38 protein-coding genes and 1 pseudogene are annotated in these 48,953 nt (G+C 74.5%); 15 read left to right on the forward strand and 24 right to left on the reverse strand.

Features of this window, described 5'->3' with window-relative positions; all coding sequences use genetic code 11:
* Together BUE45_RS31510 and BUE45_RS28590 are read left to right on the forward strand one after the other, a co-directional pair.
* Window positions 1–275: IS30 family transposase (locus BUE45_RS31510; protein ID WP_143173512.1), on the forward strand; the 275-nt coding region annotated here is incomplete at its 5' end.
* A 128-nt stretch (window positions 276–403) separates the two neighbouring features.
* The gene (locus BUE45_RS28590; protein ID WP_073384034.1) at window positions 404–1,204 is read left to right on the forward strand and encodes a nucleotidyltransferase domain-containing protein; all 801 of its coding nucleotides are present in this window, start codon (window positions 404–406) and stop codon (window positions 1,202–1,204) included.
* A 58-nt stretch (window positions 1,205–1,262) separates the two neighbouring features.
* Here BUE45_RS28590 and gatA read toward each other — a convergent pair whose 3' ends face one another.
* The 7 genes from gatA to mnmA all read right to left on the reverse strand — a co-directional run bounded on the left by gatA (window position 1,263) and on the right by mnmA (window position 10,840).
* Window positions 1,263–2,762 carry an Asp-tRNA(Asn)/Glu-tRNA(Gln) amidotransferase subunit GatA gene (gene gatA, locus BUE45_RS28595; RefSeq protein ID WP_073384035.1) on the reverse strand — a complete coding sequence of 500 codons (1,500 nt, stop codon included), beginning with the start codon at window positions 2,760–2,762 and terminating at the stop codon, window positions 1,263–1,265.
* A 2-nt stretch (window positions 2,763–2,764) separates the two neighbouring features.
* The gene (gene gatC, locus BUE45_RS28600; RefSeq protein WP_073384036.1) at window positions 2,765–3,064 is read right to left on the reverse strand and encodes an Asp-tRNA(Asn)/Glu-tRNA(Gln) amidotransferase subunit GatC; all 300 of its coding nucleotides are present in this window, start codon (window positions 3,062–3,064) and stop codon (window positions 2,765–2,767) included.
* Window positions 3,065–3,108: 44 nt separating this feature from the next.
* Window positions 3,109–5,208, reverse strand: a complete 2,100-nt coding sequence (locus tag BUE45_RS28605; protein ID WP_084738051.1) for a putative bifunctional diguanylate cyclase/phosphodiesterase — start codon at window positions 5,206–5,208, stop codon at window positions 3,109–3,111.
* Window positions 5,209–5,538: 330 nt separating this feature from the next.
* Window positions 5,539–7,833 (reverse strand): NAD-dependent DNA ligase LigA, encoded by a 2,295-nt coding sequence (ligA, locus tag BUE45_RS28610; protein ID WP_084738054.1) that lies wholly within the window; start codon window positions 7,831–7,833, stop codon window positions 5,539–5,541.
* Between the two features lie 27 nt (window positions 7,834–7,860).
* On the reverse strand, window positions 7,861–8,913 hold the full coding sequence (locus tag BUE45_RS28615; protein ID WP_245833524.1) for a methionine synthase: 1,053 nt from the start codon (window positions 8,911–8,913) through the stop codon (window positions 7,861–7,863).
* A gap of 64 nt (window positions 8,914–8,977) precedes the next feature.
* Window positions 8,978–9,592: a DedA family protein gene (locus BUE45_RS28620; protein ID WP_073384038.1), complete on the reverse strand. Its 615-nt coding sequence runs from the start codon at window positions 9,590–9,592 to the stop codon at window positions 8,978–8,980.
* Between the two features lie 150 nt (window positions 9,593–9,742).
* Window positions 9,743–10,840 (reverse strand): tRNA 2-thiouridine(34) synthase MnmA, encoded by a 1,098-nt coding sequence (mnmA, locus tag BUE45_RS28625; RefSeq protein WP_245833526.1) that lies wholly within the window; start codon window positions 10,838–10,840, stop codon window positions 9,743–9,745.
* Between the two features lie 72 nt (window positions 10,841–10,912).
* Here mnmA and BUE45_RS28630 point away from each other — a divergent pair, with 72 nt between their 5' ends.
* Window positions 10,913–12,094 (forward strand): DUF695 domain-containing protein, encoded by a 1,182-nt coding sequence (locus tag BUE45_RS28630; RefSeq protein WP_073384040.1) that lies wholly within the window; start codon window positions 10,913–10,915, stop codon window positions 12,092–12,094.
* A 105-nt stretch (window positions 12,095–12,199) separates the two neighbouring features.
* Here BUE45_RS28630 and BUE45_RS28635 read toward each other — a convergent pair whose 3' ends face one another.
* Together BUE45_RS28635 and BUE45_RS28640 are read right to left on the reverse strand one after the other, a co-directional pair.
* Window positions 12,200–12,535, reverse strand: coding sequence for an ArsR/SmtB family transcription factor (locus BUE45_RS28635; RefSeq protein WP_073384041.1), 336 nt, complete (start codon window positions 12,533–12,535; stop codon window positions 12,200–12,202).
* Window positions 12,532–13,389 carry an SRPBCC domain-containing protein gene (locus BUE45_RS28640; protein ID WP_073384042.1) on the reverse strand — a complete coding sequence of 286 codons (858 nt, stop codon included), beginning with the start codon at window positions 13,387–13,389 and terminating at the stop codon, window positions 12,532–12,534. The genes BUE45_RS28635 and BUE45_RS28640 overlap by 4 nt, the downstream gene beginning before the upstream one ends.
* Window positions 13,390–13,605: 216 nt before the next feature.
* On the opposite strand from BUE45_RS28640, the gene BUE45_RS28645 reads away from it, so the two are divergent.
* The gene (locus tag BUE45_RS28645) at window positions 13,606–13,893 is read left to right on the forward strand and encodes a DUF4287 domain-containing protein (protein ID WP_073384043.1); all 288 of its coding nucleotides are present in this window, start codon (window positions 13,606–13,608) and stop codon (window positions 13,891–13,893) included.
* 84 nt (window positions 13,894–13,977) lie between these two features.
* Here the strand turns inward: BUE45_RS28645 and BUE45_RS28650 are convergent, their stop codons facing one another.
* A complete protein-coding gene (locus BUE45_RS28650) occupies window positions 13,978–14,607 on the reverse strand; it encodes a TetR/AcrR family transcriptional regulator (RefSeq protein ID WP_073384044.1) in 630 nt (209 codons plus the stop codon).
* Window positions 14,608–14,705: 98 nt separating this feature from the next.
* Here BUE45_RS28650 and BUE45_RS28655 point away from each other — a divergent pair, with 98 nt between their 5' ends.
* Together BUE45_RS28655 and mug are read left to right on the forward strand one after the other, a co-directional pair.
* The gene (locus BUE45_RS28655) at window positions 14,706–15,923 is read left to right on the forward strand and encodes an FAD-dependent monooxygenase (RefSeq protein WP_073384045.1); all 1,218 of its coding nucleotides are present in this window, start codon (window positions 14,706–14,708) and stop codon (window positions 15,921–15,923) included.
* A gap of 79 nt (window positions 15,924–16,002) precedes the next feature.
* A complete protein-coding gene (gene mug, locus BUE45_RS28660; RefSeq protein WP_084738057.1) occupies window positions 16,003–16,623 on the forward strand; it encodes a G/U mismatch-specific DNA glycosylase in 621 nt (206 codons plus the stop codon).
* A 6-nt stretch (window positions 16,624–16,629) separates the two neighbouring features.
* On the opposite strand, the gene BUE45_RS28665 is transcribed toward mug, so the two are convergent.
* Together BUE45_RS28665 and BUE45_RS28670 are read right to left on the reverse strand one after the other, a co-directional pair.
* A complete protein-coding gene (locus BUE45_RS28665; protein WP_073384046.1) occupies window positions 16,630–17,076 on the reverse strand; it encodes a hypothetical protein in 447 nt (148 codons plus the stop codon).
* 591 nt (window positions 17,077–17,667) lie between these two features.
* Window positions 17,668–18,549 (reverse strand): annotated as a pseudogene (locus tag BUE45_RS28670) (ion transporter); the annotation flags it as partial.
* Between the two features lie 649 nt (window positions 18,550–19,198).
* Between BUE45_RS28670 and BUE45_RS28675 the strand changes: the two are divergent.
* Window positions 19,199–19,750: a thymidine kinase gene (locus BUE45_RS28675; RefSeq protein ID WP_073384047.1), complete on the forward strand. Its 552-nt coding sequence runs from the start codon at window positions 19,199–19,201 to the stop codon at window positions 19,748–19,750.
* Between the two features lie 685 nt (window positions 19,751–20,435).
* Here the strand turns inward: BUE45_RS28675 and BUE45_RS28680 are convergent.
* From BUE45_RS28680 to BUE45_RS32125, 4 genes are all read right to left on the reverse strand, one after another.
* A complete protein-coding gene (locus BUE45_RS28680) occupies window positions 20,436–21,191 on the reverse strand; it encodes a hypothetical protein (RefSeq protein WP_073384048.1) in 756 nt (251 codons plus the stop codon).
* Window positions 21,184–22,260, reverse strand: coding sequence for a C40 family peptidase (locus tag BUE45_RS28685; protein WP_378660238.1), 1,077 nt, complete (start codon window positions 22,258–22,260; stop codon window positions 21,184–21,186). The genes BUE45_RS28680 and BUE45_RS28685 overlap by 8 nt, the downstream gene beginning before the upstream one ends.
* A 103-nt stretch (window positions 22,261–22,363) precedes the next feature.
* Window positions 22,364–23,032, reverse strand: a complete 669-nt coding sequence (locus tag BUE45_RS28690; RefSeq protein ID WP_073384050.1) for a hypothetical protein — start codon at window positions 23,030–23,032, stop codon at window positions 22,364–22,366.
* A gap of 37 nt (window positions 23,033–23,069) precedes the next feature.
* Window positions 23,070–25,337: a type IV secretion system protein gene (locus tag BUE45_RS32125; RefSeq protein WP_073384051.1), complete on the reverse strand. Its 2,268-nt coding sequence runs from the start codon at window positions 25,335–25,337 to the stop codon at window positions 23,070–23,072.
* A 1,435-nt stretch (window positions 25,338–26,772) separates the two neighbouring features.
* Between BUE45_RS32125 and BUE45_RS33950 the strand changes: the two genes are divergently transcribed.
* Window positions 26,773–28,746 carry a serine/threonine-protein kinase gene (locus BUE45_RS33950; protein ID WP_073384052.1) on the forward strand — a complete coding sequence of 658 codons (1,974 nt, stop codon included), beginning with the start codon at window positions 26,773–26,775 and terminating at the stop codon, window positions 28,744–28,746.
* A 350-nt stretch (window positions 28,747–29,096) separates the two neighbouring features.
* On the opposite strand, the gene BUE45_RS28705 is transcribed toward BUE45_RS33950, so the two are convergent.
* From BUE45_RS28705 to BUE45_RS28715, 3 genes are all read right to left on the reverse strand, one after another.
* Window positions 29,097–30,134 (reverse strand): hypothetical protein, encoded by a 1,038-nt coding sequence (locus BUE45_RS28705; RefSeq protein ID WP_073384053.1) that lies wholly within the window; start codon window positions 30,132–30,134, stop codon window positions 29,097–29,099.
* A 281-nt stretch (window positions 30,135–30,415) separates the two neighbouring features.
* Window positions 30,416–32,881 carry an ATP-binding protein gene (locus BUE45_RS28710; protein WP_073384054.1) on the reverse strand — a complete coding sequence of 822 codons (2,466 nt, stop codon included), beginning with the start codon at window positions 32,879–32,881 and terminating at the stop codon, window positions 30,416–30,418.
* Window positions 32,882–33,133: 252 nt separating this feature from the next.
* The gene (locus BUE45_RS28715) at window positions 33,134–33,793 is read right to left on the reverse strand and encodes an HNH endonuclease family protein (RefSeq protein WP_073384055.1); all 660 of its coding nucleotides are present in this window, start codon (window positions 33,791–33,793) and stop codon (window positions 33,134–33,136) included.
* A gap of 551 nt (window positions 33,794–34,344) precedes the next feature.
* Here BUE45_RS28715 and BUE45_RS28720 point away from each other — a divergent pair.
* Window positions 34,345–35,211, forward strand: a complete 867-nt coding sequence (locus tag BUE45_RS28720) for a phytanoyl-CoA dioxygenase family protein (RefSeq protein ID WP_073384056.1) — start codon at window positions 34,345–34,347, stop codon at window positions 35,209–35,211.
* 66 nt (window positions 35,212–35,277) lie between these two features.
* Here the strand turns inward: BUE45_RS28720 and BUE45_RS28725 are convergent, their stop codons facing one another.
* The 3 genes from BUE45_RS28725 to BUE45_RS28735 all read right to left on the reverse strand — a co-directional run bounded on the left by BUE45_RS28725 (window position 35,278) and on the right by BUE45_RS28735 (window position 40,398).
* On the reverse strand, window positions 35,278–39,048 hold the full coding sequence (locus BUE45_RS28725; protein ID WP_073384057.1) for a conjugal transfer protein: 3,771 nt from the start codon (window positions 39,046–39,048) through the stop codon (window positions 35,278–35,280).
* An 18-nt stretch (window positions 39,049–39,066) separates the two neighbouring features.
* Window positions 39,067–39,375 carry a hypothetical protein gene (locus tag BUE45_RS28730; protein ID WP_073384058.1) on the reverse strand — a complete coding sequence of 103 codons (309 nt, stop codon included), beginning with the start codon at window positions 39,373–39,375 and terminating at the stop codon, window positions 39,067–39,069.
* A gap of 72 nt (window positions 39,376–39,447) precedes the next feature.
* Window positions 39,448–40,398: a conjugal transfer protein gene (locus BUE45_RS28735; protein ID WP_073384059.1), complete on the reverse strand. Its 951-nt coding sequence runs from the start codon at window positions 40,396–40,398 to the stop codon at window positions 39,448–39,450.
* A gap of 361 nt (window positions 40,399–40,759) precedes the next feature.
* Between BUE45_RS28735 and BUE45_RS28740 the strand changes: the two genes are divergently transcribed.
* Window positions 40,760–41,443: a lysoplasmalogenase gene (locus tag BUE45_RS28740; protein WP_073384060.1), complete on the forward strand. Its 684-nt coding sequence runs from the start codon at window positions 40,760–40,762 to the stop codon at window positions 41,441–41,443.
* A 200-nt stretch (window positions 41,444–41,643) separates the two neighbouring features.
* The gene (locus BUE45_RS28745; RefSeq protein WP_073384061.1) at window positions 41,644–42,183 is read left to right on the forward strand and encodes a hypothetical protein; all 540 of its coding nucleotides are present in this window, start codon (window positions 41,644–41,646) and stop codon (window positions 42,181–42,183) included.
* Between the two features lie 322 nt (window positions 42,184–42,505).
* Here BUE45_RS28745 and ychF read toward each other — a convergent pair whose 3' ends face one another.
* The gene (gene ychF, locus BUE45_RS28750) at window positions 42,506–43,597 is read right to left on the reverse strand and encodes a redox-regulated ATPase YchF (protein WP_073384062.1); all 1,092 of its coding nucleotides are present in this window, start codon (window positions 43,595–43,597) and stop codon (window positions 42,506–42,508) included.
* A 282-nt stretch (window positions 43,598–43,879) separates the two neighbouring features.
* Here ychF and BUE45_RS28755 point away from each other — a divergent pair, with 282 nt between their 5' ends.
* Window positions 43,880–44,821 (forward strand): FkbM family methyltransferase, encoded by a 942-nt coding sequence (locus BUE45_RS28755; protein WP_073384063.1) that lies wholly within the window; start codon window positions 43,880–43,882, stop codon window positions 44,819–44,821.
* A 76-nt stretch (window positions 44,822–44,897) separates the two neighbouring features.
* On the opposite strand, the gene BUE45_RS28760 is transcribed toward BUE45_RS28755, so the two are convergent.
* Window positions 44,898–45,596 carry an alpha/beta fold hydrolase gene (locus BUE45_RS28760; protein WP_073384064.1) on the reverse strand — a complete coding sequence of 233 codons (699 nt, stop codon included), beginning with the start codon at window positions 45,594–45,596 and terminating at the stop codon, window positions 44,898–44,900.
* Window positions 45,597–45,803: 207 nt separating this feature from the next.
* Here BUE45_RS28760 and BUE45_RS28765 point away from each other — a divergent pair, with 207 nt between their 5' ends.
* From BUE45_RS28765 to BUE45_RS28775, 3 genes are all read left to right on the forward strand, one after another.
* A complete protein-coding gene (locus tag BUE45_RS28765; RefSeq protein WP_073384065.1) occupies window positions 45,804–46,814 on the forward strand; it encodes a LacI family DNA-binding transcriptional regulator in 1,011 nt (336 codons plus the stop codon).
* A gap of 220 nt (window positions 46,815–47,034) precedes the next feature.
* Window positions 47,035–48,291 (forward strand): DNA recombination protein RmuC, encoded by a 1,257-nt coding sequence (locus tag BUE45_RS28770; RefSeq protein ID WP_073384066.1) that lies wholly within the window; start codon window positions 47,035–47,037, stop codon window positions 48,289–48,291.
* Between the two features lie 281 nt (window positions 48,292–48,572).
* The coding region (locus BUE45_RS28775) for a DUF6542 domain-containing protein (RefSeq protein WP_342746059.1) at window positions 48,573–48,953 on the forward strand (381 nt) is incomplete at its 3' end.

Below are 48,953 nucleotides of genomic sequence, written 5' to 3' on the forward strand. Positions count from 1 at the left end.
ACCAGGGCTCGGAGATGGCCGCGCACGGGGCGTTCACCACCGCCACCGACATCCCCGTCTACTTCTGCGACCCGGCCAGTCCCTGGCAGCGCGGTTCCAACGAGAACACCAACGGGCTGCTGCGCCAGTACTTTCCCAAGGGCACCGACCTGTCCACGCACTCGCCCGAGCACCTGGACGCGGTGGCCGTCCAGCTCAACGGGCGCCCACGCAAAACGCTCGGCTGGGACACCCCAGCCGAGCGCCTTACCGAGCTGCTCCACACAAGCAACTGACCTTCTGTGTTGCAACGACCCCTAGAAACCGCCCCCCCACGGCCCGGGCCCCGTTCCGTGTCGGCGGCCCCGCACCGGCGGATCTGTGATGATGGACCGGTCACGGTCGCCGACACGGAGGAGAGCCGTTGCCCCCGCACACCCTGGCCGAGCGCGTCGAGCGGCTCCGGTGCCTGGCCGAGCGCGACCCCCGGATCGAGGGGGTGCTGCTGTACGGCTCCTGGACCACGGGGGAGGCCGACGAGCACTCCGACATCGAGGCCTACCTGTACGTCCGGGACGCCGCGGACTTCGACGGCCGGGAGTTCGTGGCGCGGATCGCGCCGTTGCGCCTGGCCTGCGTCAACATGTTCGGCATCCTGGCGGTGGTCTTCGACGACCTCATGCGCGGCGAGTTCCACGTGGAGCCGGCGGGGGCCGTGGAGGAGGTCCGCTCCTGGCGCGGGTCGGTGCACCTGCCCGACCCGGGGGCCGCGGTCCTGCTCGACCGGACGGGGCGGCTGACCGAGGCGGCCGGCGCCCTGGCCGAGCCCCTGCGGCCCGACCCGGCCGCGACCGCCCAGAGCGGCGCGGACGAGCTGGTGGTGTGGACCCTCATGCTCACCGACCTGCTGGCCCGCGGCGAGGTCGCCCGCGCCCACGGCCTGCTCAACGCGATGATCGCCCCGCAGCAGCTCAAGCTCCTGCGGCTGCTGCGCGGGTCCACCGACCACTGGCTCACCCCGAGCCGGGGACTGGAGCGGGACGTCCCCGCCGCCGACCTGGCCCGCTACCGCGCGACCACCGGCCCGGCCCTGCCGGAGGAGACCCGGGCCGCGGCCCGGGAGAGCTGGGCGTGGACCCGCGACCTGGTGGCCGAGGCCGCCGCGCGGTGGGGCGTCACCCTCCCCGCCGACCTGCACGAGGCCGTCACCGGCCGCCTGGCCTGAGCCCGTACGCGACGGCGCCCGCCGTCCCGGGGGACGGCGGGCGCACGGGTCGCCGCGTCTACGCGCCGACCGCGTAGGGGCTGCGCGCGATCAGCGCGCCGTCCCGGTCGGCCAGGGCGCGCTCGACCGCGGCCGCCACCCGGTAGGTGCGGTCGTCGGCCAGCGGCGGGGCCATGATCTGCAGGCCCACGGGCAGCCCGTCCTCCGGCGCCAGGCCGCACGGCACCGAGAGCGCCGCGTTGCCCGCCAGGTTGGACGGGATGGTGCACAGGTCCGCCAGGTACATGGCCATCGGGTCCTCGGCGCGCTCGCCGATCGGGAACGCGGTGGTCGGCGTGGTCGGCGAGACCAGCACGTCCACGTTCTCGAACGCCGCGTCGAAGTCGCGCTTGATGAGGGTGCGCACCTGCTGGGCGCTGCCGTAGTAGGCGTCGTAGTAGCCGCTGGACAGCGCGTAGGTGCCCAGCATGATCCGCCGCTTCACCTCGGGGCCGAACCCCTGGGCCCGGGTCAGCGACATGACCTCCTCGGCGCTGCGCGTGCCGTCGTCGCCCACCCGCAGTCCGTAGCGCATGGCGTCGAACCGGGCCAGGTTGGACGAGCACTCGCTGGGCGCGATGAGGTAGTACGCCGACAGGGCGGCGTCGAAGCTGGGGCAGGACACCTCGACGATCTTGGCGCCGAGCGACTCCAGCAGCTCCAGGCTCTCGTGGAAGCGCTGCCGCACCCCGGCCTGGAAGCCGTCGCCGTCCAGCTCCTTGACCACGCCGACGCGCAGGCCGTCGATCTCGCCGCGGCGGGCGGCCTCGACCACCGGCGGGACGGGGGCGTCGATGGAGGTGGAGTCGCGGGGGTCGTGCCCGGAGAACGCCTCCTGGAGCAGGGCTGCGTCGAGCACGTTGCGCGCGAAGGGGCCGGGGGTGTCCAGGGAGGACGCGAACGCGATCATCCCGTACCGGGAGGAGCCGCCGTAGGTGGGCTTGGCGCCGACCAGGCCGCACACGGCGGCGGGCTGGCGGATGGATCCGCCGGTGTCGGTGCCGGTGGCCAGGGGCGCCTGGAACGCGGCGACCGCGGCGGAGGACCCGCCCGAGGACCCGCCGGGGATGCGGTCGGTGTCCCACGGGTTGCGGGTGACCTGGTAGGCGGAGTTCTCGGTGGAGGAGCCCATCGCGAACTCGTCCATGTTGGTCTTGCCCAGGATGACCAGCCCGGCCTCGCGCAGGCGCGCGGTGACGGTGGCGTCGTAGGGCGGGTGCCACCCCTCCAGGATCTTGGAGGCGGCCGTGGTGGGCATGTCCTTGGTGGTGAACACGTCCTTGTGCGCGACGGGCACGCCGGCCAGGGGCCCCTGCTCCTCGCCCGCGGCGCGGCGGGCGTCCACGGCCCGGGCCTGCTCCAGGGCGGTCTCCCGGCGCACGTGGAGGAAGGCGTTGATGTCGCCGTCCACGGCCTCGATCCGGTCCAGGTAGGCGGTGGCGGCCTCCTGTGCGGAGACCTCGCCCGCCTTGATGGCCGCGCCGAGCTCGGCCGCGCCCAGGCTCACGATGTCGCTCATGGCTACTCCTCCTCCCCGAGGATCCGCGGGACCCGGAAGCGCTGCTCCTCCACCGCGGGGGCCCCGGACAGGGCCTGCTCCGGAGTGAGGCCCGGCCGGGCCTCGTCGGGGCGGTGGACGTTGGTCAGCGGCAGGGCGTGCGAGCTCGGCGGGATGTCGCCCGTGGCGACCTCCTGCACCTTGGCCACGGCGGTGAGGATGTCACCGAGCTGGGCGGCGAGCGTGTCGAGCTCGCTCTCGTCGAGCGCCAGCCGCGACAACCGGGCGAGGTGCGCGACCTCATCGCGGGTGATGGCGGTCATGAGTGACTAACCGTTTCTTCGGCGGACGGGCTAACCCGTCAATCCTATGGCTCCCCCACCGCTCCCGGTGCCGGTACACCGAGGCCCGGGCCGCCGGGCGCGGCCCCCGCCCCGGGCCGGGGGCTCCCCCGGTGCGCGGCGATCCAGGCGGGGACGTCGCGGGCGGGCATGGGGCGGGCGAAGTGGTGGCCCTGGGCGGCCTGGCAGCCGGTGTCGCGGGCCGCCTCGGCCAGGGCGCGGGTCTGCACGCCCTCGGCGGTGGCGCGCATGCCCAGGGCGTTGACCAGGGCGATGGCGGCGCGGACGACGGTGGGCCCGTTCCCGGTGCCGTCGGTGAGGCGGGCGGTGAAGGAGCCGTGGATCTTCACCTCGTCCAGCGGCAGCCCGGCGAGCTGGACCAGGGTGAAGTGGCCGGTCCCGAAGTCGTCCAGGGCCAGGCCCACCCCCAGTCCGCGGAGCCGGTGGACGGCGGCGGTGGCCGCGGCGGTGTCGGTGATGAGCGCGCTCTCGCCGATCTCCAGCACCAGGCGCTCGGGCGGGATGCCGTGCTCGACCAGGGCGGAGGCCACGGTGTCGGGCAGGTCGGGGTGGAGGAGTTCGCGCACCCCCAGGTTGACCGAGACGGGCAGCATCACCCCCTGCTCCCGCCAGCGCGCGGCCCGGGCCAGGGTGATGTCCAGGACCTGCCCGGTGAACGCCCGGAACAGGTGCGACTCCTCCACGACCGGCATGAACTCCCCGGGGCCGAGCAGCCCCCGCGAGGGGTGCCGCCAGCGGGCCAGGGCCTCCAGCCCGACGGCGTGCCCGTCGTCCAGGCTGACCTTGGGCTGGTAGTGCATCTCCAGGGCGCCCTCGGTGAGCCCGCGGCGCAGCTCGCTGAACAGGCTGAGCCGGGCGGTGGAGTTGCGGTCCTTGCCGGGGTCGTAGGACTCCACCCCTGAGCGGGCGGACTTGGCGACGTACATGGCGACGTCGGCGCGCTGCATGAGGTGCGCGAAGTCGACGGCGTCCTCGGGGTGCAGCGCGATGCCGATGCTGGCCTCCAGGTCGAGGTCCATGCCGTCGAGGCGGACCGGCTCGCTGAGGGCGCCGCGCAGCCGGGAGGCGACCTCGGCGGCGGCCTCGGTGTCGCGGATCTGGGGCAGCAGCACGGCGAACTCGTCGCCGCCGAGCCGGGAGACGAGGTCGCCGGGGCGGACGCTGTGGCTGAGCCGCCCCGCGACGGTCTGGAGCAGGCGGTCGCCGGTGGGGTGCCCCAGCGTGTCGTTGACCTCCTTGAACCGGTCCAGGTCGAGCAGGAGCAGGCCGACCCGGCCGCCGCGCCGCCGGGCCGCGTCGATCTCCTGGTGGGCGCGCAGGGTGAGGAGTTTGCGGTTGGCCAGGCCGGTGAGCTCGTCGTGGTTGGCCTGGTGGTCGCGCTTGACCGACAGCAGCGCGCTGGAGTGCAGGGCCAGCAGGGGTAGGGCGAACAGCGGGATGTACAGCACCGAGTGGGTCGCCGCCACGACGACCAGGGGTGCCAGGGCGATGAGGACGGCGTTGATGCGCGCCTGGCGCCCGATGCCCTTGTACATGACCTGGGGCAGGGAGACGCGTTCGTGCATGGCGACGGCACAGGTCACCAGCACCCGGTTGACCAGGAAGTAGGCGGCCCCGGCCAGGCCCACGGCGACGAGGTCCTCCCCCGCCGGGAACCACCCGGTGGCGCGCAGCGGCGGCAGGGCCAGGCGCAGGACGGCGTCGGCGGCGCCCAGGGCCAGGACGTACTGGGCGGCGTTGAACGCGGTGCGGTGGGCGGCGTGGCCGCGGGCGAACCCGGCGACGAGGGTGGCGGCGGCCTGGACCGGCCCGGCCAGGGGCAGGCCCTGGAAGATGACCAGGGCCAGGGAGAACGGGAGCGAGGTGGGGGCGCCGTCGCCGGGGGACTGCCCGGGCACGGCGATGGGGCGCAGCTCCCCCAGGACGACCATGGCGAGCAGGGCCCAGGTGAGGGGCTCGACGGCGTACCGGAACACGGCGGGGCCCGCCCACAGCAGGGCGGCGGCGAGCAGGAGCGTCCCGGCGGCGACGGTGCCCGCCATGTACAGCCAGAGCGGGGTACCGGCGCGCGGGCCGATGTCCCTGGTGCCGTGGGGATCTCTCATGCGTGCCGTCCTCATGAGGGGGACGCGGAGACCGGCGGTGCCGCCGCCGCTCCTGATGGTTCCGGCCTGCGGGAGCGGTCACCCCTCACATGACCGAATCCCGGGTTCGGTGGCGCCCGATTTCCGGGGCACACTGTCCACCTTACGCCGCTTCGTCACCAAGTGTCGCCTGTCCGGGACTATCAGTTAACCAAGACGCGGGGCGATTGTGCCGCGAACCGGGAAAAAGATACGGCGGCCCGGAACGAACCCCGCCCCCGCACGCCCGCCGGGCGGGCGTGCGGGGGCGGGTGCTCCCGGCCGCCGTATCCTGCGTGTCGCCTGCGCGTGTCACTCCCGGTCGGCGGCCTCCGGTGCCGCGGCGGGCTCCCCGGCGGGGGGCTCCGCGGACGCCTTCTCCCCCGCGTCCGCCGCCCCGTCCCGCGGCTCCTCCTCGGGCGGGTTGATCCGCAGCTTCTCGGCGGCCTCGGGGCCGGCCTCCAGCAGCACCCGGAACCCCTGCTCGTCGAGGATGGGCACACCCAGCTTGACGGCCTTGTCGTACTTGGACCCCGGACTGTCGCCGACCACCACGAAACCGGTCTTCTTGGACACCGAAGCCGTGGACCGACCGCCGCGCTCGGCGATGGACTCCTTCGCCCCGTCCCGGGTGAAGCCCTCCAGCGAACCGGTGACCACCACCGTCACCCCGTCCAGCACGCCCGAGATGGCCTCGTCGACCTCGTCCTCCATGCGCACCCCGGCCGCCGCCCACTTGGCGACGATCTCCCGGTGCCAGTCGACCTCGAACCACTCCCGGATGGAGCGGGCGATGGTCGGGCCGATCCCGTCGACCGCGGCCAGCTCCTCCTCCGAGGCCGCCCGGACGGCGTCCATGGACCGGAAGTGGCGGGCCAGGTCCTCGGCGGCGCGCGGGCCCACGTGCCGGATGGACAGCGCCACGAGCACCCGCCACAGCGGCCGGGACTTGGCGTTCTCCAGCTGCTCGAACAGCTTCTCCACGGTCTTCTTGGGCTCGCCCTTGAGGTTGGTGAAGAACGAGACGACCTTGGGCTCGCCGGTCCTGGGGTCGGTCTTGGGCTCGGAGGTGTCGGGGTCGAGCACGTACGTGCGGATCGGCAGCAGCTGCTCGACGGTGAGGTCGAACAGGTCCCCCTCGTCCTGGAGCGGGGCCCGGGCCGGTTCCAGCGGCTGCGTCAGGGCGGTGGCGGCGACGTACCCGAGCGCCTCGATGTCCAGGGCCTTGCGTCCGGCCACGAAGAACAGCCGCTCGCGCAGCTGCCCGGGGCAGGACCGGGCGTTGGGGCAGCGCAGGTCGACGTCGCCCTCCTTCTGCTGCCCCAGCGGCGTGTCGCACTCGGGGCACGTCCGGGGCATGGTGAACGCCCGCTCGGTCCCGTCGCGCTTGTCCGTCACCGGGCCGACGATCTCGGGAATGACGTCGCCGGCCTTGCGCAGCACCACCGTGTCGCCGATCAGCACGCCCTTGCGCTCGACCTCCTGGGCGTTGTGCAGGGTGGCGAACTCGACCTCGGACCCGGCCACGACCACCGGCTCCATGACGCCGTACGGGGTGACCCTGCCGGTGCGGCCCACGCCCACCTTGATGTCCACCAGCCTGGTGGTGACCTCCTCCGGCGGGTACTTGTAGGCGATCGCCCAGCGCGGGGCGCGGCTGGTGGAGCCCAGCCGCCGCTGGAGCGCGAAGTCGTCCACCTTGATGACGATGCCGTCGATCTCGTAGGCGGGCTCGTGCCGGTGCTCCCGGTAGTGGGCGACGTACTCGTGCACCTCGTCCATGGTGGACACGACCTTGTAGCGGTCGCTGAGCGGCAGCCCCCACTCCCCGAGCAGCGCGTACGCCTGCGACTGGCTGGTGAACACCACGTCCTCGGAGCCGGCGGCCCGGGTGTAGGCGCCCACCCCGTGCACGATCATCGACAGCGGCCGGGTGGCGGTGACCCGCGGGTCCTTCTGCCGCAGCGACCCGGCGGCGGCGTTGCGGGGGTTGGCGAAGGGGGTGTGCTCACCGGTCTCGGTGATGCGGCGGTTGAGCGCGGCGAACGCCTCCACCGGCAGGAACACCTCGCCGCGCACCTCCAGCAGCTCCGGAGCCGGGCGCACGCTCTCGTCGAGCCGCTCGGGCACCGCGCCGATGGTGCGGACGTTGAGGGTGATGTCCTCGCCCACCCGGCCGTCGCCGCGGGTGGCGGCGCGGACGAGGCGCCCCTTCTCGTAGACCAGGTCCACCGCCAGGCCGTCGATCTTCAGCTCGCACAGGTAGGCGCCCACCGGCACCTCCGCCGAGGCGCGGTCCGCCCAGGCGTTGAGCTCGTCGAAGTCGAACGCGTTGCCCAGGCTCTCCATCCGCACCAGGTGCTCCACCGCGGCGAAGTCGACGCTGATCGGGGCGCCGACCTTCTGGGTGGGCGAGTCCTGGGTGATGAGCTGGGGGTGCTCCTCCTCGATGCCGCGCAGCTCGGCCATGAGGGCGTCGTACTCGGCGTCGGAGACGATGGGGTTGCCCAGGTAGTAGCGGTAGCTGTGGTCGTCCAGCTCCAGGGACAGCTCCCCGTGCCGGTCGCGCGCCTCGTCGGGGATGTCGGTGGTGTTCTCGGGCGCCACGTGGCCGCCTTTCCGTCTCGTGCTCGACTACGGCCTGCGGGGCTCGTCCCGGAGGACCCTGGCCCCGTCCCGGACGGCCTTGAGCGCCGCCCGGGCGTGCTGGGGGGAGGCGCCGGCCAGACCGCACGCGGGGGTGGGGACCACCGCGCGGGCCAGCAGGTCGGGGCCGAACCCCAGCCGGTTCCACAACTCGCGTACGACCTCGACGCTAGTCGCCGGGTCGGACATTCGGGCCTGTTCGGAGGGGGTGGGGTCGGCCCCCGGGACGACGCCCAGCAGCAGGCCGACACCGGCCTCGACGGCGGTCCCGAGCATGTCGTCGTGGCGGCGGTCGAGCAGCCCGGCGTCCAGGCTCAGCGCCCGGGCACCGCTGCGGCGCAGGAGGTTCAGGGGCGCGTCGGCGGAGCAGCAGTGGGCGGCGGGGACCGCGCCGGCCGCGACGACGGCGTCGAACAGGGTGCGCAGCACCTCCTCCACCCGGACCCGGTCCACGGCGCGCACCCGGCCGTAGCCGCTGGCGGTGGGCAGGGCGCCCAGCAGGACGGCGGGCAGGGAGGGTTCGTCGACCTGGACGAGGAGGCGGGCGCCGGGCACCCGCCTGCGGACCTGCCCGATGTGCGCGCGCACGCCCTCCAGGTGGGAGGCGGCGAGGTCGCGGTAGGCGCCGGGGTCGGACGCCATGCGCTGGCCGTTGCGCAGTTCGACGGAGGCCGCCATCGTCCAGGGCCCCGCGACCTGCACCTTGAGCGCGCCCTCGTAGGAGTGCGCGTGCTCGGCCAGGACGTCGAGGTCGCGGGAGAGGAAGCCCCGGGCGCGGTGGAGGTCGCGGCCCCCGGTGTCGGCGGCGCGCCAGCCGCTGGGCTGCACCTCGACGGGGAACTCCACCAGGAGTCCCGCGGTGCGCCCGATGAGGTCCGCGCCGACGCCGCGGCCGGGCAGTTCGGGCAGGTGCGGCAGGTCGGGGAGTTCGCCCAGCACGGTGCGGACCGCCTCGTCGGGGTCCTCTCCGGGCCAGGACCCGACGCCGGTGGAGGAGGCGGCGGGCCAGGGGTAGGGGTGGTGTTCGCTCACATCGCCCAAGGTTAGGGCAACGCGGGGCCGGGGAGCGGTACGGCGCGGCGGCCGGGCGGGGCCGGGCGGCGGGTCAGGCGGTGGCGGTGCGCTCGGGAGCCGGGTCCGCGCCGGTCCGCTCAGGGTCGGGGGCGCCGCCATCGGAGGCGGCCTCCCCGTCGGCCGCGTCCCCGGGGGCGGGGGGTTCCTCCCCCGGCTCCCGCGGCGCCTCCGCGGAGCCCGAGCCCCGGCGGCGGCGCAGCACGACCATGGCGGTGACCAGGGCGGCGCCCGCGGCGAAGACGCCGACGGCGGTCCACGGCGAGTCCAGGAAGAGTTTCAGCCAGGTGCCGACGAGCCCCGCGATGACCATGCCCCACAGGCCCGCCCAGGCCAGGCCGCCGAGGAAGACCGCGGCGAAGTAGCGCGGGAAGCGCATCCGCACCACGCCGGCGGACAGGTTGATGGCGGTCTGCATGCCGACGGTGAAGAAGCTCAGGGTGACCACGGGCGCGCCGTAGCGGTCCACCAGGTTCTTGGCCCGCTCCAGCCTGGGCCCCAGGCGCGCGCCCACGCGGCTGCGGTTCACCCCGGCGCCCAGCCCGCGGCCGATCCAGTACGTCGCGGGGGCGCGCAGCAGGATGACGACGAGGAGGGTGAAGTAGACGACCCAGAAGGGTTGTCCTTCGAGGAAAGCGAACTGGGGCATGGACGGGTCTCCCAACCTTGACCCCCTGAGTTTGCATTGCCTTACCTAACCCGGGCAAGGGGCGAAGGTCGGAAAGTGACGGAAAAGCTGTCCTATTTTGCCCGTTTCGCCCGATGAGTGGTGAGGCTCACGCCCTCGCTCACCCGCAGGTCAGGCGGACACGGCGGAGCGCGACGTCGCCGAGATCGTCGCCGACCCCAGCACCGTGTCGCCCCGGTCGCCGTCGTAGACCACCACCGCCTGCCCGGAGGCCACCCCCGCGGCGGGCTCGGCCAGCCGCACCACCAGCTCGGGGCCGTCGGCGCCGTCCCGCTGGCGGACCGTCGCCCGGTACACCTCGCCGTGGGCGCGCAGCTGCACGTGGCAGTCGACGGGCTCGGCCGGCGGCTCCGCGCCGCTCCACACGGGGCGCACCCCGGTGATCCCGTCCACCAGCAGCGCCTCGCGCGGGCCCACCGTGACGGTGTTGTCCACCGGCTCGATGGACAGCACGTAGCGCGGGTTCGGCGCGCCGCCCAGGCCCAGCCCCTTGCGCTGGCCCACCGTGAACGCGTGCGCGCCCCGGTGCGCGCCCAGCACGTTGCCCTCCTCGTCCAGGATCTCCCCGGGCCGCTCGCCCAGCCTGCGGTTGAGGAACCCGGCGGTGTCGCCGTCGGCGATGAAGCAGATGTCGTGGCTGTCGGGCTTGTCGGCCACCGACAGCCCGCGGCGCTCCGCCTCGGCCCGCACCTCCTCCTTGGTGCAGTCGCCCAGCGGGAAGACCGCGTGTCCCACCTGCTCGGAGGTGAGCACGCCCAGCACGTACGACTGGTCCTTGGCCGCGTCGACGCTGCGCACCAGGCGCCCGTCGACCTTGCGGACGTGGTGGCCGGTGGCGACCGCGTCGAAGCCCAGGGCGACGGCCCGGTCCAGCACCGCCTCGAACTTGATCTTCTCGTTGCAGCGCAGGCAGGGGTTGGGGGTGTTGCCCGCCCCGTACTCGGCGACGAAGTCCTGCACGACCTCGCGGTCGAACTCCTCCGACATGTCCCACACGTAGAAGGGGATGCCGATCACGTCGGCGGCCCGGCGGGCGTCGTGGGAGTCCTCGACCGTGCAGCACCCGCGGGCGCCCGTGCGGTAGGACTGGGGGTTCTTGGAGAGCGCCAGGTGGACACCGGTCACGTCGTGGCCCGCCTCGGCCACCCGGGCCGCGGCCACCGCGGAATCCACCCCGCCCGACATGGCGGCCAGTACACGCAAAGTCATAGTGGTTCCAGAGTATGCGCCCCGGGGGGTGTGCGGGGCGGGGTGGTCGTCCGCTTCTGCGAAAATCGACCCATGGCTCTGTTCCGTCGTCGCCGCTCCAACGACACCACCGACTCGACCGCCGCCATCTCCGCGTTCTGGGAGGCCTGGCCGTCCCTGCGCGCCCCCCTGGCCGAGGCCGCCGAGGAGGACCGACCGGCCCCCGACGAGGCCGCCGAACGGGTGACCGCACTGGTCAAGGCCCTGCACCCGGACCTGGACTGGGAGGTGGGCCCGGCCCCGGCCTCCCCCAGGCCGGACCTGACCGACCTGGACCTGTCGATGGACGTCGACCCCGACGAGCTGCTGGAGCGGCTGGCGGCGCTGGACGACCCGGGCTCCCTGGCCGAGCCCGCCGCCCACGCCCTCACCCTGCGCCCGGGCTCCTCCGACGACGCCCGCATCCAGTCCGAGCGCTGGTCCCGCTCCGCCCCGGGCGACGACGCCTGGCGTTTCCTCCCGGCCAGACCGGCCGACCACGAGGGCCTGGGCCGGACCGTGCGCTGGGAGGGCCACGAGCTGGACCTGTCCCACGTGTCGGTGTCGATGCACGTCGACCGCGCGACGGGCCGGATCCGGGTGGGGGTCTACCACCCCGACAACATGTTCCTGCCCGAGGAGGTCCGCCGCTCCCTGGCCGACCACGTGGTGCTGCTCGCCCTGGGCGAGGACGACGTCGTCCGCTACATCGGCGAGGTGCGCCCCCTCGACGAGTCGCCCATGGACCCCCTGCCGCCCACGGCCATCCCGTCGACGGTCCGCCAGATGGTCGACATGATCGGCGGCGGCGAGGGCGGCTGGGTCACCCTGCACGGGACCGGCCCGGGCCGCGGCCGGGTGACCTTCTCCGCGCGCCACCCCCTGACCCGCCGCGACTTCCCCGCGCTCACCCTGGCGGTGCGCGTGATCGTGCCCTACGCCGAGACCTCCGCCGACGGCACCCCGGGCGAGTCCTCCGCGATCGCCCTCCAGGAGCTGGAGAACCGGCTGAACCGGGTGCTGGGCGACGACGGCGCGATGGTCATGCACCAGACCGTGCCGGGCCGCAGGGACGTGTTGTTCTACCTCGACCCGGACTCGGGGGTGCTGTCCCGGTTCGAGGAGGAGCTCAAGGGCTGGGCCGAGGGCGACCTCAAGCTCAGCACCCAGCTGGACCCGGGCCGGAGCGTGTTCGCCGGCCTGCTGCGGCCGTACCGCTCCTTCTTCAAGCGCTGAGCCCGTCGGCCGGGTCCCGCCGCCGGTCCTCGGGCACCCGCGGCCGCAGGCCCCCGGCGGCCGGGGCGCCCTTCCGGTCCGGGGCCGGGAGGGCGCCCAGGCGGCTCAGTCGCCGCGCTCGGCGATCTCCTTGACCGCGGCGAGCCTGCGGTCCCAGGACTCGGCGACGCGCTGGAGGTCGCGGCCGAGCTCGTCGAGCCGGGAGCCGACCGGCCGGTGGAGGACCTCCCGCCCGCTCCGGCTCGACTCCACCAGGCCCACGGCCCGCAGCACCTCCAGGTGCTTGCCGACCGCCTGCCGGGTGACGGGCAGCTCCGCCGCGAGCGCCGACGCCGAGGCGGGCGCGCGGCCCAGCCGGACCAGGATCTCCCACCGGGTCGGGTCGCCCAGGGCCGCGAACACGGTGGCGGTGGCCGCGCCGCCGCTGTCCCGCCCGCTCACCCCCGGGCCCCCGCCAGGTGCTCCGCCAGGGCCGCGAACCCGCCCTCCCAGCCCTCGGCCTCGGTGCCGGCACCGTCCGACGCGGTGCCGAACCGGGGGTCGAGCGCGGCGAACCCGGTCTGGGCGACGGTGACCAGGGAGCCCTTCCCGGAGGGGCGCACCTCCAGGACGACGAGGGTGGAGGTGTCGTCGGCGGGTTCGGCGTCCGGCTCGGCGGCGATGCGGTAGGCGAACCGGTGCGGGGCGTCGGCCTCCACCACCCGCCCCCGGAAGGTGCCGTGCTCGTCCCAGCGCAGCGTCATGGGGGCGCCCGGCTCGGGGACGAAGTCGGCGCCGCCGAAGGCGTACCAGGCGGCGAAGTGCCGGGGGGTGGTGACGACCTCCCACACCCGTTCGGGCGGGGCGTCGACGTGGACGGCCCGGTGGACGGCCCCCGGGTCCAGGTGGTCGCGGGCCGCGGCGAGTTCGATCCGCCAGCCCTCGGTGTTCTCCTCCAGGCGGCGGCGCCGGTCCGCCTCGGTGCCGCCGAGGGTGTGGAACCCGCTCTCGACGACGGTGAGCCGCACCCCGCCGGGGCGCTCGTCGAGGTGGAACTCGACGAGGGTGGAGGCGTCGGTGGCGGCGTCCAGCCAGCGGAACGCGGCGTAGCGGTGCGGGTCGAGCCTCTCGGTGCGGAACCGGAAGTCGCCGTGCACGGGGTCGTGGACGACGTCGACGTCTCCGTCGCGGTCGACGGCGTGGTCGATGACCGCCCCGTCGTTGATGAACCAGCCGGGCCGGGTGACCAGGGCCCAGACCCGTGCGGCGGGGGCGTCGACGTCGATGGAGCGTTCGACGCGGTCGGTGTCGCTCATGGTGTCCTCCTCCTCGAAGTGCAACCTCAGAGTTGCACTCTGAGCGCCGATGCGCAACCCCCGGGTTGCACCGAGGCGTCGGCGGCCCTCCGCGCGACACCGGCCCCGGCCGCACCGCACGCGCCCCGAATGTCGCAGGGGCGGGGCAGGATGGCGCCATCGGCACGGCGCACCGCCCGGCGGGTCCGGACGCGCGCCCGGAGAAAGGACACACCCATGTCGTTCCAGGCGTACCTCGACGCGATCGAGACCAAGACCGGCCTCACCCCGCGCGAGCTCGTCGCCCTGGCGCAGGAGCGCGGCCTGGCCTCCGCCGACACCAAGGCCGGCGAGATCCTCGCCTGGCTCAAGGAGGACCACGGCCTGGGCCGCGGCCACGGCATGGCCCTGGTGCACGTGATCAAGAAGGGACCGAAGATCGACGCGAAGCACGTCGGCTCCGCCGGCTCCCACCGGGACGACTCCGACACCCTCTGGCTGGACGGCAGGGCCACCCGGCCCTGACCCTCCCCCGCGGGCGCCGGCACGCGGACGCCGGCACGGGGCGGGCGCCGCGGCAGAGCGCGGGCGCGGCCGGCAACGGCGCGGTCACGGGGTGCGGCCGGCCCCGCCCCGGGAGCGCCGGTCCACATCGCGGTCGGCGGCCAGGGCGCCGTGGACCATGGACGCGACCAGGGCGCGCACGCCCGCCTCGTCGAACGCCCCCACCGGTCCGGTGACCAGGGTGAACAGCGCTCCCCCGTACAGCGTCGCCAGGGTCGCGACCGCCTCCTCCGACACCGGGGTCCCCAGGGCCGCGTGCAGCGCGGCCGTCTCGGCGACCGCCGCCCGCTCCAGCCGGCCCAGCACCCGCTCCAGGGCGGGCCGCCGCCGCGCCTCCATCCGGAGTTCGAAGATCGCCAGGTAGCGGCCCCGCAGCGCGGTCGCCGCACCCCACAGCGACGCGGCGATCATGTCGACCAGCTCGTCGGGCCCGGTCGGCCCGGCCCTTCCCTCCGTCGCGGCGGCCACGTCCGCGAAGTGCAGCTCCAGCACCCGTTCCGCGGCGGCCACCAGCAGCGCCTCCCGGCTGCGGAAGTAGTTGGTGGCCGTCCCGGCGGGAACCCCGGCGCGGGCCTCCACCGCCCGGTGCGTCAACCCGTGCACGCCCTCCTCCACCAGCAGCGCGATCGCGGCGTCGGCGAGCGACCGGCGTCGGCGCAGGTTGGCGGGTGGCATGGGGCCGAGTATAGGGCTCCCCGGCCTACCACTACCATCGTATTGAACGGGGTCCGCGCACCACCGCGGCCCCGGACCACGAGGAAGCGGAGGCGGTCATGGGACGACTCACGGCGACGGTGGTCGGCGGCGGCATCGCGGGGATGGCCGCCGCGACGGCGCTCGCCCGGGCGGGGTGGAGCACGACCGTGCTCGAAGGCCGCGGCGGCGGGTCCGAGGTCGGCGCGGGCCTGGCCACGACCCGCAACGGCGCCGCCGCGCTGCGCGCCCTGGGCCTGGACGACGGCCTCGTCGGCTCCCTGGGCCACGAGACCGTCGCGACGGGCTTCCGGGACACGGCGGGCCGCCCGATCCTCCTCATCCCCGACGACCTCGAAGAGGTGCGCCGGACCGTCACCGTCCAGGGGTTCCACCGCCGGCGGCTGCACGCCGCCCTGGAGCGGGCCGCCCGCGACGCGGGCGCGGAGGTGGTCCGGGGCGCCCGGGTCAGCAACCTGACCGCCGGGACGCCCGGCGGGCCGCGCGCCACCGCCTCCTGGCGGGACCCCGCGACCGGCGCGGTGCTGTGCGCGGAGTCGGACCTGGTCGTGGGCGCCGACGGGATGTGGAGCGCGGTGCGCGGCGTCCTCTTCCCCGGGGTGGTCCCCGTGTACAGCGGGAGCACCAGCTGGCGGGCGATCGTCCGGGACACCGGGCACGACGGGAGGCTCGCCGAGTACTGGGGGCCGGGCGCGGAGTTCGGGGTCGTGCGGGTGAGCGGTGACGAGCTGTACTGGTACGGCTACGTACGCGCCCCGGAGGGCGCGGCGGTCCGCGACGAGCACGCGACGGCCCTCGCGCGGTTCGCCGGGTGGGCACCGGAGGTCACCGCCCTCATCGAGCGCACCGACCCCGCCGACCTGATGCGGCACGACGTCCACCACCTGCGCGGCGGCGTGCCGGCCTACGTCCGCGGACGGGCGGTACTGGTGGGCGACGCGGCGCACGCGGCGCTGCCCACCATGGGCCAGGGCACGGCGACCGCGCTGGAGGACGCGGTGGCCCTGGGCGACCTGGTCGCGGCCCCGGTCGCCGGCGGCGGGGACCAGGCCGCGGCGCTGGCGCGGTTCGATGCCGTGCGCCGCCCCCGGTGCCGGGCCATCGCACGCCAGGCCGAGGCCGTCGCGAAGCTGGGCGCGGACCTGGGAGGCGGCTGGCGGCAGACGGCGCGCAACGCGCTGCTGCGCAGGGTGCCCGCGCGGACGCTCGCCCGGGCGGGGGCGTGGTTCGTGGACTGGGAGCCGCAGGCCCCGGGAGGCCGGACGGCCCGCCCCTGAGCGCCGCCGGGAGGCGTCCGGGGCGGCGGACGCGGGTAGGAAGGGTCATCGGGCGGGACGGAAGGCGCGAGGGGGGCCGATGAGCGGTGACGCGGGCCGGGAGCGGGCAGGGCGGGCCCGGCCGCTGCGCGGGGTCGGCGGGCTGAGCCGCGCCGAACTCGACGCGGCGCGCGACCGGCTGCTGCCGGACGTGCTCGCCGAGGGGATGCGCGTGGTCTTCTGCGGGGTCAACCCGGGGCTGACCACGGCCGTGCGCGGCCACCACTTCGCGGGGCCGGGGAACCGGTTCTGGCCCGCACTGGCCCGGGCGGGGTTCACCCCGGAGGTACTGCCCCCCGAGCGCGAGGGCGAGCTGCCGGGCTGGGGGCTGGGGCTGACCAACCTGGTGGCCCGGCCCTCCCGCGGCATCGAGGAGCTGACGCCGCAGGAGTACGTCCGGGGCGCACGGGTGCTGGCGGAGAAGATGCGCACCTGGAAGCCGGAGTGGCTGGGGGTGCTGGGTGTGACCGCCTACCGCGCGGCGTTCGGGGCGCGGACCGCCCGGGTGGGGCCGCAGGAGGAGATGGTCGGCGGCGCCCGTGTCTGGCTGCTGCCCAATCCGAGCGGGCGCAACGCGCACTGGACCCCGCAGGCCCTGGCCGGGGAGTACGCCCGTCTGCGCGAGGCCGCGGGGCTGCCGGACCTGTCGCCGGGACCCTGAGGCCGTCTACCCCTGGAGCACCCGGCGCAGCCGCAGCTCCAGCTCCCGCGCATCGCGCCCGCGCGAGCGCAGGGCGGTCCCCGCGTACAGCGCGGCCATGCCCAGCGGGGCCAGGGTGACGAGTCCGATCACCCCGTTGGCGTAGAACACGGCCATCGCCCCCACCGCCGCGGCGCAGGCCAGGTAGAGGGACACGAAGACGCCGAGGTTGCCCCAGCGCATCCGCCCGGCGATGCGCGTGCCGCCCTGCGGCCCGGCCTCCGGGCGCAGGCGGGCGCGCAGCACACCGTCGGCGGCCAGGCGCCCGGAGGTCAGGTACCGCGCGGTGAGGCGGTCCCCGTCCACCCGGATCCACAGGCCGCGGTGGCGGCCGCCGCGGAACGGCTCGGCGCGCGCGGCGACGTCCTGGGGGGCCACGCCGGGCAGGGGGAGTTCGAACACCTGGGAGAACACCGCTGCATCCTAGACCGGGCCGCGCGCGCCCCCGCGCGGCGGGGGCGCGGGAGCGGGGGCGGCAGCGCCCGGGGCGTGTGCAGGGCCCGGCCCGAGAACGCGGCACCGGCCCGGCACACACCGACGGCCCGGTCGGTTCGAGGCGGGAATTGCGGACCACGCCCCGGGGCGCCCGGGTGCCGGAAACCCCTCTTTCCTCCGTCGTTCGCCGAAAACCGGGACGGGGAAAGCGGGCGCCGCGAGGCGGAGCCGTCAGCGGTCATTCGGCGAGGGAAAACCATTCCGCCTCGTTCGCCCAGGCAGGAGCCTCGCGAGGGCTTTCCCGAGAAAAACCCCTAAACTCACCATTCGAGCATTCTGAAACGCCTGTTCCTCCCACGCGCACCCCGAGCCGCCGTGGGCACCGATCGCCCCGCCCTCCAGCGCGAGCGGCCCCGGGCCCCCCTCCGGAGCGCCGGAGCCCTCCACCGCGAGCGGCGCGTTCCCGCGCGCTCCCGGGTCCGCGTCCCGTCCCCCGCCCGCCGCCGCGCCTTCGCCCACCAGGGCGGCGACCGCCCCGGCGGCACCCGCTCCCGCCGCCGGACCGGCGCCGGCCCCCACAGGGGGTTCGGGACGGCCGTCCGGCGGGACCGGTCCCGCGTGGCCGTCGGCACCGCCCCCGCCCCGCTGCTCCCGCAGCATCCGGTCGAGCCGCTCCACCTGGGCCCCCAGCCGTTCGAGCCGGGCCATGACCGCCTCGTGCTGGACGGCCTCCAGCTCCTGGTCCTCCTCCCAGCGCTCCTCGTTGACCTCCTGCTCCATGGCGGTCACGATCACGCCGATGACCAGGTTCAGCATGATGAACGCGGTGAGCACGATGTAGATCACGAAGAACGCCCACCCCAGCGGGTGCTCCTGGAGGACGGCGTCCGACACGTCCGGCCAGTTCTCCGTGGTGAGCAGCAGGAACATCGTGTACAGGGACACGCCCAGGTCGCCGAAGAACTCCGGCACGTCCTCACCGAAGAGCTGCTGCGCGATGATCGCGGAGGTGTAGATGGTGACCAGCAGCAGCCCGATGACCGTGCCCATCCCGGGCACCGACTTGAACAGCGCGGTGATGATCACGCGCATCTGCGGAACGGCCGTGATGACCCGCAGGATCCGCAGCACGCGCAGGATGCGCAGCACGGAGAACGGCCCCGTGGCCGGGACCACGGATATGAGCACGATCAGGAAGTCGAACCAGTTCCACGGTTCCCTGAAGAAGGACCCGCGCCACGCGTAGAGCTTGAGCGCCATCTCGACGACGAAGACACCGACGAACACCTGCTCCGCCACCAGAAGATAAGGAAGGGCGGAACCCCCATAAGTCGCCCATCCCAAAACCCCCGCATTGGTCAGGATCACCAACAGCATCACGTTGGAGAACCACTGGCCCTCCACCACCCGGGCGACCTGTTCTCTCCCCAATGCGCCCTTCCCCTCCCCCATTCCACCGCCGATTCGGGCAGTGGCCACCCACATATATCAAAGGCATCCGAACCGCTCTTCGGCACGCCTCCCCTGGCGGCCTCCGGCGGTTCCCTCCCGTACCGTTCCGCTGCCCGGCACGGCCCGGAACCGGCCGCCGGAACACGGGCCGGGGCGGTCCGCCCCGGAGCATCCCCACAGGTCGCCGCCGGCGGTGTGCCCCGCCGGGGGCGCGGGCCTCCGTCCCGGGCACGGGACCCACGTACCGGCCGCGCGCCGCCCCGCACCGTACCGGTTCACGAGTCCGCACCGCCGGAAACGACACCGGGACGTCCCGGCCGGTCGCGCGCGCCCCCGCGGCCTCCGGGTGCGACGCACCACACCGGCCCCGGGCCGGACCGGGAGGGCCGGGCCGCGGACGCCCCCGTGCGGGGGATTCCGGACCCGCGGCGGGGAAGGAACCCGTGGAACGACGGGCTCCGGGGGGCCGAACGCGGTTCCCGGGAGCGCGCGGCGCACTGGTATCTTCTCTGCTGGCCTCCGGGCGCCGAGCCCTCCGGCGGGCCCGCCCCTCCCCCTGGAAACCCCCGCCCGCGCCGCCCCGCGGGAGCCCGCAGGACCCCCACCCCGGGTCGCACCCGGGTTCCGCCCCGACCGAGGAAAGAGAGCCATGGCGGAGCTGAAGTACTTCACCGGAGCGATGAACTCGGGCAAGAGCACCATGGCTCTCCAGGAGCACCACTCCCGCGGCCGCGAGGGAGTGCTGTACACCCGCCAGGACCGGGCGGGCGCGGGGATCATCTCCTCCCGCCTGGGCCTGGAGTCCCCGGCCGTCGAGGTGACCGACGAACTCGACCTGTACGACGACGTCGCCGACCGCAAGGCGCCGTACGTGATCTGCGACGAGGCCCAGTTCCTCTCCCCCAAGCAGGTCGGCCAGCTGGCGGGCGTGGTGGACGGCATGCGGATCGACGTGTACTGCTACGGCATCCTCACCGACTTCCAGGGGCGGCTTTTCGCCGGCTCGCAGCGGCTGGTGGAGCTGGCGGACAAGATCGAGGTCCTCCCGGTGTCCGCGCGCTGCTGGTGCGGGGAGCGCGCCACCCACAACGCCCGTGTGGTGGACGACGTGATGGTGTACGAGGGCGAGCAGGTGCACATCGGCGGCAACGAGTCCTACGCCACCCTGTGCCGCCACCACTTCATGGCGGGCATCGCCTGACGTACGCCCGACCGGGGCCACGGGACCGGACGGGACGGTCCGACCGGCGCGGGCCCCGCCCCACGCCCGCGGTGCCTGACCGGCAGCGGCGGATCGATACTCGGTGCGGATCTCGACGGTGTCCCCCTCCGAGCCACGGCGAACAGGCTCCGGCGGCACCGTTCGGGCAGTTCGGTGGGACAGCGCCGGCTGCGCACGCCGACCGCGAGCGACCCGGAGCGGCGGACGTCCACCATAGGGGCGGAACACGGAACACCGACCGGCCAGAGGCCGAACCGGGCTCCCGCCCGCCCCCGTGCCGGACCCGTCCGCACGGGTGCAGGGTGCTCAGCGTGGCACCGGCGCAAAGGCCCACCCGAGCCCGCGGCCAGGACCGCCCCGGAATCCCCACCACGCCCTCAGAGCAGGCACGGACGGCCCCTGGGCCGCGGACGGTGCGGGCCTTGAACATCCCCGGGACCCGCAGAACCACTCCTCCGCACCGGGGACCACCACCCGGCTCCGTATCGGTCCCATCCCGAAAACACCCATCCGGTCGGACACCGAAGCCAGCGCCAAGCGTGTGGAACCTCGCCCCCTGGTCGGCACTTTCCGAGAGGACGAGAACGCCGTTGTCTCACCGATCGGCAGGTGACCCACTCGGATCGAACACCTCGCTCCCACGAGCACGGACCGCAGACTTCACTCAGTCGGTTCCGGGAATCCAGATCTCGAACTCGATTTCGGATATCCTCACCAGCTTCGCCGCTTCTCGGTGCATCGCGTTCTGTGAGACGAGATCACTCGTTTCCGACTCGGACTCGGCTTCAATTCTAATTTCATAGAAAGCACTTCTGGTCTGCGCCAAGATGACGTACCCCGTCACACCAGGCGACATCTCTCCATAAAAGAAGTAGGAGCGGTCCGCCAGATCGCCGACCCCCTCCGATTCGACGACATGGAATTCCGACGCTATTTCTCCGGACCGTGCGTCGAACTCCTCGGAGGCGGTATCCACCCGGCTCGTATCAGGAGCAGAGATGACTGCTTCGTACGAGTACTGAAGTGACCAAGGACGGGAGGTCGTGTAATCGGGAACGAGTTCCCACTGGCAGTGGTCGCTGACACGCCACTCGTCGTCTCCGGCGGTGTCCTCATAGTTGCCGCCATCGTCCATGCGTGTCAGGGAGAGGCTGCCGGAGGCTTGCAGGTTCTTGGAGCAGAGATCGATATCACCGGGGTCGATCGATGCCTGCGGCTCACCGATCAGCTCGGCTGATGTCTGCGCATCACCCGGCTTCGACCCGATTCCCGAGGAGGTGAGGTCGAAGAAAACTCCGATGATGCCGACTAGGGCTCCGAAGACGCCGAATGCCGCGAGTGTTCCGCAGCCGAAAACCGCGAGTGCGGCCTTCCACCCGTGCAATCCCTGCTTATCGGGCGGTGCCTTCTCGTCAACCACGGTTATCCTGCGCCTCCAGCTGGGCCTTCACATCCGGGTGTTCGAGCGGACGGGTGAATCCCACGATGTCCGAACGATTGGGGTCATCGTACTCGCGCACCGCGATCGGTCCACAGTTGGTGCACCAGGCCTCCACCATCAGGCCGTCGCCGATCACCATTCCCATGTGTCCGGGCCCCGGCGGTTCTCCCGCGCGGGTCACGTCGAAGAACACCAGGTCACCCGGCTGTTCCTCACCGGCGGGAATCTCCGGCCCGAAACCCCACTGGTCCTGGGACACCCGCGGAACGGTCACGCCGATACTCGCGTAGGCCTTCATCGTGAGCCCCGAGCAGTCGAACCCGTCCGGCCCGGTCCCGCCCCAGATGTACGGCTTCCCCCGCTGCGCCAGTGCCCAGTCGACCACCGCCTGCGTCAGCTCGTCGGGCGCCCGCCCGATCGGCATACCGTCCTGGTCCAGCTCGCACAGCACCGCGGTCCTGACGGGGTCCGACGTGTCGTAGGCCCCCTCCGCGTACCGGTCCGCCCACTCCAGCACGTCGTCCACGTACCACCAGGCGTGGTTGTAGCCGTAGATCGCCTGCCGGACGTCGTCCTCGATCCCGTGGGCGATCAGGTAGTCGGCCGCGGCGGGGATGGCGTCCGCGGGGTCGTACACGTTGACGATCCCGTCGCCGTCGCCGTCCACCCCGTAGCCGTTCTCCGGCCGCTCCCCCACCGGCTGGACCGGCTGGCCGCCCCAGCTGTTCCCGGCGGCGGATCCGTCGAGCGAGCCGAACTGCATGGGTCCGGCCGCACCCCAGTCGTTGTGCCCCTCGGTGATCCCGGGCCCCTCCCAGCGCCCGTGATGGGACTCCACCTGGCCGACACCGGCCAGGATGTTCCACGGGATGCCCCGGTCCTCCCCCGTCTCCTGGTACAGCTCCAGGTAGTTCTCCGGGATCGAGTCCATCGCGTACCCGCTCGCCCCCGGCTGTTCGGCGTCGGCGTTGGGCGCGCACACCAGGCCGTTCGCCATCAGGCTCGCCAGCCGGCTCCCGGTGTCGGTGATCACGGGGATGACGAACATCGCCACCAGGACCGCGAGCCCCACTCCGATGGCCACACCGCTCCCGATCCACCAGCGGACGGAGCCCCGGTCACCGGAAGCACCGAAAGTGGAGAGCATCGGCTCACTCCTCCCCGAACTGGCCCGCGTCGGCGGGCTGGAAGTCGAAGACCCGCCAGGCCCGCCCCTCCTGGACGACGGTGATCGCGAACTCGCCGAGTTCCTCGTCGAACCCGCGGTCGGCCGTCTCGGTGATGGACTGCACGGTCACCACGAAGGTGATCGAGCTGTCCCCGAACGTACGGATGGACCGCACCTCGGCCCGGCCCGCGGCGATCGCCTCGGCCTCGGCCATCTCCTCCCAGAAGGCGCCGGCCCGGGAGGACTCCGTCAGGACGTCGGCGTACTCGTCGGTCGCCAGCGAGCGCATCGAGTCGTAGTAGGCCTCGGGGGACCCCGTGTAGTCGATCGTCCCGTAAGCCCGGGCGAAGGCCGCCGCCGTCGCGCCCGCCTCGCGCAGGTCCTCCTCCGGGAAGGGGAACCACTCCAGCACGTCCAGGTCGTCCGTTGCCGTGGTCGGCAGCGGGCTGGGCTCCACATCCGACGGTCCGCCGTCGGGCGGCGCCCCGGCGCTGCCGCCGTTCTCCCCCTGGGAGGCGCCCCGCCCGTCCGGGGCCTCCTCACCCCCGCCGCCGAAACCGCCCGTGCTGAAGTACACCCCGGCCCCGACCAGCACGACGATGAGTGCGATGAACACGAACCTCTGGGCACGCTCGGGTAGGGGGTTGGGCATCGTCAGGGGCCTTTTGTCGTCGTCGGTCGGGGTCGGGTCAGTCGTCGTTCAGCCAGAAGGGCACATCGCGCTTCCGGTCCCTGCGGGGAGTTCCGGAGCCCTCCCCCCAGAAGGGGGTGATGGGGGCATTGTCGCCGCTCTTGCCGGAGCCGCTCAACCACCCGCCCTCGCCGTCTCCGCGACGGCGCTCCGGAGCCGGCGGTGCCGGACGGCCGGGGCGCTGCGGTGCCGGGCGCTCCCGGCGCTCGCGCGGCACGCCCCACCGGGATCCGCGGGCGTCGGGGTTCCCCCTCGCCGGCGTGTCCTCGCGGCTGTTGAAGATGCCGCTCCCGGTACCGGGCTCGACCCGGTCGGCGCCGGCCGCCCGGCCGAATCCGGCCCCGGACCCGCCGTCGTCCCGCCGCTCGGAGCGACCGCCGGAGGCGGTGCCGAAGACCGAGCCCCATCCGGTGTCACCGGCCCCGGTGTAGCCGCCGCTGGGCCGGGGCGGAATGGCGCCGCTGCGCCCGCTCAGGCTGGGGGCGTCGTCGGCGGTGCGCCTGGCACCGGCCGGACGGGAGCCCCCGTCCTGGCGGCTGACGTTGAGCGGCGGCGCGGTCCCGTTGTCACGGACCCGTCCGTAGCCACCGCCGGTCCCCCGCACCCGCGCGGGCTCGGCGGCCTCGCCCACGGTCTCCTCCCCGACCCTGGGGTCGACCGCCGCCCCGTTGCCCGCGGGGACGCCGGCCGCGGCCCCGGCGATGGCCGCGCTGTTGCGGCGCCCCCAGTTCTGGGCCTTGAGGTAGGCCACCGGGGGCAGGACGGTCGCGCTCTTGGACAGGACCTGACTGCCGGCGGCGTCTCCGACGACACGGGAGGTGAAGGTGTTCGCGTTGACCGAGGAGAAGAGGTACGCGAAGGGCTTGCGGTAGACGAAGAGCGCCACCGTGAACAGGGCCAGCAGGATCATCTGCAGGCCCCAGCCCAGGCTGGTGGACATGATCATGCCGTAGCACATGACCAGCAGGGAGATCAGGAGGACCACGAAGATCTGCTTGAGCAGGAACCCCACCATCAGCTCCACCCAGCGCAGCAGCACCATGCGCCCGTAGCCGGGGTGGATGCCGATGAGCAGGAAGACCGGGGACAGCAGGAACAGGATCAGGAAGGCGATCTTGAGGACGATGAGGGCCACCGATCCCGCGAGGATCAGCCCTCCGGCGAAGACGGACGCGAACAGGGCCAGGGTGGCGACCCCCAGCCTGCTGCCCTGGTCCTGGCCGGAGAAGAGCGGGTAGATGCTGGGGTAGGAACTCTGGACACTCGAAGCGATCTCTTCGTAATTCTCCTGTTTGTCCTGAATCAGTTGATTCGCATCGATCTCCTCATCGGCGATCTGCTGCTGTTCGATCCTGTTGATCCCTTGTGTGGCGATCAGGTCTGAAGCATGATGAACAGCAGCGTTCTCGGCGATGTCCCCGTTGCCGAACTGCCCCGCCACCCACGGCTGGCAGACCAGGCTCGACCACAGCATGTCCGCGTTGCGCCGCACCTGGAAGTCGGACTCCGACTCCCAGTCCGCCCGCTCCGGCGCCTCCGCTCCCGGGGGGCAGGTCCCCGACCCTCCCCCGTACGGGATCTGGCCGACCGTGCTCGTCACCAGCTGGCCGCCCGAGTTGACCAGGCTGCTCGCCAGCCCCATCACCTGTGCGGGGTTGACCATGATCCACAGTCCCAGAGCCGTGGCCCCGACCATCCACACCGTCGACTCCAGGGTGAGCGTCATCCGCTTGCGGATGAGCCCGTACCAGCCGAGCCAGATCGCGCCCAGGATGACGACGGTGGGGATGAGCGGCCGCCAGATCCCCTCGCGCAGGGTGACCACGACGTTCTCGACCAGCTCGTTGAAGCTGGCGAGCAGGCCGTCGGAGGTCGCCGCCTGGTAGACGGTGATGGTCGACTGGTTGATGGTCTTGGACAGGTCCCAGGCCGTGTTCGCCAGGGTGGCCTGCGGGCCGTTGCTGATCCCGTCGACGCACGACTCGGTGATCATGTGCCACTGCTGCCCGGCCGTCCCGTACTGCCCGTACATGCTGGCGTCGGGCGGCAGGCCGTCGGGCGAGCCCTCGATGGCGGACTGGGACTGGGGCGGCACCAGCAGGCCGTCGGAGCCGCTGCCCGCGGACTCCGGCAGTGGAGCGGGCTCGCCCGGGCACAGCGGGTTGGCCTGGGCCGCGGTGAGCGGTAGGACCAGGAAACCGGCCAGCAGGAGGAACGTCATCAGGAGGCGTCGCCATCCCCGCCGTCGGACGTGCTGATCCGTCATCTGCTGGCTCCTGCGTCGTCGTTCGGTGCCCCGGGTCATGATGGCGGACACCGTGGGGCCCGGCCCTTCCCGCCCGCCGCCACGGTCTCCCGCCGGGTGCGCGCACACGCACCGGCGCGAGGCCGCGCGCGACGGCAGGGCCCCCGGATGTCTTTACCCCATCCTCTATGGTGCTCCATCACCGGGTTCGCGTACGGGCACAACGCGATGGGTTTTCGGGTTATCTATCCGACCACACCCCGACTGGGGGTGACAAAGGGTTCACATAACAACGTTTCCGCAGCTAGTGGACATCATCGGCCTTACATAAGACCCGAAAATCGCCCATCCGCAATTACCCCTCCCGCCACTCCTTATGATCGGCGTCACACCAGCACCCGTGTCCAAAAGTGGACACTCGACGGGCAATCGGGCTGGTACCCGGTGCCGGCCTCGGCTTCTGCGGAAACCGCAGCCGGGTTTGTCGCAGGACCGAAAAGAAGTCATCCGGAGAAGTCGGGGACGCGTTCCCGCGCGCATCGCACCGGTGGCGGTACCGCGTCCCGCGGGACCCGTGGTCACCAGGTGCCCCACCGCCCCCTCCCGTCCGACCGGCCGACCGTGCCGGAACCGGCGTTCCGGTCGGGGCCGCGGCTCCCGCCGCGGGCCCCGGGAGCACCGCCGGACGCCTCCACAGCGGAGTCCGGCGGGATCCTCGCCCGCGTCAGCCCGGCCGGGCCGGGCAGTCCCGGGCCGGTCGAGGCGGATGCGCGGCCCCTCGGCCGAGATCTCCCGGCGGTGCGGGCGGAGGTCCCGCCGCCGGAATTCCGCCGCGGCGGCCGACGCTTCCGGCCGGGCCGGGGCGGAGCGGAGCGAGCACCCGGGGAGGGGACCGCGGTGCCGCGAGGACGCGGGGCGCAGCCGGGCGCCCGGGCACTTCCCGCCTCCCCCGGCGGCGGGAGCCCGGGCACGGGAGCGCGCCCGCCGGCCGTTCCGCCGGCACGGCGCCCCGGGGCGCGGGCGCCCCCTGGGCCGGGGGCGGGCCGTGGCGGGGATCGCATCTGCGGGGAGCGGGGGCGGCGGCCCCGCCCCGGGCGTCACCCTGTGTGAGGGCCGCGCGGTTTCCCGAGCCGTTTTCCCGGGGCCGCGGACACCGTTCCGAAAGGCTCCGGGAACCGCGCCCGGCCGCGGCGGAAAACGGTGTCCGAACAGCGGCGGACCGCTTCCCCCTCCGTTGGCGACCGGGCCCCGCGACCGCGGGAACCCCTGCGGTGCGGGGCATCCGGCCGCCGACCGTTTCGGTCACCTTCCGTGGCGCCCCCTGCGGAGGGAGAACGGGAGTTCACCGCGGAAATACCGCGGAAAGCGTCGATGACCACCGTGGACTCCGGTGGCGGGTCCTTTCTCGGATAGATTGGCCTGCGCATCGTCCCCCACGCAGAAGGGATGCGCCCCCATGTCCACACCCCGCTCCTCCGTCGGCCGTTACGAGCTGCGCGGGCCGCTCGGCGCAGGCGGGATGGGTACGGTGTGGCACGCCTGGGACCCCGCCCTCCAGCGCGACGTCGCGGTCAAGGAGGTCGTCCTCCCCGAGGGCATGAGCGACGAGGACCGCGGCGAGGCGCGCGAGCGCACCCTGCGGGAGGCGCAGGCGACCGCGCGGATCAGGGACAACGCCGTGGTGACGGTCCACGACGTCCTGGAGCACGAGGGCACCCCCTGGATCGTGATGGAGCTGCTCAGCGGGCGGTCGCTCCAGCACCACCTGGACCAGGACGGCCCCGTGTCCGCGGCCCGGGTGGAGGAGGCGGCCCGGTCGCTGCTGAGCGGCCTGCGGGCCGCGCACGCGGTCGGCGTCACCCACCGGGACGTCAAGCCCGCCAACATCATGCTCACCGAGGACGGCCGGACGGTGCTGACCGACTTCGGCATCGCGAACGTCGACGGGAGCACCGCGCTGACCCAGACCGGCGTGTACATCGGCTCGCCCGAGTACATGGCGCCGGAGCGGTTCGAGGGCGAGCGGGCGCTGCCCGCCTCCGATATGTGGAGCCTGGGCGTCACCCTGTACGCGCTGCTGGAGGGCCGCTCCCCGTTCAAGCGCGAGAGCGTCACCGGGATCATCAGCGCGGTGCTCACCGCGCCGATGCCGCCCCGGCTGTCGGTGCCGGGCGGGGCGGACGACCCGGCCGCGGCCCCGCTGCGCGGGCTGATCGGGGCACTGCTCGACCGCGACGCGTCCTCCCGGCCCACGGCGGAGCAGGCGCTGGAGCTGCTGGACCGGGCCCGGGAGGAACGGGCCCGCGACGGGGGCACGGCCGCGCTCCCCGCGGGCGGCGGGGCTCCGGGGGACGCCGGTGCCGCCGACGGCGGCGCGGAGGGCGACGGCACCGCCCCCGCGAGTCCGACGGGACCGGCCACGGGCGGCGGCGCACCGGCCTCCGGCCCCGGGACCGGAGCGGTGCCGGCGGCGACGGGCCCGCAGAGCCCTTCGGGGCCGTACACCTCGCAGGGAACGCACACGCCCTCGGGCCCGCACACCGCGCAGGGGCCGTACGCCGCCCCAGGGCCGCGGACGCCCTCCGGACCGTACCCGCCGGGGCCGCCCGCCCCCTATCCCCTCTCCGGGCCGCAGGCGCCCCTTCCCGCGACCCCCCCGCATCCGGCGGGCGGTCCGCAGAACCCCTACGCTCCCCATCCGGCCCGGCCGCCGCAGGGCGCGCCCCAGGGCCCGGCCGGGCCGACGGCGTCCGGCCCCCGGCCGCTGCCCGGTACCGGCGCTCCCCCCGGCAGCGGCGGGTTCGGGGGCCCGACCGGCCCCCGGCCGGCCGCCCACCCCGGCACGGGCGGTGGCTCCGCCCACACCGGCCGCGGCGCGTACCCCGTGCCGCCGCCGCACGCCCCCCGGCCCGGCGCGCCCGTCCCCCCGGCGGGCCACCCGGGTCCGGGTGTCCGGTTCGACCGGGCCGCCGCATACGGTCCCGGACGCGCGGACACCGGGGGTGTTCCCGTTCCCGGCCCCGGACGGCCGCCCGCGCCGGGGCTGTCGTTCTCCGTGGTCGCGGCGTGCGCGATGCTCGGGCTCAACGGCCTGTACCTGCTGGCCCTGGCCCTGCTGTCGCTCGGCGGTTCGGGCACCGTCTTCGCCGGCTGGGGCGGGCCGCTCCTGCTCACGCTGTGGGGCGGGGTGTCGGCGGCCTCGGTGGTCGGCCTGCTGCTGCGCTCGCGGCTGGTGTACGGGCTCGTGGTGCTGTTGCAGGTGGCGGTGTCGGTGGCCCTGGTCTTCACCCTGTTCACCGTGGTCGTCTACACGCCCGAGGACCTGTCGTTCTACCTGGTGATGCTGCTGTTCAACCTGGTGATCGGCGGCCTGCTGCTGTTCCCGCCCAGGGCGCGGGCGTACTTCCGGCTGGGCGCGTCGTTCGGCTGACGGGTCCTCCCTCCACGGCCGCGGCCCCTCCCGCCGCACCATCTGGACCAGCGCTCCCGAGCGCGCCGCGAACACCCCGAAGGCACCCTCCACCGGGGTCGGCCGGTGGACGAGGTCGCGCGCGGCGGCCCCGCTCAGGGGTTCGGCGCAGTCCACGAAGCCCGTGCGGCCGGTCGCCGCGTCGGCGTACGCGGCGTCCGGCAGGGCCCCCCGGGCCGGGGGGCCGGAGCGGGCCGGCCCGCTCCCACCGCCCAGCGGGCCGGGGCGTCCCCGATCCGGTCCCGGGACAGGACGGGTCCGCCCGCCCGCGGCGTCCGGGGCGGTACCGCGCACGGCCGGGGCGGCTGCGGTCAGAAGAGCAGGGCGTGGCCGGTGAGGCGGTCGACGTGCTCGTCGCGGACCCGGCGGGCGGCCTCGGCGGTGGCGGCCAGCTCCGACACCTCCGGGGACCCCGTCCCCAGGAACGACGCGGCGGCGCGGTGTTCGGCGTAGGCGGCGGTGGAGTCGGCCGCCTCCTGGCACTGCTCCCACTCGCGGTGGGCCTCCACCGCCCGCTCCACCAGGCGGCCGTACTCGGCGATCTGCCCGACCCGGGCGCGCACGGCGTCCTCCACCGCGCACAGGTGCTCGCGCTGGGGCCTCAGCGCCTCGCGCACCCGCGGGGAGCCGGCGCGCTGCCAGCGGCGCAGGTGGGCCCGGCGCAGCTCGCGCTGGCGGACGAGCAGGACGGCGATGCGCCACTCCTGGTCGCGCAGCACCTCCAGGGCGCGGTCGGTGTCGAGTGAGTCCCCGCCGCCGAACGCGTCGCGGGCGCGCTCGACCAGGTCGATGGTGTGCTGGACGGCGGCGAGGGCCGCGTGGTCGGCCTCGCTGAGGTCGTCCGGGTGGACGACGGCCCCCTCCGGGGCGTCGTCAGGCGGCCCCTCCTGGACGCGGGAGGTGAGGGCGTCGATCGTGACCAGGGCGACCAGGACCGCGAACAGTCCCCACGGGATGCCCGCGGAGGGGTCCCCGGGCAGCAGGTCGAGCAGCCAGACCGGGCCCGCGGCGAGGGCCCCGGCCCCGGCCGCGACCCCGGCGGTGCGGGTGGCGGGGTGGGCGTCGCCGCGCAGGGCGAGGGCGGCGACGTGGGCGACGAGGCCGATGTTGACGATGGCCATGCCCAGGTACCAGCCCGCGGTGGCCAGGGACAGGGTGAGCGTGCCTCCGACCGCGAGCAGGTGGACGGCGGCTTCGCGCAGGCGGGCGCGGCGGGTGACGGCCTCGCCTGTGGGCCACCGCACGGGGGTGCGGGGGGAGGCGGCCCCGCGGAGCAGCTCGTCCCGCCGCGGGGCGGGCAGGGCGGGGTCGATGACGGGTCTGGGCCGGCGGATGACGTCCTCACTCATGGACGGTCCCTTGTGAGCGTGTCGGTGCGGGGCGGTCGACGGTGATCGGGCGTCACGGGAGGAACCCGACAGGGTAAGAGATGCCCACCGCGCGACCCCACCGAACCCGGCCGCGCGCGGAGCTTGCCGGGTGTCCGCCGCGCCGGGGGACCGCCGCAGGTCGCGGGCGTGCGGTGGCCCGCACCGGTCGCCGGGCTGTCCGGGGCGCGGGCCGCCCGCCCTCCGGGACGCCCCCGCACGCCGGGGGCCGGGGCGCGTCGCCCCGGCCCCCGGCGTGCGCGTCAGGGCTCGCGGGTGGAGCCCACCAGGTCCCCGTCGTCGGCGCCCGGTCTGCGGCGGGTGGGGTTGGTGTCCAGCCAGCGCAGCAGGTCCTCCGACACCAGGTCCACGGCGATCCGGGCGGCCCGCCCGTCCAGGTCGCGGAACAGGCACTCGCCGTTGCCCAGGTTGCGCAGCACCGCGAGGTGGTCCTCGGTGGTCTCCACCCCCAGCAGGGCCATGACGCTCTCCACCTCGTGGCGTTCGCTGGAGCGGAACGCGAACACCGAGGACAGGCAGTTGGTCACCTGCTCGTTGAGGAGGTCGCCCGCGTTCTGCGACACCAGGATGAGCGCGGTGTTGCGGGAGCGGCCCATCCGGGAGACCTCCGGGACGAGCTTGGCGCCCTCGGGGGTGGAGGTCACCGCCCAGGCCTCGTCCAGGAAGATCGCCTTGGGCAGGTGCCGGTCCAGGCCGTTCATGAGGCGGCGGGCGAACTGCGACACCAGGTACAGCAGGGCGACCGACAGGCGCTGCTCGTAGGAGTAGTCGTCGCGGCGCAGGCCGGAGTCGGGCAGGGTGAGCCCGCCCAGGGTGAACACGGTGGTCCAGCCCTCGGTGTCGATCTGCGCGTCGCCCTGGGGGTCGAAGCACAGGGAGGCCAGCCGCATCTCCGACATGGAGCCCAGGACGGCGCCGAGGTTGCGGGAGGCGGCGTCGGAGGAGTTCGACAGGTGGTCGACGACCTTGGCCAGGGAGGGGCGGGGCTGGTTGGCGACCGCCGCCACGGCCTGGATCATCGCCGACTCGCGCTCCTCGCTCATGCGGGGGAGCAGCAGGCGCAGGGTCTCGGTCGCCATGGTCTTCTTGGCGGCCAGGTCGTCGCCGAAGGCGAACGGGTCGAGCAGGCCCGGCTGGGCCGAGCCCAGGGACATGATGCGGGCCTTGCGGCCGCGGCGCTGGAGGAGCTGCACCAGGGACTCGGCGTCGCCCTTGGGGTCGATGGCGGCGACGGTGACGCCGCGCAGGGCCAGCTGGTAGATGAGCAGCAGCGCCAGGGTGGTCTTGCCGCCGCCGGGCTCGCCGGTGATGGCGATGGCGGTGGGGCGGTTGCGGGCCGCGGCGACCAGCGGGTCGAAGTGGACGATGGAACGGGCCCGGCCGATGGTCTCGCCGACGTAGGGGCCCACCCAGCCGTCGCCGGAGCGGTCGGAGCGGTCGCCCACGTCGACGGTGGCGGTGGGCATGCCGCCCGCGATGGTGCGCAGCGGCTGGCGCTGGGCGTAGGCGCTGAGCCGGATGCGGTCGCCCGGCAGGGATTCGTTGAAGAGGGAGAACTGGTCCCCGGTGGAGTTGATGACGTCGATGCCGATGTCCCGGTAGTGCTCGATGACGGCCTCGACCTGCTGGACCAGGAGGCGCTCGGTGGGCGCGGACACCATGAGCCGGTGCCAGCCGTACACGAACGGCAGGCGCTCCTTGGTGATGCCGTGTTCGAGCATGCGGGCGGCGTCGATCTGCTCGGCCAGGGCGATGGGCGCCTCCACCCCGGCCTCGCGGATGTGGGCGTCCATGTCGCGGGCGTGGGCGAGTTTGCGGCCGACGTCCTTGGAGGCCTTGGCGGGCGGGACGAGCTTCATCCGCAGGGACATCTCCACCGGGAACGGCAGGGAGTCGGCGTGGTGCAGCCAGGGCTCGCCGTCGGGGAAGGGCATGAGGTCGGGGAAGCGCGCGAAGGAGAGGAAGGCGGTCCAGGTGGAGCCGGAGGGCTGTTCGAGGCGGAGCATGGAGCGGCCGTTGTGGAGGGTGCCGTCGACCAGGGCCTCGATCTCGCCGCGCCCCCACGTGCGGCGGCCGGTGGCGGAGGCGCGGGGCTCCTCGGAACTGCCGGTGACGGAGTGGCGGATGAGCCAGGCGATCTCGTCCGCGGTGGCGTGGCGGGCGTGCAGGGAGCTGGCGGCCAGGGCGCGCCCCAGGCGCTCGGACTGGTCGGTCCAGCGGGCGAGCTCCTTGTCGTCCACGGCGTCGTCGGTGATGCCCAGGACCTCCTCGGTGCGCTGGTAGGCGCCGAGGAACTGGGAGAACAGGCCCAGCCCGGCGCCGGGGTTGCGCGGGCCCAGGCGGACGCCGAGGTAGACCTCCTTGGTCCAGAAGTCCCTGGCCCAGACGTGGCGGTAGCTCTCGTCGAGGTAGTCGTACCAGCCGGGCCCGGAGTCGGAGGTCTCGTCGAGGCGGGTGGCCCACTCGGCGGCCGGGTAGGTGCGGTGGACGACGCGCAGGTGGACCTCGGCGTCGTTCATGCGGATCGCCGCGAGGGCGATGGTGATGTTGGTGGCCAGCGCCTGGCGCTCCTCGGGGGTGGTGAACTCGTAGGAGACCGTCGGCAGCCGGAAGTACGCCCACGCCTCGCTGTCGCTGAACAGCACCCGGTCGTCGAAGTAGCGGACCGCGAGGCGGGTCGAGCCGCGGGTCCCCCTTGTGCCGGCCATCTTCTGCCACCCCTCCTGGTCGCGTCGCGCGGCGGGTGCGCCCGGCGGGCGGGCGCGGCCGTGCCTGTGCCACCCCCATAGTGTGCTGCATCGGTCCCCGGCCGTAGAAGCGGAACGCTTTACGGCGAGCCGGAAAGCGCGTCGTCCCACGTCCCCTCCCGGGCCGCGGGGCCGGCGCGGGATCCGGGCCCGGCCCGGCCGGACGCGCGGCGGCCCGCCCCGGGGGCGGGGCGGGCCGCGTGCCGGTGCGCGTCAGCAGCGGCTGTCGATGGTGCCCTGGATGGAGGACTTCTCGGCAGAGGTGACGGTCAGGGAGTAGCGGTGCTTCACGTTGACCCACGCCTTGACGTAGTCGCAGTGGACGGCCGTGTTGGTCGGCATCCACTGGGACGGGTCCTTGTCGCCCTTGGCGCTGTTGCTGGAGGTGGTGACGGCCCACAGCTGCGGGGAGGTGATGTCGTTGGCGAAGGCGCGGCGCTCGTTCGTGCTCCAGGAGGCGGCGCCGGTCTTCCATGCCTCGCTGAGCGGGACCATGTGGTCGATGCTGATCTGGGAGACGTCCCCCGTCCAGGTCACGGCGTCGAAGAAGCTGTACCAGCTGCCGGAGGTGGGCTGGCAGTCCGCGTTGGTGACGACGTTGTGGCCGTCGCGGACCAGCACGTGCTGGCGGGCGGTGCAGGGGCTGTCCACCACCGCCCAGTGCGGGAAGAGGGAGCGGTCGTAGCCGGTCTGGGGGCCCTTGGCGGCGACGGTGAGCGAGTTGAGCTGGGTCTGGGCGGCGGAGGTGGAGGGGATGCCGGGGGGCAGGGTGTGCGCCGCGGCGGCGGGGGCCGCCCAGCCGATGACGACGGCCAGCGCGAGGGCGGAGACCGCGGCCAGGAAGGCGCGCGGCCCGCGGGGGGTGGGGGTCATATTCTGTTCTCTCCTCTTGAGCGGGTCGAGGGAAGGACCTCCACCACTGTGGGGCCGACCGCGCTTTCACACCAGTCCCCCCAGGGGAATTCCCGGGGAATCCGGTGTGGCGGGCCCGATTCGGGTACGACCCTTTGCACCAGGCTCCGCACCGTTTCCCTGTGAACTGGATCACGGAAAAAAGCGGGGGCGGGCGGGCAGGGGTTTGACCGGTTCCCCTCTCCCCGGCGACCTGCGGCGATGGACACGGTGCGACCGGGCCGGACACGAAGCGTCGTGGCGGGTCCGCGAAGGGCCGGGGGCACATGGGAGAACGCCGCGCCAAAGGACGGCGGGAACGGGAAAGGCGCCCTTGGCCTTTCGGCCGGGCGCCCCAGAGTAGGCCCACCCTACCCGGGATGAAAGCCGATAAACCAGACGGGGCGCAGCGCCGGGGAACGGATCCCGCGGCGTTTGTTACGTTCGGATGTCGTACGGACCGTCCAACGAAGAGACAGCGACACCGAACCGAAAGGATCGCCCCGCACAGGGGTTCGGCCATGACGTTGCAGATGGATCTCCCGACACTGGACGACTATCCCACCCGTAAGGGCACCGAGGCCGCACTCCTCTACCGGAGGGACCCCACCGTCTGGGGCACCGCCGAGGACGGCCCCCTCTCCCACTCCCGCCTCCAGGAGCACGACCGGCGCGGGTACACCAGGTTCGGATCCCTGCTGGACCCGGACGAGGCCGCCGGGCACCTGGACGAGGCCGACCGGCTGGTCGCCGACCCCGGGCTGCGCGACGACGAGCGCGCCGTGGTGGACCCCTCCGACGGGGGCGTGCGCTCCGTGTTCGAGGTGCACCGCGTCAGCGGGGCGTTCGACGCCCTCGTCAACGACCCCCGGCTGGTGGAGCCCGCCCGCCAGCTGCTGGGCTCCGACGTGTACGTGCACCAGAGCCGGCTGGACCACCGCCCCGGGTTCGGCGGCGGACCGCTGTACTGGCGCTCGGACTTCGAGACCTGGCACGCCGAGGACGGCATGCCGCGCATGCGCGCCGTCGGCTTCTCGGTGGCGCTCACCGACCACCACTCGCACAACGGCGCGCCGCTGGTGATCCCCGGGTCCCACCGCACCTACGTCTCCTGCCTGGAGGACGGGGAGCACGGGCGCTCGGGCACCCCCGACCGCGGCACGCTGACGATCCTCGCCGACCGGCACGGCATCGACACGCTGGAGGCGGCCCCCGGCGACGTGACCGCGCTGGACGCCAACTGCATGTACGCGGCCGGGGCCAACATCACGCCCTGGGCGCGTTCGAGCCTGTTCGTCGTCTACAACAGCGTGGAGAACGCCTGCGAGAAGCCGTTCGGGGGCGAGGGCCCCCGGCCCGGCTTCCTCGCCTCGCGCGACTTCACCCCCGCGGGCAGGTGAACGCACCGGCGCCCCGCCCCCCGGGAACGGGGGGCGGGGCGCCGTCGTGCGTGCGGCCGGGGCGGGTCAGGTGAGCAGCTTGTCGACGATGACCCCCGCCAGGGCGCCGTGGGCGCGCTTGGTGCTGGCCCGCAGCGCACCGACGTCGATGCGGGTGTAGGAGGACCCCAGGTGGTCGTCCCACGGGATGCGGACGATCGCCCGGCAGCGGCCGCGGGCCACCCGCTCGGCGGCGTCCACGTCCGGCAGGCTGCGCTTGCTGACCCCGTTGACGACGAGCACGGAGTTGGCGCGCAGGGCGGCGTGCCCGTTGCCGTCGAGCCAGTCGAAGGTCATGGAGACCGCGCGCTCGGCGTCGGCGTTGGCCGGCGTCACCAGGACCAGTCCGTCGGCGGCGGGCAGGGCCCGGGCGACCCCGGTGGCCGCCGGGTCCAGCACGGTGACGGCGTAGAAGCGGCCGAGCAGGTCGGTGAGCTGGGCGTAGTCGCGGTCGTCCAGGGTCTGGACGTAGGGGTCGTCCAGGGTCTGGACGACCTCCAGGCCGGTCGGGGTGCGCCCGGTGTAGGCGCTCATCGCCTCCTGGTCGCCGATGGCGTCGGCGTTGGCCAGCAGTGCGGTGAGGGTCTCGGGCGCCTGGGCGCCGATGCGGCGCGAGAGCCCGTTGGGGCCGGGGTTGACGTCGACGGCGACGATGCGCTCGTCCCGGTAGCCCGCCAGGGTGTGGCCGATCATCAGCGTCGTGACGGTCTGCCCCGCCCCGCCCGTGCAGCCCAGGACGACCAGGCTGCGGGCGTTGTCCAGCGGGGCGCGCAGGCGCTCGACGTCCTCCGGGGACAGCTCGGAGCGGACCGGGGCGGCGCCGCCGGTGACGACCTTGGCCAGGCGGCGCCAGCCGCGGGTGCCGCCGGAGTCGGCGGCGTGCGCGGCCGGGGCCGGCTCCGGGGCCGCGGTGCGCACCGCGGAGGACGGGGTGAGGGCCGGGGCGGTGGGAGAGCCGTGCGGGGTGTCCCCCAGGCTCTCCTGCTCGCCGGTGCCGTGGTCGAGTTCGAGGTCCGGCCGCGGCTCGCGCCGGGGCGGCTCGGGCTCCTCGCCGGGGGCGGGCTGGCCGAAGAGGCGGCCGATCCGGCGGGCGTTCTGGGCCACCCGGTGGAACATGCCGTCGTTCGGGTCGTGGTCCGGGTCCTGCGGGTCCCGGGCGCCCGGGGCCGCGGTGTCCGGGACGGCGGGGTCCGGAGCGGCGGCGTCAGGGGCCGCGGTGTCCGGGGTCCCGGCGTCCCGGTCCGGGGCGGGGGCTCCGGGACCGTCTGCGGCGTCCGGGGCTCCGGAGGCGCGCATGCTCCACTTGACCGGGGCGGGGTCCCCGCCCTCGGCCGGTGCGGCGGCCGGGGTGCGGCGCTGGGGACGGCGGCGTGCCAGGGCGGCGGCCTCGGCCTCTTCGAGGTCGGCCGCGGTACGGCGCTCCAGGGCCGGGCGGACCTCGGCGAACCCGGCGAGCTCACCGGTGCCGTGGTCGAGCTGGGTGGGCGGCTTGGCGGCGGCCGGGGCCTCCTCCGCGGCGCTCTCGCGCAGTTCCTCGGCCGGGATGACGGGGTTGCCCTTGTCGCCGACCCGGGGCTGGTCGGGGTGGCGCTTCTTCCCGTCGTCGAACCACTCGGCGGGGTCCTTGGCGCCGCGCTCGTGCTCGGGGACGACGTCCGCGAACTTGGGGCGGGGCGGTGCGGGGGTGTCGGCGGTGCTGAGGTGGCGGTCGAGCACGGTCATGTGCTCGTTCCACTCGGGGCCGCGGTCCTCCTGCCCCTGCGGGCGCACGGGCATGGAGGCCTGCTCGCCGGTCCCGTGGTCCAGCTCCAGCGAGGGCTTGGCGGCGGCGAGGGGCCCGTCCGCGGGGGCGGCGGGGGTGTCGCCCCCGTCCTGGGCGGCGGCGTCGGCCCCGGAGCGGTCACCCGTGGTCTCGCCGGGCTCCCGCGCGGAGCGGACGGCGGCCTCCCCGGGCGACCGGGCCTCCTCGTCGGGCCGGGACTCCTCGGGCTCGCGGGCGGGGGCGGGGGCGGGTGCCCCGGCCGGAGCGACGGCGTCGGCCCGGGTCGGCCCGACGGGACGCGCGTCCCCGGCCTGCGCGGGACGCCCGGCCTCCCGGGCCGGAGGCGCCGGAGGGACGGCCCCGGCGCGCGTCGGACCCGCCGGGTGCACACCCCCCGCACCAATGGAGCGTCCGGCGTCGGGGGAACGCTCCGGGCGGGCCGGAGCGGCCTCCCGGACCGGGCGCGCCGGGGCCGCGGCCTCCGCGCGCGCCGGACCCGCCGGGCGCGCGTCCGCGGCGGGCGCGTCGGCGCCCGCCTCCGCCGGGGAGCCCTCGGCGCTGCGCGCCGGGTCCCCCTCCCCGTCCTCCGACTGCGGGAGCCAGGGGGCCGAGGTCGGCCTGGCCGCCGGGCGGCCCGAGGCGGCGGCGTAGCGCGCCGCGTAGTCGGACACGTCGTAGTCCGGCGCGTCGTCCTCCCCCTCCTGCTCCGCCTCCGGCCGCGCGGCCTCGTCCAGCTCCCACGGGGCGGCGTGCGGCCGGCCCCTGCGGCGCGGCCCGGCCGCCTCCGCGGCCCCGGAGGCGTCGTCGGGCACACCGGTGGTGCGGCGCTCCTCCAGCTCGCGGGTCACCCGGATCCCCTGGGTGCGGCCGCGCAGGCGCCGGGCCGCCGGGTTCTCGTCGGAGTCCTCGTCGCCGAACGCCCCGGCCACCTCCTCCCGGCTGAGCGCGGAGGTGTCCCCCACCGTGTAGGCGCTCTTGGAGCTGAGGTTGACCGGGGTGTGCCCGGAGGAGGCGCGCAGGCGCGAGAACCACTCGTCGGTGTCGCGCTCCGCCTCGCCCTCGGTGTCGTAGACGGGTTCGGCGAACCCCTCCTCGAAGTCGCTCCGGCCCGTGTCGGCGGGGGCCGCCGGGGTGCGGTCCAGGGCGAAGCCGAAGTAGTTGAGCATGCGGACGCCCATGCCCTGGCGGCCGTCCGGCCCCCGCTCCCCGCCGCGCTCGTCGTCGGCGTCCGGGGAGCCTCCGGTGGCCGCCGGGCGCTCCACGGCCGTCACGGTGGCCACCGGGGCGGCCGTGGTCCCGGCCCGCTCTTCGGCGGCCTCGGCGGCCTCCGCGGCGCGGGCGCGCACGGGTTCGGGGCGCACGGGTTCGGGGCGGGCCGGCTCGGATCGGGGCGCGGCGGTCCGGGCCGCGACGGGCCCGGCAGCGGAGACGGCCCCGGCGGCGACGGGCCCGGCCGCCACGGACTCGGCGGCGGCCTCGACCGGTGCGGGCTCGGGCGCGCGGACCGGGCCCGTCCCGCGGGCGCGGCGCAGCGGCGGCGCCTGCTCCGGGGCGGGACGCGGGGTCCGGACCTCGGCGGCCTCCACCTCCTCGACCCGCCGGGGCTCCGCCGCACCGCGCTCGGCGCGGCGGCGCGGTACCGGCAGCGGCCCCGCCTCCGGGTCGCGGTGCCACACGCGCACCGAGACGCGGACCTCCGCGGGCTCGTACTCCGGCGCCAGCCGGGTGTACACCCGGGCCTCGGCGAGGTGGCGGGCGTGCGACAGGAGGAGCTCGGTGAGGCGCTTGCCCTCGATGACCGGCCTGGTGATCAGCACCGTGATGACACCGGGCGGCACCACCCACAGCACCAGGTGCCACCCGTTGCCGAACACGAAGGGGGCGTTGAGGATCCCGAGCAGGATCACCCAGACGAGGAAAACGCCCACGGCGACACCGAAGGTGCCCACCGGGAGCGGCATGGGCAGCCGGAAATCGTAGAGCTTGTAGAGCCGCTTCTCGATACGCCAGATGTTGGTGTACGTGGGCAGATCCACGTTCCCGGCCTCCCTCTCCTACTCCGTGGATACGCCCATCGCTCGCGCGAGCGCCACCGCGATGACCTCGATGATGCCGGGGACGTAGAAGACGATCCCGATGAAGATCGCCAGGATGATGAACTGGGCGAACCGCGTGATCTCCCTGGTGAACAGGAAGAAGATCGCGACGATGGACACGATGACGAGGAACAGCGGACCGAAGAAGCCGCGCAGGAACTCGGCGAGGCCTCCGGTGTCGGGGGCCTGCGAGTCGGCCAGGACCCAGGGGTCGGCCCCGCCGAGCGCGGTCACGGTGTCGGCCGCGGTGGACAACAGGGGGAGCATGTCAGGCGCCGCCCCCCCGTGTCGTTGCTGCTGTGCGCATGGTCCTTCTCGTCTCCTTGCCTACGTGCCCCGTCACTCGCCGAACGAGTGGGGGGCTCCCTGGATGTCACGCACGTGCCACTCACTGCCGGAGTCCACGACGGTGACCAGATAGCTCTGCACCAGCGACCCGGCCTCCTCCCCCTCGGGGGCGGGGACGGCCCACCGCACGGTGACGGCCACTTCTCGTACGTCATCATCCCCGTTCGAACTCTGGGATGGCACCGTGGTATCGGACAGTTGTGAGAATTCCAGGGTGTTCGCCGGAAGTGGGGCGATAGTGACGCCGGGTTCGACGTAGCGGTCGAGGTGGCCGGGCTCCTGCGCGTACGCGCCGAAGAACCCGGTCAGCACCTCTTCGAGCTGCTCGGCGGCGACGGGGTCGGTGTCGAAGGCGGCCCGCTCGGGCAGGGAGGCGCGGGCCGGTGCGGCCAGCAGCGCCGGGTGCCCGGAGACCACGAGGGAGTCGCCGTCGGAGTAGACGGGGACCTCCAGGCTCGCGGGCTCTCCGTTGACGTCGGCGCGGACGACCACGAGGGCGTTGTTGTCGTCCTTGACGTCGATGGCGGTGACGGCGAGGTTCTCGCCCGCGAGCGCCTCCGCGGGGATGTCGAGGGCCGCGGCCTCGCCCTCGGGGACGAACGCGGCCAGGGCGGCGCGGCGGGCCTCGGGGTCGCCGGTCGCGAGGTAGGCGTCGGCGAAGCGCAGGGCGAACCCCGCGGCCGAGGTCTCGGGGAAGGCGGGGGCGCCGGCCTGCTCGGGCTCGGGGTCGGCGGCGGGGAGGGCGAGGCCGCCGCGCAGGGGGAACCAGATGCCGTTGAAGATGACGACGAGGAGGAACGCCCAGAGCAGGACGCGGCCCACCCCGACCCACCAGCGGCCGCCGGCCCCGGAGCGGGGGCGCCGACGGGGCGGCGGCGCCTCGTGCTCCGCTTCCTCGTGCCGTTCGCGCACGGCGGCACCGCGCCGTGGTGCGTTCGCCATCCCCGACCTCCTGCACACAGTTCCTCGCCGCCCGTGCGGACGGCGTATCCGCCATGCCCTTGTCTACCCCATCCCTATAGTGAGGCATTGTGCGGGTTGGGCGGGGGCATGGGCGCTCCGCGTTTCCCCGCCGTGCGCGCTTTGGGCGCAACAGTCGAAGTTCTCAAAAGGGGAACAATACGACAATAAGCAGACGAAGTCTGCTGACTGTTGTCCCCGCTCCCCGCTTTCTGGTCGGCCCGAAAATGGATTAGTCACCCGCTGGAGAGCAACATGTGTCCGCCCGGACAGAGAACGGCCGCCCGATTGTGACCGGGGTCTCCCCTGGGGGCGGTGTGACGGGCGCGCCTATGATGGCCCGATGATCCCCCGCGAGACCCTCCCCCGTCTCTTTCTCGCCCTCTTCATCCTGGTATCGGTGGTGCACCTCGCCGTGCAGGCGGTCGGCGCCGAGGCCTGGTCGCGGCCCACCCAGGCGCTGCTCATGCCGCTGCTGGCGGCGTTCGCCTGGACGGCCGCCCCGCGCCCGCGGGGGCGCCTGGTGCGCCTGGCCGCGGTCGCGCTGTTCTTCTCCTGGCTGGGCGACACCGCGCCGGCGCTGGCGTCGCAGGACACGGCGTTCCTGGTGATGGTGGGCTTCTTCGCGGTGGCGCAGGCGGTGTACATCACCGCGTTCGCGCCCTGGTGGGGGCGCAGCCCGCTGCGGTCCAACCGGACCCTGCTGGTGCCCTATGCGGTGGTCGTCGCCGGACTGGTCGCGCTCTGCGCCCCCGGGGCGGGCCCGCTGCTGGTGCCGGTGCTGGTGTACGGGCTGCTGCTGGGGGCCATGGCGGTGCTGGCGGTGGGGGTGCACCGGTGGGCGGCGGTCGGCGGGGCACTGTTCCTGCTGTCGGACGGACTCATCGCGCTGCGGGCGTTCAGCCCCGGCTTCGACCTGCCGCTGAGCGGGTTCTGGGTGATGCTGGCGTACACGGCGGCCCAGGCGCTCATCGTGCTCGGAGCGCTGGCCCGCGACCGCGCGCCCGCCGGGGAGGCCCCGGCCTGAGGCCGCGGCGCGGACCGGTCCGCGCGGGCCGCGCCTCCGACGGGCGGACGGCGGCCGAGGGGCCGCGGTGACCGTCGTCGTCCGTGGCCGGCCGCCCGGCCGGTTCCGTCGTCGGTTCGGACACCGGGGCCGTGTGCTCCGGGGCGGTGGGATCTCGTGCGGCCGCAAAGGTGTCGGCGGGTCGGTCTAGGGTCCGCGGTATGGACGAAGAGGGCGTGCTGGAACGCATACGGAACGACGGGGCGCTGCGGTCCGCGCTGGACCTGGTCGGGGACTTCGACGCGAACCGGCTGGACCCGGTGGAGGAGCTGGAACTGCCCGACGGGTCCCGGCCCACCCCGGTGGCCGGGTGCGCGGCGGGCGGCACCTACTTCCTGTGCGGGCCGCCCGGAACGCGGCGGCCGGTGCTGTACGCGGGCTCCGAGGGGCAGGCGACCCTGGTGGCCGCGGACCTGGCGGAGGCGCTGGCGGTGGTCACCGCGTCGGCCTCCTGGCAGGACGCGCTCGGCGGCCACCCCCTGGACGAACTGGAGGAGGAGTTCCGGGCCGACCACCCCGGCCTCGACGAGGCCCGGGAGCGGATCCGCGCGGCACTGGACCTGCCCGCGCTCAGCCCGGAGGAGGCGCGGGAGCGGCTGTTCGCCGCGGCACGGCGGACGGTGCCCGGCTTCCTGCCGGCGCCCGTGGGGCACGACGGGCGCTACGAGCCGATGCCCTTCGGCGGTCGGACGCCCCGGTGACGAGGGGGCCGCGGACGGATCAGGCGGTGACGGGCGGCGGGGTGCCCCCGGTGACGCGGACGGGATCGGCGGCGGAAAGGGACGGTGCGCGGAGCGCCGCCCGCCGCGCAGGCCCCGGCCCTCCTCCAGGCGGTCTCCGCCGGGCTGCTGCCGGCCGCCCCCTGCGGGGCCCTCGTCCGCGACTCCGGTTCCCGGGTGGTGGAGGGGCGGCGATGCCGTGGCGGCCCCGCGCCGGGCGGCCCGCCCCGGCCGGGGAAAGGGAAAGGGGCCGGATCCCCGGATCCGGCCCCGCGCGCTCCGTCGGCCGACCCGCGCACCGCGCCTACACGTTGAAGCGGAACTCCACGACGTCGCCGTCGGCCATCACGTAGTCCTTGCCCTCCATGCGGACCTTGCCCGCGGAGCGGGCGGACTGCATGTCGCCCGCCGCGACCAGGTCGTCGAAGGAGACCACCTCGGCCTTGATGAAGCCGCGCTGGAAGTCGGTGTGGATGACCCCCGCCGCCTCCGGGGCGGTGGCGCCCTTCTTGATGGTCCAGGCGCGGGCCTCCTTGGGCCCGGCGGTGAGGTAGGTCTGGAGCCCCAGGGTGTCGAACCCGACGCGGGCCAGCTGGGCCAGGCCGGACTCGGTCTGGCCCATGGACTCCAGCAGCTCCTGGGCCTCGTCCTCGTCCAGCTCGGCCAGCTCCGCCTCGATCTTGGCGTCCAGGAAGATCGCCTCGGCGGGCGAGACCAGCTCCTGGAGCTTGGCGCGCACGGCCTCGTCGGCCAGCTCGCCGCTGTCGAGGTTGAACACGTAGATGAACGGCTTGACCGTGAGCAGGCTCAGCTCGCGCAGCCGGGCCAGGTCGACGTCCCGGTCCCCGGCCGCGTACAGCGAGGTGCCGCCGTCGAGGATCTCCTGGGCGGAACGGGCCGCAGCCAGCAGCTCCTGGGAGTCCTTGTCCTTGGCGTTGCGCTTGGCGTCCTTCTCCAGGCGCGGCAGGGCCTTCTCCAGGGTCTGGAGGTCGGCCAGGATCAGCTCGGTGTTGATGGTCTCGATGTCGCGCGAGGGCTCGACGTCGCCGTCGACGTGGGTGACGTCGGGGTCCTCGAAGGCCCGGATCACCTGGCAGATGGCGTCGCTCTCGCGGATGTTGGCGAGGAACTTGTTGCCCAGGCCCTCACCCGTGGAGGCGCCGCGCACGATGCCCGCGATGTCGACGAAGTCGACGGTCGCCGGGAGGATCTTGGCGGAGCCGAAGATCTCGGCGAGCCTGCCCAGCCGTGCATCGGGCACGCCGACGACTCCGACGTTGGGCTCGATGGTGGCGAACGGGTAGTTCGCGGCCAGAGCGTCGTTCTTGGTCAGCGCGTTGAAGAGGGTGGACTTGCCGACGTTGGGCAGTCCCACGATCCCGATAGACAGACTCACAAGGGGAGAGTCTATGCGGACCGGCGGGCCGGACGGTCCGCCGCGGCGGAAAGCGGAAACGATCGCCCGAACACGCTGCGCAGGGACCGCTACGCACAGTAGGTTCGTCTCATGTCGCCGGGGGCCGGGGCGGGAGGTGTCCGATCCGCCGGCGCCTTCCCCGCTCTCCGGACCCGCGAGCCGCGGCCGCGGGTCACGGCGGCGGGAGGGACCGCGCGCGGCACGCGGAGGGCGGCGCGCGGACGACCGCCCGGCCTGCGGCCCCGTCCCTTGGGGGAGAACATGGTCACCGACCAACTGCGCGAGATCGTGCGCCGCTACCCACTGGTGCGGTTCGCGGCCCGGCGGCTGCGCGTCCGGCTGCCGCGGAGCATGGGGGGCCTGGACGCGGACCGGGTGGCGCCGTGGATCCGCGCCTTCACGCTGGCCCTGCCCGAGGGCGGGGACGGCGGCCCGCGGGAGCTGGAGCTGCACCTTCCCGGCTACCTGACGGTGCCGCGCAGGCTGGCCGCCCACGGGCTGGCCGGGCACGGGCCGGACGGCCTGGCCTGCTTCCTGGCCGCGCTCGACCTCCCCCGCCCGGGCGCGGTGCTGGACGTGGGGTCGGGTGTCGGGGTGTACGCGATGCTGGCGGCGGCGCGGTCGCGGCGCCCGGTGTTCGCGTTCGAGCCGACCCCGGAGATCGCCGTGGCGGCCCGGAGCGCGGCGGAGGCGACCGGCCTGGGTTTCACGGTGGTGGAGGCGGCGCTGAGCAACCACAACGGCAGTGCCTACCTGCGGCGGGCCCGGCACAACGACATGTGCAACACGATCGAGCGGCCCCGGCGCCACGACCTGTCGGGGACGACCGTGCGGGCGGCGGCCCTGTCGCGCTGGTGCGAGTCGGCGGCCTGCTCCCCGGCCGTCGTGAAGATCGACACGGCGGGCACCGAACCGGACGTGGTGGCCGGGGGCCTGGAGGTGCTGCGCCGGTTCCGGCCGTGGCTGCTGGTGAAGGTGCGTCCCGGGCGGGGGCTGGAGGAGCGGCTGATGGCCCTGCTCGACCCGCTGGAGTACACGTGGTACGCGGTCGGCGGGCGACCGCCCTACCCCGCGCACCGGGAGATCGCGGCCCGGGAGTCCCCCGCCTGGGAGCGCACGTGGCTGTTCGCCCCCGAACCCGCCGGGGAGGACTTCTGGGCGGCGGCGCGGACCTGGCGCGGGGCGCTGGCGGCCTGTACCTGAGGCCGGGCGGTCCGGGGGGCGGAACCCTCCGCCGCCCCCGCGGGCCCCGTCCCCCGGGCCGGTGCCCGGGCGGCGGTCAGAGCCAGGCGTCCAGCTCGGCCAGCAGGCCGGGCAGGTTGTCGCGGTGGATGCAGTGCGCGGCGCCCGCGACCTGGTGCACGTCGAAGCCGCGCTCGGCGAGCTCGGCGGCGGCCCGCCCGTCGACCGTGATGGCGTCCCGGGCCCGCAGGACCAGGGACGGCACGTGCGCCTTGTCGGGGAGCAGGTCGCGCCCGGCGACCTCCGCGGCGACGAAGGTGTAGAACTCCGGGTCGCAGGCGGCGAACCCGGCCAGCTCCTGTTCGACGTCGAGGTCGCTCCAGCGCGGGTTCATCACCCGCACGTGCGCGGCGTCGGCGGTCTCGAACACCCGGCGCATGCGCTCGCCCGCGTCGGCGGGCAGCGGCGGCATCCGGAACGCCGGGTCGAGGTAGACGGCGCGCAGGGGCGTCAGCCGCTCCACCGCCAGGGCCAGGGCCAGGCCTCCCACGGAGTGGCCCAGGGCCAGGTCGGCCCCGGCGGGCAGGGAGTCCGCCAGGTCGTCTCCCAGCGCCTGGACGCTGTAGCCGCCGCGCGGGCTGCGCCCGTGGCCGCGCAGGTCCACGGACACCACGCGGTAGCCGCGCTCGACGAGGGCGGGTGCCAGGGCGTGCCAGGTGCCCGCCCCGGCGCCGGCGCCGTGGACGAGGAGGGCCGTTGTCTCTCCGGTGCCTGTCGTGTAGGTCTCCAGGTTCATGGGACTCCTTGCGAGGGGGTGCAGAACCGCTCCGGCACCGGCGAAGGAGAGGACCGGTCGCCCGGGGCGGTCATCTCAGCCTCTCGGACAATCCGGGGGCCGAGAAGGAAATGACCGGAAGCGGTCGCGCCCGCGCAGCTTTCCTCCGGTCGGCGGGGCGGACCGCCTCCCCGCCCGGCGCGGGGCGGGACAGGGCAGGATGGCCGCATGACCTCCTCCCGCCCCCGGCCCGCGACCATCGGCGACATCGCCCGCCGGGCGGGGGTGTCCACCGCGGCCGTGTCCTACGTGCTCAACGACGCCCCGGGCGGGGCCCGCATCCCCGAGGAGACCCGGGAGCGGGTCCGCGCCGCCGCCGACGAGATGGGGTACGTGCCGGGCGCCGGCGCGCGTTCCCTGCGCACCGGCGCCCGCGACCTGGTCCTGTACGTGCGCTCCGACGCGGCGCAGGGCCCGCTGGCGTCGGAGTTCCTGCACGGGCTCTCCCGCGCCCTGCGCGGCCTGGGCTACACGCTCATGCAGTACGGCGCGGAGAGGGACCGGGGCCTGGAGGCGGCCCGGGCGTGGGCGGCGCTGCGCCCGGCCGCGGTCCTGGCCGACGACGACCGGCTCACCCGCGCGGGCGTGGAGCTGCTCGCCAAGGGGGGCGTCCCGGTGGTGGGCCTGGGGTCGGACCCGGAGCGGGCCCGGGGCACGGGCCTGTCCACCCTGGTCATGGACCACCGGGCGATCGGGCGGGCCGCGGGGCGCCACCTGGCCGGGCGCGGGTACCGCGACCTGGCCGCGGTGCTGCCGGCCGGGCCGCCGCTGCGCGCGATGGGCGGGGAGCGGGTGGAGGGCGTGCGCGAGGCGGCGGCCGAGGCCGGCGCCGCGGTGCGCGTCCACGACATGGCCTACTCGCCGGAGTCCGCCGCGGAGGTCGTCGCCGGCTGGCGGGAGGAGGGCCTGCCCCGCGGCGTGTTCGGGTACAACGACGAGTTCTCCGGGCTGCTGCTGGGCGCGCTGCTCGACGCGGGCGTGCGGGTGCCGGAGGAGGTCGGCCTGGTCGGCGCCGACGACCTGGTGCTCTGCCGCATGCTGCGCCCCGCGCTGAGCAGTGTGCGCATGGACGGCGAGAGCTCCTCGGCGACCGCCCTGCGCATCGCGGAGGTGATCGCCGGGGGCGCCGAGGTCCACCTGTCGCCGTGGACACCGGTGCCCGTGCGCCGCGCCACCTGACCCGAACGCCGCCGGGGACCGCGCGAGTCGCACGCCGGGCCGCGGGGGACCGCGCCGGGCGGACGCGGCCCCGCACACCGCCGGGACGGGCCGGCCCCGCCCTCCCGCGGCCGGTCCCGCGGTGCGGCGGGAGGGACATGCCGGACTTGATGGGCCTGGCCACCGATGTCCTGCGTGGCGGAGGGACCCGGCCGGGCGGGGGCTGGCACCATAGGGCGCCATGGATCTCCTCTCACTGATGGCGGTACTCCTCGTCGGCATCGCGGTGGGCGTCGCCCTGGGCCTGCTGTGGGCCCGGGGGCAGAGCGCGCAGGCGCGGGCGGAGGCCGAGGCGGCCCGGGAGCGTGCCGAGTTCATGGAGGAGCGGCTGGCCGAGCGCTTCCGCGCGCTGTCCGCCCAGGCCCTGGACCAGACCAACCGGAGCTTCCTGGAGCTGGCCGAGGGCCGGCTGCGGGCGGTCGGCGCGCAGGCCGGGCACGACATGGACGAGCGGCGCCGGGCGGTGGAGCGCATGGTGGAGCCGCTGACCGAGATGCTGGACCGGGTCGAGCGCCAGCTGCGCGAGGCGGACGCGGGCCGGGCCGCCGCGCACGCGGAGCTGTCCAAGCAGGTCGAGTTCGTGCGCGAGGGCTCCGAGCGGCTGAGCGACCAGACGCGGTCGCTGGTGACGGCGCTGCGCCGCCCGGAGGCGCGCGGCCGCTGGGGCGAGGTGCAGCTGCGGCGGGTCGCGGAGCTGGCGGGCATGAGCGCGCACTGCGACTTCGAGGAGCAGGTGGCCGTGGAGGACGGGGCGCGCCGCCCCGACATGGTGGTGCGCCTGGCCGGGGGCAAGAACATCGTCGTGGACTCCAAGGTGCCGCTGTCGGCGTACCTGGACGCGGTGGCCGCCGAGGACGAGGCGCAGGTCCGCGACCGGCTGCGGGCGCACTCCCGGCACCTGCGCACGCACGTGGACCAGCTGGCGGCCAAGGCCTACTGGTCGGCGCTGAGCCCGGCCCCGGAGTTCGTGGTGCTGTTCATCCCGGGAGAGGCGTTCCTGGCCCCGGCGCTGGAGCACGACCCGGGGCTGCTGGAGTACGCGATGGGCCGGCGGGTGCACATCGCGACGCCCACGACGCTCATCTCGCTGCTGCGCACGGCGCAGTACGCCTGGCAGCAGGAGGCCCTGAGCCGGAACGCGCGGGAGGTGTTCGAGCTGGGCCGGCAGCTGCACGCGCGGCTGTCGACGCTGGGCGGGCACGTGGAGGGGCTGGGCCGGGCGCTGTCGCGCACGGTGTCCTCCTACAACCAGACGGTGGGCTCGCTGGAGAACCGGGTGCTGGTGACGGCCCGCCGGTTCGGGGAACTGGGCCTGGTGGACGGCGACCTGGACCGGCCGCGCGGCGTGGAGGACCTGCCGCGGACGGTCGCGGCGCCGGAGCTGGCCGAGGAGGCGGCTATTCGGCTGACAAACAACGGCCACAACGGAGTGACCTGAATAGGCGGATCCCCGTCCCGGCAGACCGTAATGACCGCTCCCGGCCGAAAGAAATCCGCCGGGGGGCGCTTCCGGCGACCCGCGGGACGAATGCGGACACTTCATACGCGACCCGAGTGAACCGCGGCACCCCATCCCGGTGTCCAACGGGAGGAAGGCGTGTTCGGCACGGAAGGGGCAAGTAGACGAAATGACGACACGTTCCCCGGAAAAGACACCGAACGCTCACGAGAAGTGACACACTAAACACTGTGAGTAACACACTTGGGAGGCGAACGGCCATGCCCCCGCGGAAGACGGAAGGCCCGGAACCCGGGCGTGCACCGTACTTCGTGCGGCCCGACGGCCGCACCCGCACCGCGTCGAAGAACCGGAAGCCAGCGCCCGCACGACCCGCCGGACACCCCGGCGGCGCGGCCGGGCCGCACCCCGCCACCCCGAGGACCGGGCCGGGGGCGGGCACCGCCCGGCTCACCGGCCGCGGCGGCGTCCTCGTCATCGCCCTGTTCAGCGTCGCCGGAACGGTGATCGCGCACGTGGCCGACCTGTCGGCGGCGCCGGGCATCGCCTTCACCCTCGCCTGCCTGCTGACGGTGTCGCTGGTCCGGCCGGGCGACCTGCTGTCGCTGTCGGTCAGCCCGCCCATCGCGTTCTTCGTCGCG

This window comes from Nocardiopsis flavescens, assembly GCF_900141985.1.
Taxonomy (GTDB): Bacteria; Actinomycetota; Actinomycetes; order Streptosporangiales; family Streptosporangiaceae; genus Nocardiopsis; species Nocardiopsis flavescens.

Bases quoted from the DNA above. Each gene is read 5' to 3' on its own strand.
- BUE45_RS28705 (WP_073384053.1), bottom strand. From the start codon at position 30,134: ATGAGTGAGGACGTCATCCGCCGGCCCAGACCCGTCATCGACCCCGCC.
- BUE45_RS28630 (WP_073384040.1), top strand. From the start codon at position 10,913: ATGGCTCTGTTCCGTCGTCGCCGCTCCAACGACACCACCGACTCGACC.
- BUE45_RS28690 (WP_073384050.1), bottom strand. From the start codon at position 23,032: ATGCCCAACCCCCTACCCGAGCGTGCCCAGAGGTTCGTGTTCATCGCA.
- BUE45_RS28645 (WP_073384043.1), top strand. From the start codon at position 13,606: ATGTCGTTCCAGGCGTACCTCGACGCGATCGAGACCAAGACCGGCCTC.
- BUE45_RS28675 (WP_073384047.1), top strand. From the start codon at position 19,199: ATGGCGGAGCTGAAGTACTTCACCGGAGCGATGAACTCGGGCAAGAGC.
- BUE45_RS28655 (WP_073384045.1), top strand. From the start codon at position 14,706: ATGGGACGACTCACGGCGACGGTGGTCGGCGGCGGCATCGCGGGGATG.
- gatC (WP_073384036.1), bottom strand. From the start codon at position 3,064: ATGACCGCCATCACCCGCGATGAGGTCGCGCACCTCGCCCGGTTGTCG.
- gatA (WP_073384035.1), bottom strand. From the start codon at position 2,762: ATGAGCGACATCGTGAGCCTGGGCGCGGCCGAGCTCGGCGCGGCCATC.
- mnmA (WP_245833526.1), bottom strand. From the start codon at position 10,840: ATGACTTTGCGTGTACTGGCCGCCATGTCGGGCGGGGTGGATTCCGCG.
- BUE45_RS28715 (WP_073384055.1), bottom strand. From the start codon at position 33,793: ATGACCCCCACCCCCCGCGGGCCGCGCGCCTTCCTGGCCGCGGTCTCC.
- BUE45_RS28640 (WP_073384042.1), bottom strand. From the start codon at position 13,389: ATGAGCGACACCGACCGCGTCGAACGCTCCATCGACGTCGACGCCCCC.
- BUE45_RS33950 (WP_073384052.1), top strand. From the start codon at position 26,773: ATGTCCACACCCCGCTCCTCCGTCGGCCGTTACGAGCTGCGCGGGCCG.
- BUE45_RS28650 (WP_073384044.1), bottom strand. From the start codon at position 14,607: ATGCCACCCGCCAACCTGCGCCGACGCCGGTCGCTCGCCGACGCCGCG.
- BUE45_RS28735 (WP_073384059.1), bottom strand. From the start codon at position 40,398: ATGGCGAACGCACCACGGCGCGGTGCCGCCGTGCGCGAACGGCACGAG.
- BUE45_RS28745 (WP_073384061.1), top strand. From the start codon at position 41,644: ATGGACGAAGAGGGCGTGCTGGAACGCATACGGAACGACGGGGCGCTG.
- BUE45_RS28760 (WP_073384064.1), bottom strand. From the start codon at position 45,596: ATGAACCTGGAGACCTACACGACAGGCACCGGAGAGACAACGGCCCTC.
- BUE45_RS28685 (WP_378660238.1), bottom strand. From the start codon at position 22,260: ATGTTCGTCATCCCCGTGATCACCGACACCGGGAGCCGGCTGGCGAGC.
- BUE45_RS32125 (WP_073384051.1), bottom strand. From the start codon at position 25,337: ATGACGGATCAGCACGTCCGACGGCGGGGATGGCGACGCCTCCTGATG.
- BUE45_RS28765 (WP_073384065.1), top strand. From the start codon at position 45,804: ATGACCTCCTCCCGCCCCCGGCCCGCGACCATCGGCGACATCGCCCGC.
- BUE45_RS28605 (WP_084738051.1), bottom strand. From the start codon at position 5,208: ATGAGAGATCCCCACGGCACCAGGGACATCGGCCCGCGCGCCGGTACC.
- BUE45_RS28770 (WP_073384066.1), top strand. From the start codon at position 47,035: ATGGATCTCCTCTCACTGATGGCGGTACTCCTCGTCGGCATCGCGGTG.
- BUE45_RS28620 (WP_073384038.1), bottom strand. From the start codon at position 9,592: ATGCCCCAGTTCGCTTTCCTCGAAGGACAACCCTTCTGGGTCGTCTAC.
- mug (WP_084738057.1), top strand. From the start codon at position 16,003: ATGAGCGGTGACGCGGGCCGGGAGCGGGCAGGGCGGGCCCGGCCGCTG.
- BUE45_RS28740 (WP_073384060.1), top strand. From the start codon at position 40,760: ATGATCCCCCGCGAGACCCTCCCCCGTCTCTTTCTCGCCCTCTTCATC.
- BUE45_RS28755 (WP_073384063.1), top strand. From the start codon at position 43,880: ATGGTCACCGACCAACTGCGCGAGATCGTGCGCCGCTACCCACTGGTG.
- BUE45_RS28720 (WP_073384056.1), top strand. From the start codon at position 34,345: ATGGATCTCCCGACACTGGACGACTATCCCACCCGTAAGGGCACCGAG.
- BUE45_RS28710 (WP_073384054.1), bottom strand. From the start codon at position 32,881: ATGGCCGGCACAAGGGGGACCCGCGGCTCGACCCGCCTCGCGGTCCGC.
- BUE45_RS28730 (WP_073384058.1), bottom strand. From the start codon at position 39,375: ATGCTCCCCCTGTTGTCCACCGCGGCCGACACCGTGACCGCGCTCGGC.